This window comes from Candidatus Binatus sp. (genome assembly GCF_030646925.1).
In the GTDB taxonomy this organism is placed as follows: Bacteria; Desulfobacterota; Binatia; order Binatales; family Binataceae; genus Binatus.
This window is the reverse complement of record NZ_JAUSKL010000029.1, coordinates 1-57,671: the sequence shown is the minus strand read 5'-3', so window position 1 is coordinate 57,671 and position 57,671 is coordinate 1. Positions and strand designations below refer to the sequence as shown.

46 protein-coding genes (1 of these 46 running past the window's edge) are annotated in these 57,671 nt (G+C 61.9%); 32 read left to right on the top strand and 14 right to left on the bottom strand.

Going from position 1 to position 57,671, the window contains the following annotated elements; genetic code table 11:
- The 26 genes from Q7S58_RS04285 to Q7S58_RS04160 all read left to right on the top strand — a co-directional run.
- Positions 1-441, top strand: partial view of a hypothetical protein gene (locus Q7S58_RS04285; protein WP_304821182.1) — the 3' portion only. Its footprint begins 132 nt before the window's first position; the window shows 441 of its 573 coding nt (coding positions 133-573); its start codon lies beyond the left edge, outside the window; it ends in the stop codon at positions 439-441.
- A gap of 18 nt (positions 442-459) precedes the next feature.
- Entirely contained in the window at positions 460-1,164 is a 705-nt protein-coding gene (locus Q7S58_RS04280) for a 4'-phosphopantetheinyl transferase superfamily protein (protein WP_304821180.1), read from the top strand.
- A gap of 467 nt (positions 1,165-1,631) precedes the next feature.
- On the top strand, positions 1,632-5,063 hold the full coding sequence (locus tag Q7S58_RS04275; RefSeq protein WP_304821179.1) for a LamG-like jellyroll fold domain-containing protein: 3,432 nt from the start codon (positions 1,632-1,634) through the stop codon (positions 5,061-5,063).
- A gap of 85 nt (positions 5,064-5,148) precedes the next feature.
- On the top strand, positions 5,149-6,531 hold the full coding sequence (locus tag Q7S58_RS04270) for a hypothetical protein (protein ID WP_304821177.1): 1,383 nt from the start codon (positions 5,149-5,151) through the stop codon (positions 6,529-6,531).
- 419 nt (positions 6,532-6,950) lie between these two features.
- Positions 6,951-8,114, top strand: a complete 1,164-nt coding sequence (locus Q7S58_RS04265; protein ID WP_304821174.1) for a polysaccharide biosynthesis/export family protein — start codon at positions 6,951-6,953, stop codon at positions 8,112-8,114.
- Between the two features lie 13 nt (positions 8,115-8,127).
- Positions 8,128-10,572 (top strand): polysaccharide biosynthesis tyrosine autokinase, encoded by a 2,445-nt coding sequence (locus Q7S58_RS04260; protein ID WP_304821172.1) that lies wholly within the window; start codon positions 8,128-8,130, stop codon positions 10,570-10,572.
- Between the two features lie 104 nt (positions 10,573-10,676).
- Positions 10,677-13,502: an O-antigen ligase family protein gene (locus Q7S58_RS04255; protein ID WP_304821170.1), complete on the top strand. Its 2,826-nt coding sequence runs from the start codon at positions 10,677-10,679 to the stop codon at positions 13,500-13,502.
- Positions 13,503-13,551: 49 nt separating this feature from the next.
- Positions 13,552-15,456, top strand: coding sequence for an asparagine synthase (glutamine-hydrolyzing) (gene asnB / locus Q7S58_RS04250; RefSeq protein ID WP_304821169.1), 1,905 nt, complete (start codon positions 13,552-13,554; stop codon positions 15,454-15,456).
- Entirely contained in the window at positions 15,453-16,676 is a 1,224-nt protein-coding gene (locus Q7S58_RS04245) for a glycosyltransferase family 4 protein (protein ID WP_304821167.1), read from the top strand. The genes asnB and Q7S58_RS04245 overlap by 4 nt, the downstream gene beginning before the upstream one ends.
- Positions 16,676-18,121 carry a hypothetical protein gene (locus tag Q7S58_RS04240; protein WP_304821165.1) on the top strand — a complete coding sequence of 482 codons (1,446 nt, stop codon included), beginning with the start codon at positions 16,676-16,678 and terminating at the stop codon, positions 18,119-18,121. Before Q7S58_RS04245 ends, Q7S58_RS04240 begins: the two co-directional genes overlap by 1 nt.
- Positions 18,118-19,263: a glycosyltransferase gene (locus tag Q7S58_RS04235; protein WP_304821163.1), complete on the top strand. Its 1,146-nt coding sequence runs from the start codon at positions 18,118-18,120 to the stop codon at positions 19,261-19,263. The genes Q7S58_RS04240 and Q7S58_RS04235 overlap by 4 nt, the downstream gene beginning before the upstream one ends.
- 69 nt (positions 19,264-19,332) lie before the next feature.
- Positions 19,333-20,157: a TylF/MycF/NovP-related O-methyltransferase gene (locus Q7S58_RS04230; RefSeq protein WP_304821162.1), complete on the top strand. Its 825-nt coding sequence runs from the start codon at positions 19,333-19,335 to the stop codon at positions 20,155-20,157.
- 53 nt (positions 20,158-20,210) lie between these two features.
- Complete coding sequence (locus tag Q7S58_RS04225; RefSeq protein ID WP_304821160.1) at positions 20,211-21,557, top strand: O-antigen ligase; 1,347 nt, start codon at positions 20,211-20,213, stop codon at positions 21,555-21,557.
- Between the two features lie 21 nt (positions 21,558-21,578).
- Entirely contained in the window at positions 21,579-22,769 is a 1,191-nt protein-coding gene (locus tag Q7S58_RS04220) for a glycosyltransferase family 4 protein (RefSeq protein WP_304821158.1), read from the top strand.
- Positions 22,770-22,785: 16 nt separating this feature from the next.
- Positions 22,786-23,676 (top strand): ABC transporter permease, encoded by an 891-nt coding sequence (locus Q7S58_RS04215; RefSeq protein WP_304821156.1) that lies wholly within the window; start codon positions 22,786-22,788, stop codon positions 23,674-23,676.
- Positions 23,677-23,816: 140 nt separating this feature from the next.
- Positions 23,817-24,644 (top strand): FkbM family methyltransferase, encoded by an 828-nt coding sequence (locus tag Q7S58_RS04210; protein ID WP_304821154.1) that lies wholly within the window; start codon positions 23,817-23,819, stop codon positions 24,642-24,644.
- Positions 24,645-24,833: 189 nt separating this feature from the next.
- Positions 24,834-26,018, top strand: coding sequence for an ABC transporter ATP-binding protein (locus tag Q7S58_RS04205; protein WP_304821152.1), 1,185 nt, complete (start codon positions 24,834-24,836; stop codon positions 26,016-26,018).
- 50 nt (positions 26,019-26,068) lie between these two features.
- Positions 26,069-26,986, top strand: coding sequence for a glycosyltransferase family A protein (locus Q7S58_RS04200; RefSeq protein WP_304821150.1), 918 nt, complete (start codon positions 26,069-26,071; stop codon positions 26,984-26,986).
- Positions 26,987-27,003: 17 nt separating this feature from the next.
- A complete protein-coding gene (locus Q7S58_RS04195) occupies positions 27,004-28,137 on the top strand; it encodes a glycosyltransferase family 4 protein (protein ID WP_304821148.1) in 1,134 nt (377 codons plus the stop codon).
- A complete protein-coding gene (locus Q7S58_RS04190) occupies positions 28,137-29,363 on the top strand; it encodes a glycosyltransferase family 4 protein (protein ID WP_304821146.1) in 1,227 nt (408 codons plus the stop codon). The genes Q7S58_RS04195 and Q7S58_RS04190 overlap by 1 nt, the downstream gene beginning before the upstream one ends.
- 17 nt (positions 29,364-29,380) lie before the next feature.
- Positions 29,381-30,241: an FkbM family methyltransferase gene (locus Q7S58_RS04185; RefSeq protein WP_304821144.1), complete on the top strand. Its 861-nt coding sequence runs from the start codon at positions 29,381-29,383 to the stop codon at positions 30,239-30,241.
- Positions 30,238-31,107: an FkbM family methyltransferase gene (locus Q7S58_RS04180; RefSeq protein ID WP_304821142.1), complete on the top strand. Its 870-nt coding sequence runs from the start codon at positions 30,238-30,240 to the stop codon at positions 31,105-31,107. The genes Q7S58_RS04185 and Q7S58_RS04180 overlap by 4 nt, the downstream gene beginning before the upstream one ends.
- Positions 31,104-32,330, top strand: a complete 1,227-nt coding sequence (locus tag Q7S58_RS04175; protein ID WP_304821140.1) for a glycosyltransferase family 4 protein — start codon at positions 31,104-31,106, stop codon at positions 32,328-32,330. Before Q7S58_RS04180 ends, Q7S58_RS04175 begins: the two co-directional genes overlap by 4 nt.
- Before the next feature lie 26 nt (positions 32,331-32,356).
- Positions 32,357-33,613 carry a glycosyltransferase family 1 protein gene (locus tag Q7S58_RS04170; RefSeq protein WP_304821138.1) on the top strand — a complete coding sequence of 419 codons (1,257 nt, stop codon included), beginning with the start codon at positions 32,357-32,359 and terminating at the stop codon, positions 33,611-33,613.
- Complete coding sequence (locus Q7S58_RS04165; protein WP_304821136.1) at positions 33,610-34,677, top strand: GDP-mannose 4,6-dehydratase; 1,068 nt, start codon at positions 33,610-33,612, stop codon at positions 34,675-34,677. The genes Q7S58_RS04170 and Q7S58_RS04165 overlap by 4 nt, the downstream gene beginning before the upstream one ends.
- Positions 34,678-34,739: 62 nt before the next feature.
- The gene (locus Q7S58_RS04160) at positions 34,740-35,915 is read left to right on the top strand and encodes a glycosyltransferase (RefSeq protein WP_304821134.1); all 1,176 of its coding nucleotides are present in this window, start codon (positions 34,740-34,742) and stop codon (positions 35,913-35,915) included.
- Between the two features lie 30 nt (positions 35,916-35,945).
- On the opposite strand, the gene Q7S58_RS04155 is transcribed toward Q7S58_RS04160, so the two are convergent.
- The 5 genes from Q7S58_RS04155 to Q7S58_RS04135 form a co-directional block, all read right to left on the bottom strand.
- The gene (locus Q7S58_RS04155; protein ID WP_304821132.1) at positions 35,946-36,842 is read right to left on the bottom strand and encodes a hypothetical protein; all 897 of its coding nucleotides are present in this window, start codon (positions 36,840-36,842) and stop codon (positions 35,946-35,948) included.
- 130 nt (positions 36,843-36,972) lie between these two features.
- Positions 36,973-37,158: a hypothetical protein gene (locus tag Q7S58_RS04150; protein ID WP_304821130.1), complete on the bottom strand. Its 186-nt coding sequence runs from the start codon at positions 37,156-37,158 to the stop codon at positions 36,973-36,975.
- Between the two features lie 3 nt (positions 37,159-37,161).
- Positions 37,162-38,334, bottom strand: coding sequence for an MBOAT family protein (locus Q7S58_RS04145; RefSeq protein ID WP_304821128.1), 1,173 nt, complete (start codon positions 38,332-38,334; stop codon positions 37,162-37,164).
- Positions 38,331-39,314, bottom strand: coding sequence for a lysylphosphatidylglycerol synthase transmembrane domain-containing protein (locus Q7S58_RS04140; RefSeq protein WP_304821126.1), 984 nt, complete (start codon positions 39,312-39,314; stop codon positions 38,331-38,333). Before Q7S58_RS04140 ends, Q7S58_RS04145 begins: the two co-directional genes overlap by 4 nt.
- 16 nt (positions 39,315-39,330) lie before the next feature.
- On the bottom strand, positions 39,331-40,176 hold the full coding sequence (locus tag Q7S58_RS04135) for a CmcJ/NvfI family oxidoreductase (RefSeq protein ID WP_304821124.1): 846 nt from the start codon (positions 40,174-40,176) through the stop codon (positions 39,331-39,333).
- A gap of 108 nt (positions 40,177-40,284) precedes the next feature.
- Between Q7S58_RS04135 and Q7S58_RS04130 the strand changes: the two genes are divergently transcribed.
- The 4 genes from Q7S58_RS04130 to boxB all read left to right on the top strand — a co-directional run bounded on the left by Q7S58_RS04130 (position 40,285) and on the right by boxB (position 45,365).
- The gene (locus tag Q7S58_RS04130; RefSeq protein WP_304821120.1) at positions 40,285-41,169 is read left to right on the top strand and encodes an alpha/beta hydrolase; all 885 of its coding nucleotides are present in this window, start codon (positions 40,285-40,287) and stop codon (positions 41,167-41,169) included.
- A 120-nt stretch (positions 41,170-41,289) separates the two neighbouring features.
- Positions 41,290-42,165: a helix-turn-helix transcriptional regulator gene (locus tag Q7S58_RS04125; RefSeq protein WP_304821118.1), complete on the top strand. Its 876-nt coding sequence runs from the start codon at positions 41,290-41,292 to the stop codon at positions 42,163-42,165.
- Between the two features lie 96 nt (positions 42,166-42,261).
- Complete coding sequence (gene boxC / locus Q7S58_RS04120) at positions 42,262-43,911, top strand: 2,3-epoxybenzoyl-CoA dihydrolase (protein WP_304821116.1); 1,650 nt, start codon at positions 42,262-42,264, stop codon at positions 43,909-43,911.
- Complete coding sequence (gene boxB, locus Q7S58_RS04115) at positions 43,911-45,365, top strand: benzoyl-CoA 2,3-epoxidase subunit BoxB (RefSeq protein WP_304821114.1); 1,455 nt, start codon at positions 43,911-43,913, stop codon at positions 45,363-45,365. The genes boxC and boxB overlap by 1 nt, the downstream gene beginning before the upstream one ends.
- A gap of 46 nt (positions 45,366-45,411) precedes the next feature.
- Here the strand turns inward: boxB and Q7S58_RS04110 are convergent, their stop codons facing one another.
- From Q7S58_RS04110 to Q7S58_RS04075, 8 genes are all read right to left on the bottom strand, one after another.
- Positions 45,412-46,308, bottom strand: a complete 897-nt coding sequence (locus Q7S58_RS04110; protein ID WP_304821112.1) for a VOC family protein — start codon at positions 46,306-46,308, stop codon at positions 45,412-45,414.
- 118 nt (positions 46,309-46,426) lie between these two features.
- Complete coding sequence (locus Q7S58_RS04105) at positions 46,427-47,275, bottom strand: fumarylacetoacetate hydrolase family protein (RefSeq protein WP_304821110.1); 849 nt, start codon at positions 47,273-47,275, stop codon at positions 46,427-46,429.
- Positions 47,276-47,318: 43 nt separating this feature from the next.
- Positions 47,319-48,824, bottom strand: coding sequence for a 4-hydroxyphenylacetate 3-hydroxylase family protein (locus Q7S58_RS04100; protein WP_304821108.1), 1,506 nt, complete (start codon positions 48,822-48,824; stop codon positions 47,319-47,321).
- Positions 48,824-49,552, bottom strand: a complete 729-nt coding sequence (locus tag Q7S58_RS04095; protein ID WP_304821106.1) for a TetR/AcrR family transcriptional regulator — start codon at positions 49,550-49,552, stop codon at positions 48,824-48,826. Before Q7S58_RS04095 ends, Q7S58_RS04100 begins: the two co-directional genes overlap by 1 nt.
- Before the next feature lie 175 nt (positions 49,553-49,727).
- Positions 49,728-50,693, bottom strand: a complete 966-nt coding sequence (locus Q7S58_RS04090) for an oxidoreductase (RefSeq protein ID WP_304821104.1) — start codon at positions 50,691-50,693, stop codon at positions 49,728-49,730.
- A gap of 113 nt (positions 50,694-50,806) precedes the next feature.
- A complete protein-coding gene (locus tag Q7S58_RS04085) occupies positions 50,807-52,123 on the bottom strand; it encodes an NAD(P)/FAD-dependent oxidoreductase (protein ID WP_370655453.1) in 1,317 nt (438 codons plus the stop codon).
- 68 nt (positions 52,124-52,191) lie between these two features.
- Complete coding sequence (gene hpaB, locus Q7S58_RS04080) at positions 52,192-53,637, bottom strand: 4-hydroxyphenylacetate 3-monooxygenase, oxygenase component (protein WP_304821100.1); 1,446 nt, start codon at positions 53,635-53,637, stop codon at positions 52,192-52,194.
- A gap of 1 nt (position 53,638) precedes the next feature.
- Positions 53,639-54,544: a hypothetical protein gene (locus Q7S58_RS04075; protein ID WP_304821098.1), complete on the bottom strand. Its 906-nt coding sequence runs from the start codon at positions 54,542-54,544 to the stop codon at positions 53,639-53,641.
- A 229-nt stretch (positions 54,545-54,773) separates the two neighbouring features.
- On the opposite strand from Q7S58_RS04075, the gene Q7S58_RS04070 reads away from it, so the two are divergent.
- Complete coding sequence (locus Q7S58_RS04070) at positions 54,774-55,427, top strand: LON peptidase substrate-binding domain-containing protein (protein ID WP_304821096.1); 654 nt, start codon at positions 54,774-54,776, stop codon at positions 55,425-55,427.
- A 406-nt stretch (positions 55,428-55,833) separates the two neighbouring features.
- On the top strand, positions 55,834-56,268 hold the full coding sequence (locus Q7S58_RS04065; RefSeq protein WP_304821094.1) for a hypothetical protein: 435 nt from the start codon (positions 55,834-55,836) through the stop codon (positions 56,266-56,268).
- A 632-nt stretch (positions 56,269-56,900) separates the two neighbouring features.
- Here Q7S58_RS04065 and Q7S58_RS04060 read toward each other — a convergent pair.
- On the bottom strand, positions 56,901-57,671 hold a 771-nt coding region (locus tag Q7S58_RS04060; protein WP_304821092.1), incomplete at its 5' end, for an MBL fold metallo-hydrolase.

The window sequence follows — 57,671 nt, the reverse complement described above, 5'->3', positions numbered from 1 at the left end:
AGCGCGATCGGCGCGCGATACTTCGGGTATCGCTCTGCGACTCCGTGGATTTCGTATCGTGCGGTCAAGTTTCTTGACCGAGCGATCGAACGCGATTGGCGCGTCATAGAATTCGGTTCGGGAATGTCGACGTTGTGGTTGGCCGAGCGATGCGGCTGGCTGCATAGTATCGAAAGCGATCCGGGTTGGTATCGATTGGTATCGAGCCGGCTCAAACAATCCGGCAGCATCAGGTATGAGCTGAGAGGGGTCGAGGAGTATCCGGATGTTAGCGATTATCCTGACGGCTCGATCGATTTCGCGCTGGTGGACGGAATCTGGCGGGCTGGATGCATCGAGCAGGTGGCGCCAAAGATTCGGCGCGGCGGAGAGCATAAATATTTCGTCGATTTTCGTCCGTGCCAGTTCGGTGTTACCGAAGGATTGCTGGTTCAATTTTGAGCGGAGACGCATCCGAACTTGTCGCCGAATGTGCATCAGATAGCGGAAGACGAAGTTCACATCTGGTGCGTGCGGCTCGAGCGTATCGATGAGGACCTGGCGCGATCAGAAGCGATCCTGAGCGCGGACGAAATCGAGCGCGCGCAGCGCTACCAGTTCGCGCATCATCGGAGAAGATTCATCGTGGCGCGCGCGCGGTTGCGCGAGATGCTGGCGGAGTATCTGGGGCGGCCGGCCGAATCGATCCAAATCGAATACAACGCGTGGGGCAAGCCGTCGCTGGGCGCCGAGACGGGAGCGGATCTGCGCTTCAATCTGTCGCATACGCATGACCTCGCTATGTATGCGTTCGCGCGCAAGCGGGAGGTCGGCGTCGATATCGAGGCGATCGATGAAAAGGCGGCGGCGGGACGAGTCGCCGAGAATTTCTTTGCGGCGAACGAAGTCGCGGCGCTGCGAGCGCTGCCGGCGGAGTATCAGGCGGAAGCCTTCTTCAATTGCTGGACGCGGAAGGAGGCCTGCGTCAAGGCGCGCGGCGACGGACTATCGCGCGATCTGAAAAGCTTCGAGGTAACGCTGCGGCCCGGTGAGCCGGCTGAAATAAAGCGCGGCGCGGAATGGGCGGGATGGTCGATGTTTTCGATTCGGCCGACGGCGGCGCACGTGGCGGCGCTGGTAGTCGAGGGCGTCGGGATTAGGGTGGTCGGTCCGCGCTTTCGCTGAGCTCATCGAGGGAGGGTACAGCAATCCCGAGCTTGGCCTTACTCCGAGATCCTTCGACTACGGCAGCCTCAGGATGACGGATGGAGGCAGCGCTCGGTGAATGACCGCGTGGCCAGCTTGCTCGCAGAAAATTCAGAGACTCTCAGGATGATGTAAGGGAGCTTTCAATCGGGCTTCGGTTCGAGATGACGTTAGTCGTCGGATCGCGCGCGACCTACAATTCACCGACTCCCAGAGCGACAAAAGTCGTCGGATTGTTCTCATCCAGACAAACATTCACAGACTCTCAGGACAAAAAACGAGCGAGGCGGCGTCCTGAACAGTTCGGCCCTGAACTGTTCAGCCTTATGCCGGTTTGACGCTGCGTGTAAGACTCCGGCTCGAACCGATTCCGCCGTAGTTGGCGCAGGACACGATCGTTGCGAGATGCAGGCCGCGACCGAATAACCGACCGGCAGGTGCATCGAATGCAGTTGACTCGAACTTCGATGGGGGCAGCAATCAGGTGCGCAGCGGCGGCGCTGGCGGCGATGGTCTGGACGTGCACCAGCGCGCATGCGCAATTGCCGCCGCCGGGCGCGTATCGGCCGATTCCGAATTTCACCGGGGTGGGGGCGGGACTTCAGTTTCGCACAGCGATCAATAATCGATTCTCGGGCGTGCAGCCGATATCGCCGACGATCGTCAGCCTGGCGTTCGCGAACTTGCCGATACCCGCGGACGGCATGCTGTTCTACTGCCAGGACTGCAAGCGCGTCGCGCCATGCGCGGGCAGCGGATCGGGGGCGTGGGCGCGCGCTACGCGCGGGGTGTGGTCATGCGCGACGGAAGCGCTGGAGGCGAATCTGAACGCCAACGGGAACAAGCTCACAGGCCTGGCGAATGGAACCGCGGCGGGCGACGCGCTCGTATTCGGGCAGGCGGGCGGCAACGATCTGTCGGGACCGCTGCCGAACCCGATCGTGCAGACCGTGCTCGATGGCAAGGCGCCGCTTTACTCGAACCAGGCGAAGGCAACGCTGGTGGATTCGCCGCCGCCGGCGGTGGCGTGCTCGAGTGTCGGACAGGTGGCGGGCGGCGGATCGATCACTTTCCCAAAACCATCGTGCCTTGCGGCGGGGATGCTCGAGGTCGCGTCGTTTTTTATCCAGGCGAATCTCACGATCACGCCGCCGTCGGGATGGACGCCGGTGCGTTCGGACTCGGCGGGCGGGATGCTGGTCGAGTACTTTCACGTGGCGGGGAGCAGCGAGCCGTCGAGTTATCAATGGACGTGGACCGGCGGGCAATACGCGGTCGGCGGGATCATGGCGATCACGGGCGCGAACGTGAGCGCGCCGATCGACAGTTCGACGTTTGCGAGCGTCGGCGGGACGTCGGTGACGCTGTCGCCGCTGACGATCGCGGCGCCGAGCGAATTGGTGCTGGTATTCGGGGCGGGATCGAGCGGCTACGCGCAGGCGGTATCGTTCAGCCGGGGGACGCTCGCGTGGCAGCAAACGCCGGGCGGCAATCTGCCTCATTCGGCGGGCGCCTACACGCAGGTGCATCCGGCGGGATCGAGCGTGGTGGCGACGACGTCATTTTGTTGCGGCGGCAGCGCGACACTGTCGGCGGCGCAGATCGCGATCAAGGCAGCGTCGGTGGCGAGCGCTTCGCCGATCCTGCAAGGCGACGCCTACGCGGAACTGGTTTCGCTGGCCGGGTCGTCGGACGGCGGGACTCCGTCGATCGCGGGGTTCAACAACGACGGGCTGTTCAACGTGCGCAATCCGGCTTACGCGGGCGGCGCGCGAGGCGACAATCTGACCGACGATACGTTGGCGATCCAGGCGGCGTATGACGCGGCGTGCGCCGCGGCAGCGATCGATCCGATCCAGACGCCGACGGTGTATTTTCCGGCGGGCCGTTATCGGACGACGTTTTCGATCATCATGAGCTGCGGATCGCCGATCAACGTTCGCGGCGACGGAGAGTATACGTCGATAATCAATGCCTCGGTGCCAGCGCTGGGTCCGGGGCAATTCCCGATTTTTTACGTAGAGAGTCCCCAGAATATCACGGACCTCGGAGCGTTCCTCGCGCCTTCACTGGCGACGGGAGCGGGCAACTCGCTCAATTTTCCCGGCAGCAAGTACTGGTACGTGAACCTGAAGGATGCGACCCAGGGCAACAACGGATCGGCGGTATTCCACAACGCGCAACCGCTCAATGGGATGGCGTCGATCAGCGTCGAGTTGTTCGCGAAGATGACCGGCACCGGTTTCGGGCAGCCGTACATCATGGCGAGCTTCGGCGACGACTTGTATCGGGTCAACGGGATCGACAGCGCGGTCGATATCCATGTGCAGCCGGGATCGCCGAATACGCTGACGGGATGCTTCACGACCAGCGGCAGCGGACAACAGTGCGTATCGACGGCGGGGAATTTCACGCCGGACGTGGTGCACGCGATCGAGCTCAATTACGACGGATCGTTCGTGCGGCTGTTTCTCGACGGCGTACAGATCGGGGCGTCGCAGCCGGCGACTGGAACGATCGTGCAGAAGCCGGCTGAGAATTTCGTGCTGGGCAACAAGGCGCAATTCAACGGAATCAACGTGAGCAGCCAGTTCCAGGGACAACTCGACTCGATCCGGATATCGGACCTGGCGCGGCATACGTCGAACTTCACGGCGCCGAGCACGAAATTCGGATCGGACGGCAACACGATGTTCCTGATGAACATCGCGGAGGTGCGCGACACGCTGATCAAGGTCGATACGGTGACGGGTTCGGGCGCGGTGCCGAAGTGGATACCGATCCACAATTTCGATTTGCTGGGCGGCTCTGCGAACAATCGGATCAGCTACCTGGGCTTCAGCGGCGGCAGCTACAGCGTGCTGGCGGTGGGATCGCTGTATCTGAATTTGGAGCATCTGGCGGCGGGCGGACTGGTTTGCCCGATTCGGATCTACAACAACTCTTACGGCGCGCATCTGAATCATCTGTTTTTGAATGCGGCGGCGTTCGGCGAGGCGGCGCTGGAGATATCGGGCGCGTCGGGCCTGGTGAAAGCGGATTGGCTCACGGTGATGCCGGGATACTACGGGCTGAATCTCACCGATGCGGGCGGAGTTTATTCGCAGCTCTTCATCTCGCCGGGGAGTCAGACGCTAAATGATCTGAACGCGGCGTCGAGCGTGGTGTTCCACGACTACGTTTTCGAAGACGTCGCGGTAGATTTCGAGACCGGAGGATCACAGGTGCCGGTCAAGGTGTCGCAATCGGGGACTTATGAGTTCATCGGCGGCGACTTGCAGGACGGCATGCAGAACGCAATTCAAATCAATCCCAAAGACAACGGAATCGGCGTCACGCTGATCGGCACTCACGTCGAGACGAGCGGCACTCCGGCGCCGCTGATCGGGTTTATCGGGACAACGTCGCCGGGCAATCCGGTCATGTGGATCAACCCGGTGATCAACGGCAGATCGCTCGGCGCGTCGGGGGTGGCGCTGGCGGACGATCTGACGAAGGCGCAGGCAATCGCCGATCAGAGCTCGCTGAAGAGTCTCACGCTGGGCAACGGCGGGATCCTGTCGTCGGTCACCAACGGCGTCGCGAATACGACGCCGACGGTGTCGGCATGCGGATCGTCGCCGAACGGATCGGTCGTGGCGGGCGGAACTAACAATGCATTCGCGATCGTGGTGGGCGGCGGGACGCAGACCAGTTGTGCAGTCGCGATGGGAAGCGCGGCGGCGTTTGCGAATCAGCCGGTATGCGTCGCGGAGGATATCACGGCCGGCGCTGCGATGAAGCAGGTGTGGAGCGACGCCAATCACGTCACGCTGACTCAGCCGGCGAGCGCCGACATGCATGGCGATACGATCAACGTCAATTGCATCGGGAAGTAAACTGGCGGAGAAGATAGACGCCGATTCTCGGGCGCGACACGAGCGGTGGATGCGCTGCATCCGCGTCTGGATGTGATCGCGCCATGTGACCGATAGTAGCTTCACCATGAACCGGTTCTTCCTGCCGAGCGACAGACAAAGATGGATCGTGCCGGCGATCGCGATTTTCGCGTTCGCGATAAGAGCCGCGCCCCTGTTCCGAAGCCTCGATGCGTGGGCGATGGACAATGATTCGTCGCGCTACGTCGAACTGGCAGACGGGCTTAGAGCCGGATGCGGCTTCGCAAAAGATCTAGCGACGGGATGCGCGGCGGCGGAAGTGTTGCGCACGCCGGGCTATCCGCTGTTCCTGGCGGCGATGCCGAGTCTCAAGGCTGCGCTGTTCGTGCAGGCGATAATCGGCGCGCTCGCGTGCTTGGTCGCGGGGCTGACCACCGCGAAATTCTGGGGAATCCGCGCCGGTGCGACGGCGGCGATCCTGCTGGCGCTGGACGTGCCTTCGATCGTAAACGGCGACCGCGTGATGTCCGACGGCCTTTTTCAGGGCCTGGTGACGGCGGCGATTTGCCTCGAACTGATCGCAATCGGGCGCGGCCAGAGCGACCGCGAGGGTATCATGCTGATCGTTGGCGCGGCAGTGATTTCGGGCGCGGCGATCCTGGTGCGGCCGATTGGCCTTTCGCTGCCGATCTTTGCCGGTGCGGCGGCTCTGATCGCCTCGAGCGGTGACTGGCGCCGCAGGGCAGCGATCGCGATCGTAGCCGCGGCGATACCTGGCCTCGTTACGGCGGGGTGGGTGGCGAGGAATCGCGTGCGGAGCGGGGTCTGGACGATCAGCACCGACGGGGCGCTGGCGCTTTACTATTTTGGCGCGGCGGGTGTTGTGTGGAATCGGACTGGCCTGCAATTTCCGGTGGTTCAGCGCGAGCTGGCGAATGAGATCGGCGAGAGGTTCGAGAATTACCCTGACACGCCCCCAAGCAAGCAGCATAAGATGATCACGCATTCGATCGGTATCTATGCCAACGATCCGATCGGCGCCGCGGCGGTGACGGCGCGCTCCCTGGCGTGGCTGCTCTGGATACCGGACCGCGCGAATCTGGCGCCCTTTATTGAAACGTCCGGCGGAGCGAAGCGGCTCGAGGTCGCGACGTCAGATGTCCCAACGCGGCTACGCGATTTGCTAAGTTCGCCGGTATTGACGCTGCTGGTCGGGTTGCAATCCGTGCTGATGCTCGTGACGTGGGCGGGAATTGCGATCGCGTTTATAAAGATAAGAAGAAAGGCCGGCCGCGAGAAAATGATGATCGCGTTTCTGCTGGTGGCGGCGATGTTGATGATCCTGCCGGCGGCATTGCCGGCTGCGATGTCGCGGTATCGAATCCCGGCGGTTCCGCTGTTTGCGATGCTCAGCGGGATCGGTTACTTCGGCAAGTTCTCAATTTTTACGCCGCTCGATAGTGTTTAGTAGATTCCCGACCTGAATTTTATCCACTCGAACGCTATCGCTTTTCGACTTGGCGGGTGATTGCTCTCCTGCAACTCGCGATCGAACGTCGAAATTACATCACATCTACGCGTCCAAACCTGTTGTATTAGATGCTATTTGACAATACTATTCCCTTTGGCGGGTGTAGGCTCTTCATCAATGTGACGAACTTACCAGTGGCCGAATTTTGCGGAACCGCCGATGAGTCGCGATCGACGGCGTGTCGAGCGTTGTTCCAAGGGGGTCGCGCGTCCTTGCGATTAGCGAATCCAAGGGAGGGCGGACGCATACGCGCGATCTTTTGTGGTATCTGCGTGAGCGTTAGCAACTGGATCAGTGATAGAGTCGAGCGCCAATAAAAGCGATTGAAGACGAACAAGCTGACAAGTTGCATGGCGTTGGCGGCAAATGCTCTGTTGCTGGCGATCGGGCTGGCCGCGTGCGCCAGTGCTCCGCCAATTCCGCCCGAGCCAGCCGAGATCGGTCGAGCGCCGGCTATCGATCCGAGAGTGCCAAGTATCGGGTCGTCGGAGATCAATATCGAGAGACTGGATGCGCTGTGGGAGAAGCGTGCCACCGCCAAGGATTCGACTGATTATCCGATCGGACCGGGCGACGTGATCGAAGTATCGGCGCCGGGCGTGGACGATCTGAAGGATCGAACCGTTCGCGTGAGTGGCAACGGGGAAGTCGAGCTGCCGCTGATCGGAATCGTGCAGGCGTCGGGGATGAGCGAGAGCGGGTTTCGCGATCGGTTGAAAGCGGCGCTCGGCAAGTACATGTACGATCCGCAGGTCGATGTGTTCGTGAAGGAGTACCACAGCCGGCAGGTCGCGGTGGTCGGAGCGGTCCGCAGACCCGGGCTGGTGGTGCTTACCGGGTCGGGCGATAGCATCCTGGATGTCATCACGCAGGCGGGTGGAATGACGCCGGACGCGGCCGACGAAATTGTTATTTTGCCGGAAGTAAAGGGCGGTCGCGGCAAACTGGCGGAGCTGGCGGCGGCGTACGCTGAACCGAGTCGGACCGCGGGCAAGACGGTGCGTCCGGCGATCGCAAAGGGACAATCGCCCGACCGGGAGCAAGCGCAGGGAGGCGTGGTGGATGTCGTGAGCCTGGAGCAGAATCTGGGCAACGGCCCGGCCGTGGTGATACCGCTCAAGACCGCGATGACGGGCAGTCGCAAGTATGTGAACATGCCGGCCAGTCCAGGCGACATTATAGTGGTGCCGGGCGGCGGCAACGTGATGGTGACGGGCTGGGTTTATAAGGCGGGATTTTTTCAGGTCGGATCGGGGCTATCGGTGCTGGGCGCGGTGGGCGCCGCGGGCGGCGCGATGTTCGCGGCAGATCCGACCCGGGCGACGCTGATTCGCAGTGACGGAACCGGCAGCAAGGTATCGATCCCGATGAACCTGGTTAGAATTTCCAAGGGCGAGGATCCGGATATCCCGGTGCGCGCCAATGATGTAATCGATGTGCCGTACTCGGACCTGAAGATCGCTCCCTACGTGGTGTACAACCTGCTGACGCGCGTACCGGTGCCGGGCTACACGTTCTGAGGCGGAAATTCCGATGACGCAACCTTCGCCATACTTCATCCGCCGCACGGCGGCGCTCGACGAAATCGATCCGAATGACAATCGGATCCATTTTTTCGACGAGGACGAAGGGCGGATCGATTTCAATCAATACTGGCGCACGATCAGAAAGCATCTGCCGCTGATCGTCGCGATCTGTCTCGGCTTCAGCGCGCTCAAAACGATCCGGGTTCTAATCGAGACGCCGCTTTACACGGCCAGCGCGACGATGCTGATCAAGCCTGGGACGCCGCAGATATTCGGCAGCCAGGTGCAGGGGGACAATTCCAGCACCGACCAATACGACTACTACGAGACCTTCAACAAGACTCAATACGAGATACTCAAGAGCCGGAGCCTGGCGGTCAGCGCGATCAAGTACAACGGCCTCGAAAAGCGGCTGACTTCGCGACAGAAGAGCGCGCCCGGTTGGTACGGCTCGGCCAAGGCGGCGATCGGACACTGGATTCACGGGGTCGCGGGAAAATCAGAACCGAGGAAGGCCGCCGCTTCGAGCGCGGACCCGGCTCCGGAACTGGACGGAGTGAGCCCGGCGGCGGTCGGCGCGTACATGGGCGGTCTCGCGGTGCGGCCGGTGCCGGACACCAACCTGGTGAAAGTGGAATTCACCACGCCCGATCCGGAACTGTCGGCGCGGCTGTCCAACGCGCACGCGCACGCATACATCCGGCAAGGGATCGAGCTGCACAGCCAGGCGAACGAGGAAGCGCAGAAGTTCCTGCAACTGAAGCTGGTCGAGCTCAAGGAGAAGCTGCAGAAGTCCGAGTATGCGCTGAATCGGTACCGGCGCGACCAGGGGATCGTGCCGGGGCTGATGTCGCTCGACGGCAAGGAAACGATCGTGCTCGATCGGCTCGCGGTGTTGAGCAAGGACCTGACCGAAGCGCAGGTGGCGACGCTCGAGATGGAATCGCAGGTGCAGATGGTGCGCAACCGGCAGTACGAAGTGTTGCCGCAACTGCACGAGGACAAGGCGCTGCAGCAACTGCGCGCGGAATACGATCAGCTCTCGACCGAATACGCGGGGATGGCGAAGCAGTTCAAGCCGGATTATCCGCCGCTCGCGCGGCTGCAGGCGAAGCGGGATGAAGTGCAGCACAGTATCGACGAAGAAGTGCAGCGGGTGCGATCAAGTATCGAATCGGCGTACAAGCAGGCGCAGATCAGGCAGCAGAAGCTGCAGGAAGAGATGGACCGCGATCGCGCGCACGCGCTCGGGCTGAATGACGCGGCGGTCGAGTACGCGATTCTGCAGCGCGAGGTCGATACCAATCGCGAGCTGTACAACAGCGTGCTGCAGCGGATGAAGGACGTCGGGCTGGCGGCGCAGGCGCGATCCTCGAACGTGGTGGTGATCGATAGCGCGGAAGTGCCGGGCGGTCCGTCGAGTCCGAAGATCATGCAGAGCGTGATGGAAGCGGCGGTGCTGTCGCTGGTGGCGGGAATCGCGCTGGCATTTCTGCTGGAGTTCCTCAACAACCGGCTGAAGACGCCGGAAGAAGTGGAATCGTACCTCAGAGTTCCCAACCTGGCGGTGGTGCCGCTGTTCTCGCAGCAGGACGGCGACAATCGCAACGGCCGCCGAAAATTAAAGAACGTAATCTCGACCGCGATGCGCAATGGGTCGAAGGCGGGCGCGATATCGTCGTCGAAGATGCCGTCCGTCAATGGGCATCCGCGCGAACTGATCGGCGCGTTCAGTCCGTACTCGGTGCACGGTGAGGCGTACCGGACGCTGCGCACGGGAATCCTGCTGTCGCGCGCGGGCGCGCCGCCGAAAGTGATCCTGATGACGAGCACCACCAGCGGCGAGGGCAAGACCGTCACCTCGACCAACTCGGCCGTGCTGTTTGCGCATACCGGGGCCAAGGTGCTGCTGATCGACGCGGACTTGCGCAAGCCAAGAGTGCATCGCGTGTTCGCGATGGACAAGGAGCCGGGACTTACCGAAGTGCTGACGGGGCGGCGCGATACGTTCGAAATGATCCGGCAGACGGAGGTCGAGGGGCTATCGGTACTGACGTCGGGATCGCTGCCGCCGAATCCGACCGAGCTGCTCGGCTCGGAGAAGATGAAGCAGATCATCAGCGAGGCGGCGGCTCACTTCGATTTCGTGATCGTGGATTCGCCGCCGATCCTGCCGGTCAGCGATTCGATCGTGCTGTCGACGATGGCCGATGGCGTGGTCGTAGTAGTGAACAGCGCGACCACGGCGAAGCAGCAGATTCGGGTGGCGTGCGCGCGGCTGAAATATGCGCGCGCGAAGATATTCGGCGTGCTGCTCAACAAGGTCAATCTGCAGAGCCCGGAATACAAGTACTACAAGAATTATTACTACCACTATACCAACGAGATTCTCGAAGGCAGCGCGAATGCGGATATCGAGATGCCCGATGCCGCGGACTTCATGAACCGGTAGATCGCGCCCGCCAACTCCCGCAGGCCAACGCCATTTCGCGCATTCGCCTCAATCCTGACAGGCTATTTGAGGTAACCGCGGGTTGCCTCATTTTTTCCGGCCCGATGCTGTTCGGGTCGGTCTATCCGTGGGCATACAGGCTCGCGGAGTTGATGTGCTTCGCGCTGTTCGCGCTGTGGATGGTGAAGCTCAAGTCGATCGCGGGCGCTGATAGTAGCGCGGGGCGAATCGACGCCGGGCTGCTGCGCGCGCTTCGCGTTCCATGCGGAATTCTGGTGCTGTTCGTGGGATTCCAGTTGATCCCGCTGCCGCCCGCGATGCTGCAAGCGATCTCACCTTCGACGTATCGATTCTACCGCCAGGTTTATCCCGGCTGGCCGAGCACGGCGCCACACGAAAGTTTGAATGACCCGGGGACAGCGGTGTCGGTATCGAAGAGCGACGGGCCGGTGATCCTGCCGACGGAAGATGAAGTTCGCCGCGGCGCGGCGATACCGTTCGCGCCGGTCGCACTGAATCGGGGCGAGATCGGATCAAGTGCGGCGGCAGAACCGGCGCAAATCGGGCGGGCGCAAAAAGTCGAGCAGATACGCGCGGCGCCGGAGATATACGCGCGTCGATGGCGGCCGCTATCGATCGCGTGGCCGCTCACGATTGCTGCATTGATCGGGGCGCTCGCGTTGATCGCGCTGTTCTTCGCGACGATCTTCTATCCGGCCGGCGCCGGGCGCGAAGTGAAGGAAGGCTTTGCGCTGACGCGAGTTCTGATGCTCGCGATTCTGGCGAGCGGAGTGATCGTCGCGCTTGCGGGCCTCGCGAATTGGGGGACGTGGAACGGGAAAATCCTGTGGGTGATGGTTCCGTACGATTGGGGCGCGCCGAATCTGGGCGAGGCGGCGCGCCGCGCGTGCGGGCCGTTCGTGAATCCGGATCACTTCGCGGGCTACCTCGCGATGATCTTTCCGCTCGCGCTCGCGGGACTGATATTCGGCGGTTTTCCGGCGCGCTCGAGCAGCGGCCTCGCGACTCGCGTGATGTACGGGTTCGCGACATTCGTGATTTTCGTGGCGGTGGCGCTCAGCCAATCGCGCGCCGGATGGATTGGACTGGGTGTGGGCGCGTCGCTGATGATCGCGCTGGTTCATCTTCGATCGCGCGATCGCGTCGGCGTCGAAGGAGAAACAGCGAAAGCGAATCCGCTGACGGTATCGGTTGGAATTCTTGCGGCGCTGGCAGTGCTCGCGCTGATATTCGCGGGCCAGCAGGGGCGCGAGCAAACGATCGGACGATTCGGCGATACGGTGCTGCACGGCGGACTCGATTTGCGCGGGCGCTATTCGGTGTGGGCCCGGACGCCGCAAATCGTGCGCGAGTTTCCGCTGTTCGGCGTCGGGATGGGCGCGTGGCCGGAGATATTTTTTCGGTTCCAGCCGCCGCCGCGAACCGGGCTAATCAACAACGCGGCGCACAACGATTATCTCGAGATGATGGTCGATGCCGGCGTGGTCGGCGTCGCATTGCTTGGATGGCTGATGGTCCGAATCGCCGCACGGCTCCGAACAGCGTTGCGGTCGGCGCCGACGCATCTGGCGCCCGCGATGGCCGCGATAATCGCCGGCCTGATCGTGATGTCGATAATCGAGTTGGTGGACTTCGATTTGCACATCCCGGCCAATCTGATTTTGTTCACGATGCTCGCGGCGTTGGGCTTGCGGATCGGCGCCGCGCAATCTGCGTCCGGCATGCAAACGGCTGTCGCGAATCTTCGACGATGGATTTACGGGCCGGCGATTGCAACGGCGATGGTGCTTGGAATCGTTGCGATGCGGCAGCATGGCGCACCGTATCCGTATGATATCGGCAAGCCGCGAACGATCGCCGACGCGCGCAATCTGCTGCTCAGCTATTCGGGCAATCCCTCGGTTCACGAATCAATCCTGGCTCGCTTCGGATCGACGATGACGCCGGCGGCGCGCTCGCGTGAAATCGCGACGTGGGCGTGGCTCGATCCGACGAGTCCGCGGGCGCGCGACAGCTACGCGCAGGATTTGCTCGATCGCGGTCGGCGCGCCGATGCGATGAACGAGATCGGTCAATCGACATACGTTGCGCCCGATTCGCGGGCGCATCCTTATATGAGTCCGCGGCTTCTGCCGTGGCTGGCGGACGATCAGCGTCGCGCGATCGAAAAGGGCCTTGGGCGCGCGGTGGCGGACGGCTTTCGCGGCTCGGTGCTGACACTCGGCGAGTATTACGCGGCGCTCGGCAGGACGGCGGATCGCGCGAACCTGTTTGTTCAGGCGGCGTCGAACGAGCGGGACCGGCAGCGGCGCGCGCAATATCTGCGCGAGGCCGGCGACGCGTATGCTGCGACAGGCGAGCCGCGCAAGGCCGGTGAGCTTTTCGAGCGAGCGATCGAGGCCGACCCGGACGACGCGCAGAATTACGCCGCACTGATCGCGGGCGTGTTGGTTCCGCACGAGGAGTATGAACGCGCGCGCAGCGTTATCGAGCAGGGAATCGCAAACCAGGTGGACGCGTGCCGGCTCGAGTTGAGCGTCGCGATCGGAGCGCAGCAGCGCGGGCGGCGCGATATCGCCGAGCAGGCGTTAAATCGCGCGCTGGAAATCGACGCCGAATCCTACGACTGCACCATCGAGCTGGGCCGGCTGTACGATCGCGACCAGCGATACGCGCGGGCGATGATCATGATGGACACGGCGACGCGGCTGAAGCCGGATTCGGCAGAGGCGTACCTGGAGCTCGCGGCGGTCGCGGAGAAAAACTACGACTACAGCGCGGCGGGGAAGGCCTACGAACGGGCGGCGGCGCTGGCGCCGCAGAATCAGGTCGTCGCGCAGACGGTCGCGGCATTCAAGCGCAAGCTCGCCGACGCGGCCGATTCCGAGTTGCACAAGGGACGCGACTAAGTTCGCGGCAGATTTCAATCGACGCGTTTGGAGATCAGGTAGCAAGCAAATGTGCGGAATCGGCGGATTGATCGGCGTTCGCGACGAAGGCGGCGTGCTATCGCGCCGGCTGCTCGACGCGTTGCGTCATCGCGGCCCCGACGACGAGGGCTTCGTGCAGCCGGCGCCGACCGTGTCGATCGTGCATACGCGGCTGTCGATTTTCGATCTCTCGCCGGCGGGGCATCAGCCGATGACGGATCGATCGGCGAACGATCCTGGCGCGCTGTGGGTGACATTCAACGGCGAGATTTACAACTTCAAGCAACTCGAAGCGGAACTCGCCGCCAAAGGCCATTTGTTCCGCACGCGATGCGACACGGAAGCGATCCTGCATAGCTACCGCGCTTACGGCGAGGGCGCAATCGAGCGCTGGCGCGGGATGTTCGCGATCGGCCTGATCGATCCGGCGCGCGGCGTCGGCTACCTGGTGCGCGATCGGCTGGGGATCAAGCCGCTCTACTTTTATCGAATCGTGGGCGGCGGTCTCGCGTTCGCGAGTGAGATGCGGGCGATTCTGGCGCTGGGACCGGAAATTGTTGCGAGAGAAATCGATCCGGCGGCGGTCGAGAGTTTTCTTGCGCAAGGCGCCGTGCAGGGCTATTCGAGCCTGGTGAAGGGGATCGAGATGGTGCGGCCCGGCGAGATGATTCGGCTGGATCTCGCGAGCGGCACTATAATGCATCGCAAACGCTACTGGAGCTTGCCGATTGCGCACGCCGAATCGGCGTCGCGCGAGATCGCGGTGGAGCGCCTCCGCGAAGTAGTCAGCGAGACCGTCAAGCTTCATCTTGCGAGCGACGCGCCGCTCGGAATTTTTCTGAGCGGTGGAATCGATTCGTCGGCGCTGCTGGCGATCGCGTCGGGCGAATCGACCAGCGTCTTGAAGACGCTGACGATCGGCTTCGATGCTCCGGAATTCGACGAGAGCGAAATTTCAGCGGCGACCGCCGCGCGCTTCGCGGTCGAGCATCAGAATATCCGGCTTTCGGCGGCCGAGGTGCTGGGACATCTGGAAAATGCGCTCGCGGCGATCGATCAGCCGACGGTGGATGGCTTCAACACCTATTTCGTCAGCAAGGCGGCGCGCGTGGCGGGACTGACGGTCGCGCTTTCGGGACTCGGCGGCGACGAATTGTTCGGCGGATACGCGACGTTCAAGGATGTGCCGCGGGCAATCGCGCTGCGGAATAATCCGCTGCTCTGCGGGGGCGCGCGGATCGCGAGTGGGCTGATGCGAACTCGCGCGGGACTCAAACTCGCGGAGACTTGCCGGCGGGCGCCCGACGCGCTCGCGATGTATCTGCTGCGGCGCGAGTTGTTTCTGCCGGCGGAGCGGCGCGCGCTGATGCCGTTGCCGGCGGCGGCCGATCCGGCGACCGGATTGGGTTCGGATTTGCTCGACGAGTTGCGGCGCGAATCGCAGGGACTCAGCGTCACGAATCGAATCAGCTACTTCGAAATAAATCTTTACCTGCGGCATATGCTGCTGCGCGATTCGGACGCGTTCAGCATGGCGGCGCCGATCGAATATCGCGTGCCGTTTTTGGACCATCGATTGGTCGAAGCGGTGTTCTCGATGCCGGGTGAGTGGAAGGCGCCTGACCCGCGGCCGAAGCCGCTACTGCTCGACGTCGCGGGCGATCGGGTTTCGCCAGCGGTATGGCAGCGGGCGAAGCGCGGCTTCACATTTCCGTGGGCGCGATGGCTGGCGTCGGGGAGCGCGCTTCATTCGGTCGCGCGGGACGCGGCAAACGACGCATCGCGCTGGCGCGAGCTTGGGCTGAATCCGGCGGCCGTTGCGGGTACGTGGAATCGATTCATACGAGACGACAGGCGCGTGAGCGCGCTGCAAGTTTTGGCGTTCGTGGTGCTGCGCGATTTTTCGGCGCGGCACAATCTCTGCGCGGCATGAAGGTGCTCTATCTCAACCCGACCGGACAGCTTGGCGGCGCCGAGCGAAGTCTACTGTTGCTGATGGAGAGCATCAAAGCCGCAAGGCCGAAATGGCAACTGGAGTTGATCGCGGGAGCGGAAGGACCGTTGATAGATCGCGCGCTCGAGCTTGGCGTTCGCGCAACTGCGATTCCATTTCCGCGCGCGCTATCACGGCTCGGCGACTCGAGCGCGAGCGGCGCGGGCCGGCGACTCGATCGGCTCGCGCTGGCCGGCGGGATTGGACGCGCCGGCGTGCCCGGCGCCGCATACCTTTATAAATTGCGCGGAGCGATTGCGGAGCGCGCGCCGAAAGTGATCCACAGCAACGGATTTAAAATGCATATTCTGGGTGCGTGGGCGCGTACCGCGGGCACTCCGCTGATCTGGCATATCCGCGACTACGTCGGATCGCGTCCGCTGATGTCGCGGCTCATTCGAGCGAACGCGCATCGATGCACCGCGGCGATAGCGAACTCGAACAGCGTGGCCGAAGATCTGAGATCGGTGTGCGGCGGCAATTTGCGCGTCGAGATGATTTATAATGCAGTCGATCTCGATAAGTTCAATCCGCGCGGCGAGGCTGCGGACCTGGACAAGTTGGCGGGAATGGATGCGCCGGCGTCGGGCACGATTCGAGTGGGAATGATCGCGACGATGGCGCGCTGGAAGGGCCACGAAGTATTTCTCCGCGCGCTTTCGAAACTAGCCGGCAAGTTTCCGCTGCGCGCGTATGTGATCGGCGGCTCGCTCTACGAGACTTTGGGGAGCCAGCATCGAATCGAAGACCTGCGCAAGATGGCGACGGAGCTGGGCGTGGAGCACGTCGTCGGATTCACCGGCTTTCTCGACGATACGGCGGCGGCGATGCGCGCGCTTGATATCGTCGTGCACGCGAGCACCGAGCCGGAGCCATTCGGGCTCGCAATTGCGGAAGGGATGGCGTGCGGGAAGCCGGTGATCGCTAGCGGCGCCGGCGGCGCGGCGGAAATCGTCGAGCCGAAGGTCGATGCGCTGACGCATCGGCCCGGCGACGTTGACGGACTGGCCGAGTGTATCGAGCGGCTGGCGTTAGATGGTGAACTGCGCAAACGGATCGGAGCGGCGGCGCGGGTGAGCGCGGAGCGGCAGTTCGGACGAGAGCGGCTGGTCGCGGGCATCCTGCCGATTTACGATGGCGTCGCGAGTGCGGCGGCGTGATGAATCGCGCGGGCGCTATGCAGCGGCGATGGCTGTTCCACTGCCTGCTGATTTCATTTTGCGCGATCTACATCGTTTACTATCCCGCGACATATTCGATTCTGGATGAGTGCAACACACTGCAACTATCGTACAGCCTGAGCCAGGGAACGATCTTTCCAGATCACGCGGGTCCGGGCGCCGGACTGTGGATCGACGGGCATCGGGTGTCGAAGTTTTCGATAGTTCATACGGCGATGATGGCGCCCGCGTGGAAATTGAATTGGCGGCTGAGCTTTCTGCTCGCGGCGGCATTTTTTGTGCTCGGAGCATTCGTGATCCGCGCGTGGCTGGAAAGAGAGAGACTAAACGGCGATTGGAGCGCGCTCTATTTTTTTCTGGCCGGGACACTCTATTACACTCAAACCGTGATGGCGGCGGTGCCGTCAGCGGTGACCGGACTCTTCGGACTATCGCTGCTGATGCGCGAGTCGCCGCGCGCGATGCTCGCGGGATTCATGCTGGGCGCGAGCGTGTTGCTGCATCCGTGGATGATGCCGTTCGTCGCGGTGGCGAGCGCGGTCTGGCTGCTCGAACGAAGCAGCGTCGATATGGCGCAGAACCTGCGCAGGCTGCTCGCGGGCGCGCTGCTACCGATTTTGATGATGGGCATCTACAATTTCGAGACGACCGGCAGTCCGTTTCGCAACGTATATACGATGCTGGGGCATCAGCGGTCGTTCACGGGCCTTCACTTCACCTCGTACTTTATGTTTTACGTCGCGTCGTTAGCGATTTTTCCGCTGGCTGGATGGGCGGTCTTCTCGCCGCGATTGGCGGGCGGATGGGCGCTCCCGATTGCAAGCGCGACTGCGCTGATACTGGCCGCGCTCTATTACTATCGCGACGGCTTGAACATTTCGTCGGCGCAGGTTGGCAGCGTGAAGGCGTTGCTGGCGGGTGCGATTCCGGGCCAGCGATTCATCATTCCGATTTCGATGGTCGCGTGTATCCCGGCGGCGCGGCTGCTCGATTCATTTTCAGTGTCGGCGCCCGACTGGATCGCAAATTGGGCGCGGCCGTTCGCGCTCGCGGGATTCGTGTCGGGCTTCGCGCTGCTGAGCGCGGCGCATCAGAGTTATCTGCGCGCGCATGCGGCGGTTCAGGCGGCGCTCTGCCAGACGGTTCCCGCGAATGCGCCGGTGACGGTTTCCGACGAGTTGCTGAAGGAAATGGGCCCGGATTGCAAAGTGTATGAACGCGTCGTCGGCGGGACGGACGGGCAGACGCCCGCGGCAAACGCATACGTCGCGTGGTTGGGGACACCGGGCGAGCGTCCGCCGGCGCGATGGATCGAAAAGCGCGAAGCAAAAACTTTTCAGCTCAGATCGTGGATTTGGAACCGGGACTTGTGGATCGCGAGGCCGCTCGGCGCCGCGGCGTTCGCAAGCGGCGACTCGGGATGACGCGTGCGTTGCATATCGTCAGCGGCAAACTTTACGGCGGGGTCGAGACGCTGCTGGTGACGCTCGCGCGCTACCGCGATTCGCATTCGTCGCTCGAGCAGCAATTCGCGATCTGCTTCGACGGGCGGCTTCGAGACGAGTTGGCCTTGAGCGGTGCGACGGTGAGCGATTTGGGCGCGGTGCGAGTGCGGCAGCCGCTCTCGATCTGGCGCGCGCGAAATCGATTGCGGAGAGTGATCGACGAGCAAGAAATCGACGTGGTGATTTGTCACATGGCGTGGGCGCACGCGATCTTCGCGCCGGTGGCGCGGGCGGCGGGCCGGTCGCTGGTGTTTTGGCTGCACATGGCGACCGACGGACGGCATTGGCTGGAGCGATGGGCGCGGATGACGGCGCCGGACCTCGCGATCGCGCCGAGCCGCTTCACGTCGCAAAGTGTCGCGGCGATTTTCCCGCAGGTCGAGACTCGCGTCGTCCACTACGCGGTCGCGCCGCCGGCAGATTCGCTCAAGACCGAACGATCGATCGTGCGCGCGGAAATGAAAACGCCGGACGACGCGATCGTGATCGTGCAGGCATGCCGGCCTGAAGCTTGGAAGGGCCAGGGTGTTCATCTAGATGCGCTCGCGGAATTGCGCGAGTTGCCGGGCTGGGTTTGCTGGATGGTGGGCGGCGCTCAGCGGGCGCATGAGCATGAGTTTCTCGAATCGCTCAAGCGCCAGGCGTCGCGCGCAGGAATCGGCGATCGAGTCCGCTTCGCGGGGCAGCGCGCGGATGTGCCGAGGATTCTCGCCGCGGCGGATATCTATTGCCAGCCGAATACGGGACTCGAAGGCTTGCCGATCGTGTTCACGGAGGCGCTCGATGCGGGGCTGCCGATCGTCACCACGGATATTGGGGGCTTTTGGGAAATCGTGGATGAGAGTTGCGGGATTCGCGTGCCACCAAACGACGCCGGTGCGGTCGCTGCGGCGCTGCGGAGTCTGATCACCGACGAATCGATGCGGCGGCGACTTGGCAATGCCGGGCCTGCAAAGGCGCGGGCATTCAGCGATCCGGTCGCGCAGATTCGACTGATGGGCGCGCTGTTCGATGAACTCGCGCAAGGCAGAAGTGCAGTTGCGGCATCGCATGGCATCTGAGGCGAGCCGAATCGTCGCAAAATTTTCCAAGTGTCGTCGATAATGCAAATCCGAAACGGGCGGGCGTTGATGCCGAAAATTATCGAGGCCGCGAATTTTCGCATCAACCGGCTCTCGGAAAGGATGCTGCGGCCGTGGATGGTGCGGCTCGGCTGGCAACCGTCGGGCGTTTCGCCGGTAAGCGAGTTACAGATCGATAGCTGCTTCGGTTACGACGAGGAGGCGGCAATCAAGCGGGCGGCGTCGATGGTGATGAATCACACGATGGTTTCGTTTCATCGGTTGGCGTCGTTGTGGGCGCAGGTGCGATACCTGGATCGATATTCGCTCGCGGGATCGATGGTCGAATGCGGCGTGTGGAAGGGTGGCGCCGCGGGCTTGATGGCGCTGGCGCATCTGCACGATCGATCGCGCGCCGATCGCGATTTGCACCTGTTCGATAGTTGGGAGGGGCTGCCGGAGCCGCGCGCGGAACGGGACGGCCAGCGGGCCCTCGACTACGCGTCCGGTCACGCGTCGGGCGCGCTCAAGCCGATCGGCCAATGCGTCAGCTCGATGCAGGAAGTGTCCGATCTGCTCGAATCGAAAATTGGCTATCCGCGCGATCTGCTGCACTATCACAAGGGCTGGTTTCAGGAGACGCTGGCGGCTGGCGGCGCGTCACTCGGCGAGATCTCGCTCTTGCGGCTCGACGGCGACTGGTACGACTCGACGAAAATCTGCCTCGAGGAACTTTATCCGCGAGTGACAAAGCACGGCGTGGTCGTGATCGACGATTACGGGCATTGGGCGGGATGCCGAACGGCGGTCGATGAATTCATCGCGACGCTGGCGGCGCCGATTATACTGCATCGCGTGGACTACTCGTGTCGTTACTGGATCAAGCCGGATTGAGTGGAGACCGGTGCGAATCGCTTTGAATATCAGCGTGCGCGCGGAACGTTAGAATGATATCCGCAATAATTTGTCTGCTGGCGTTCATCAGTGTCTTCGTCGCCGGGCGGCGCTCGCTCTCCGCCGGCACCGGCCTCGCGCTGACGTTCGGCTACATGTATGGGATCATTCGCGCGAACTCGCCGCAGCCAGCGTCGCACTTTATCTTCGACGCCGCGTCGGCGGGACTGTACCTCGCAATCTTCACGCGACCGAAGACGCCGCTCGAGCGCCGCCGAATCAGGAAGGTCGCGCCATGGGCGCTCGCGCTGTTCGCGTGGCCGGCGACGCTGGCCTTGCTGCCGATCCAGGATCCGTTGATTCAGCTCGTCGGCCTTCGCGGCCAGGCGTTTTTTCTGCCGTTCCTGATTCTGGGCGCGATGTTCGACGATATCGAGCTGCGCAAGCTCGCATTCTGGATCGCGGTGCTCGATATCGTTGCGTTCGCATTTGCGGGCGGCGAGTACTTTCTTGGCGTGCCGAGGTTCTATCCGCGCAACGCGGCAACCGAAATCATTTACGTGTCGAAGGACGTTGCGAACTATACTGCATTCAGGATCCCCGGCACTTTCGTCAATCCTGCCGGCTACGGCGGCATGATGGTGCTGGGAATGCCGCTGCTGGTTGGTGCGTGGGCGCAGCGCCGCGGCCATACGTGGGCGCGAGTCTTCCTTGCGGCGGCGCTGGCGATGGCGGTGATGGGGGTTTTTCTGTGCGCGTCGCGGACGCAGGCCGCGGCAATGATCGTCCTCGCGATCGTCGTGACGTTGTCGTTCCGCGTCCGCGTGACCGCGTACCTCGGATGGTCGCTGATGATCGCGGGAATTGTCTGGATCGTCGCGAGTTCGCCGCGACTCCAGCGCTTCACCACGTTGCAGGACACCAGCTTCGTCGAGAGTCGTATCCGCGGCAGCGTCAATTCGAGCTTCCTCGAAAAGGCCGCCGATCATCCGCTGGGCAGCGGGCTCGGTGGAGGCGGCACCAGCATCCCGTATTTTCTGCAAGGGCGCATCGAGAACCAGGAGTTGATCGAAAATGAGTACGCGCGAATCGTGGTCGAGGAGGGAATTCCCGGCCTGATGCTGTGGGCGCTGTTCATCTTCTGGGTGGTGACGCGCGCGGCGCCGCGACGATCCGATCCATGGTTTCTCGGCCGGCGGCTGGCGTACGTTGCAAGCCTGGTTTTTCTCGCTACGGGACTGACTGGCCTCGGACTGTTCACGTGGATTCCGGGGACGGCGCTACTCTTATTCATGATCGGATGGGTGGCGGCGCCGAACAAGGCAAGAGTGCCGATGGCCGATCCGTTCGCGCCGGCGGTGCTGCGCGGCGGACTGGTGATGACGCGGATGGGAACTTGAATGCCCGCTCCGGCGATCGAAATGCCTGATACGGTTCTGGCACGCAACTGGGTGCTGGTCGCAGGCGGATTTCATCGCGGCGGCGGGATGGATAGCGCCAACGCGGCGCTTGCGCAATATCTTGCAGATCGCGGCCGCCGGGTTCATCTCGTTTGCCATCAGGCGGATGACGATTTGCGAAATCATGCGGGCGTCGAGGTGCATCAAGTGCGACGTCCGCTGCGGTCATACTTTCTGGGTCAGTGGCTGATCGATGCGCGCGGCAGGCAGATCGCCGCGAAAATTATCGGCGTCGACGGGGACGCGCGCGTGATCGTCAATGGCGCGAACTGCGCGTGGCCGGACGTGAACTGGGTCCACTTTGTCCAGGCCGCGTGGGATAGCTCCGACGGCGCGGGTCTCGCGCGGGTAAAGAATCGGATCGACAAATCAGTGGCGCGAATGCGCGAAAAGGCGGCGCTGGCGCGCGCAAAGGTAGTGATCGCAAATTCGAATCGGACGCGGCGCGACCTGATCGATCTTGTCGGAATCCCGGCGGAGCGGATTCACACCGTTTATCTCGGCGGCGAATCGCACTGGAAAACAGCCGGCGCAAAAGCACGCATCGCCGCGCGCGAGTGGCTCGGAAAAAATCTGGAGCGGACGCTGGTCGCGTTCGTCGGGGCATTGGGAACCGATTCGCGAAAAGGCTTCGACACGATGTGGGCGGCATGGCAACGGCTATGCGCGAATCCGGCGTGGGACGCGGACTTGATCGTGGCGGGAGGCGGCCGCGCGTATCGCGCGTGGCAGTCGCGAATCGCGGCGTCGAGCATCGCGAATCGAGTGAAGATGCTGGGGCATACCGATCGTATCGCCGAGGTGCTGGCGGCGGCCGATTTGCTGGTCAGTCCCGTGCGCTACGAACCGTACGGCCTCAACGTGCACGAGGCGCTATGCTGCGGTGTGCCCGCGATGGTCAGCGCGTCCGCGGGGGTGGCGGAACATTATCCGGCCGAGATGGCGGAGCTGTTGATTCCGAATCCAGATGACGTCGAGGGGCTTTGCGCGCGGATGCTCGCGTGGCGGCGCTCGCCGTCGATGTGGAAAGAGCGAGTGCAGCCGCTGGCGCGCGAGCTGCGGCGGCGGACGTGGGACGAGATGGCGCGCGAGATCGTGCAAATCGCGGAGCAATCGACGCCGCGGTTTTCGGAAGGCTCATCTGCTCGCTGAGAATCGAGGAGTGAAATTGGCGACCGCGCTAAGCAAGGAGATTTTGCCGCCGGCTGCAGGAATCGTGGCGCCGGCCGTCGGCAATCGCGAGAAGCCGGTGATCACGATCGAGGCCGGGCGGAAATGGGCCGGCTTCGATCTGGCCGACCTGTGGCAGCATCGCGATCTCTTCCTTTTTCTCACGTGGCGCGACGTCAAGGTCCGTTACAAGCAGACGGTGCTGGGCGCGGGATGGGCCATCCTGCAGCCGTTTCTCACGATGGTGCTGTTCACGCTGATTTTCGGCCGACTCGCGAAGGTGCCGTCCGACGGGATCCCGTATCCGATCTTCGCGTACGCCGGACTGCTGCCGTGGAGTTTTTTCTCCAACGCGGTCACCAACAGCGGCAACAGCCTGGTCGGTAACGCGGCGTTGATCACCAAAGTTTATTTTCCGCGCATGGTGATTCCGGGCGCGGCGGTCGGCGCGGGCCTGGTCGATATGGCGATCGCGGCCACGATCCTGATCGCAATGATGGCCTGGTACGGAATCGCGATCGGGCCGTCGCTACTGATGGTCGTTCCACTCGTGTTTATCACGGCGATCTTTGCGCTGGCCGTCGGGATGTGGATGTCGGGGCTGAACGTGAAGTATCGCGACGTGCGCTACGCGCTGCCGTTCTTCGTTCAAATCTGGATGTACGCGACGCCGATCATTTATCCGATCGATTTTGTGCCCGCGCGATGGCGATGGCTGCTGGTGCTCAATCCGCTGACGGGGATGATCGAAGGCTACCGCTCGGCGCTGTTCGGCCGGCCATTCGCGTGGGGGCATCTGGCGGTGTCGGCGGCGCTCAGCGTCATCGCGCTGATATACGCGGCGTATTCATTCAAGCAGATGGAGCGCGATTTTGCCGACGTCATCTGAAGCATCGGCGCACGCGATGGCGGTTGACTCATTCGGTTGGTCGCTCAAAGAACAGAGCATCGCGATAAACCTAATTGTCAGCAACATACAGGCACAAATGTGATTGATGCGAAGCTAACCATGCATCTAGATGTCATCATGTGCCATCAAAGAGTCAGCGGAGCTCAAAGATTTGCGGGCGCATCGCGGGAAAATGGAACGCGTTTCGCACGCTCGTGCTGTTCCAGCGATACCTTGTTAACTGGCAAGCAGTCTGGGCAGCGTATCATCAACTGCAAGCAGTCCCGTCGCTCCAACTGCGCGGTGGGCTCACGATCAAATACGGGCCTGCCGACGACCCGATCGTCCTCTTGGGGGAAATTTTCGGCTCGCGGGTTTACGATCGCGGTGGGTTCTACCGGCCCAAGGCCGGTGACACGAATATCGACGTTGGCGCGAACATCGGGATGTTTGCGATCTACCTTGAATGGATCACACGCGGCGTGAAGGTTCACTGCTTCGAGCCAGGGATTGAGACTTTTCGTCAGCTTCAACAAAACATCGAAATCAATGGGCTTGGAGATTGCGTCCAGGCTTACAACTTCGCCATCGCAGACCGCGAGGGGACGGCGACACTGGGGCCGGGACAGAGCCTCGTGCGCGCGCTTGTGCCGGATGACTCACCAAACAGAAGTGCGGGAGAGCAGGTTAGGACAATCGATATGAAGTCAGCACTTGAAATCGCTGGCGTTAAGCAGGTCGACCTGCTCAAGATCGACGTCGAGGGCAGTGAAGTTGAAATCGTGAGGGGCGCGGGCGCATCCGGGTTGCAGAACGTACGTCGCGTAGTGGCAGAGATTCATGACAACGTCCGTCCCGGAGCTCACGATGCAGTCGTTGGGGACTTGAGGCGCGCAGGGTTTCGAATCGTTCGAGAATTCGACTTGCCTAGCCATGCCGGCCCGACAATCCTGCAAGCCTCCAGGTAAGAATCCCTGCTAGCGCATCGTCGAGCGGAACTTTTGAAATTACCTCAGTTCATTTGACCACCAAGCACGGTAAGTAAGAGTCGCGTCGTCAATCCGATCATTCAAATACGCGGACTCGGCAAGGAGTACCGGCTGGGCTCGCGGCGCTCGTATCGCACGCTGCGCGAGACACTCGTCGGCGCGATCAATTTGCCGGCGCGCTACGCGAAGGCGCTGCGGGGCGGCTTCGCCGAGCGGAGAAATTCGCGCGAGCCCACGACGATCTGGGCGCTCCGCGACCTCGATCTCGACATTGGCGAGGGCGAAGTACTCGGCGTGATCGGACGCAATGGCGCCGGCAAATCGACGCTGCTGAAAATCCTTTCTCGCATCACCGAGCCGACCACCGGGCGCGCCGAACTGTATGGGCGAGTTGGGAGCCTGCTTGAAGTGGGGACCGGCTTTCATCCGGAACTGACGGGCCGCGACAACATCTACTTGAGCGGCGCGATTCTCGGCATGCGGCGGAATGAGATCGAGCGCAAGTTCGACGAGATCGTCGCGTTCGCGGAGATCGACAAATTCGTCGATACCACGGTCAAGCATTATTCGAGCGGGATGTACGTGCGGCTCGCGTTCGCCGTCGCGGCTCATCTCGAGCCAGAAATACTGCTGGTCGATGAAGTGCTGGCGGTCGGCGATGCCGAGTTCCAGAAAAAATGCCTCGGCAAGATGGGCGACGTCGCGCGCCAGGGACGCACGGTGGTGTTCATCAGCCACAACATGGCATCGATCGAGGGCCTTTGCACGTCGTGCTTGATGCTTGCGGGCGGACGCTCGACGGGAAAAGGCAAGCCACAAGACGTAATAGGGCAGTATCTGAAGACTGAGCTAAGATCCGACGCGGGCCATCGGTCGCTTAGGATTCATCCCGGACGGCGTGCGGGTTCGATTCCAATCATGGATTGGGTCGAGCTTCAGTCAGGACCTGAACGACAGATTGGAGCGGTAAGGATGGATTCGGAGCTGACCGTGCATGTTGGATTCACGTACCAATCGCGACCGCTGCATCCAGTGCTTGGGGTTACGGTCCGTACTCTTCAGGGCGCCGCCGTATTCAACGTGAATAACAAATTTATCGCTGGATTTGATTTTGATCGATGCATGTCGGGCACGATTAGTTGCACACTCGACAACCTGCCGTTAATGCCGGGAACGTATTCCTTGGACCTGTGGTTCGGCGATCGCGCCTCGGACCTCGACGTAATCTTCGAAGCGATTTCATTTGACGTCATTCCGGCCGATGTTTTCGGGACTGCTCAATTGCCATGGGCACACTTGGGCCCGGTATTTTGTCGAGCTCGATTCGGGCTCGAACCAGGCTCGCCAAATTAGGAAGAACCTCTAATGTTTCGACTGTTTGACCAGGTCAAACCTCCGACGCTGTGCGAATCTCGGTAATCATCCCGGTCTTCAACGGCGAGCGAACGATCCGCGCGGCGATCGAGAGCGCGCTCGCGCAGGATTTCGAAGGCAGCGAGGTCATCGTCGTCGATGACGGCTCGACGGATTCAACCGCGCGGCTGCTCGCGGGTTACGGCGCGCGAATCAAAGTGGTGACGCAGAGCAATCGCGGCGTGTGCGCGGCGCGAAACACTTGCGTCGCGGCGGCGTCGGGCAAGTACCTCGCGTTCCTCGACGCGGACGACGAATTCATGCCGGGCAAACTGGCCAAGAGCTATCGCGCGCTCGAGCAGAATCCAGGTGCGGCGCTGGCATTTTCGGACCTGGTATCGCTCGACGCGCACGGCAATGAAATCGACGTCCCGGTGATCGGGCGCGCGCCGACGATGGACGAGATGCTGTCGCGCGGATGGCCAATTCTGCCGACCGGCGCCGTCATGCCGCGCGCCGTGTTCGATCGATGCGGCGGCTTTTGCGAGGATTTCAAGCAGCCCGGCGGCGACGATCCGTACATGTGGCTGCTGGCGCGCGAGCAGGGCGAGTTCATCTACATCGCGGAGCGCCTGGCGATTCATCGCTCGGGATCGGCGCTCCAACTCGCGGAGAAATACCGGGCGGGAATTCCGATCTTCAAGCGGCTGGTGCGCGCGCGCTACGGTTCGCGCGCCGACGGTCTGATCCGCGACACGCATCATTTCATGTCGGCGATGTATATCGGCGGCGCGATGAACCTGCTGGATGAAGGCGAGATTCGCGACGCGCTGGCGGCGTGGCTCAAGGCGGCGCGGTACCGGCCCGCGATGCTGTTCGACGCTTCGATGCTCGCGCGCCTGTTCGTCGCGAGAAATTTGCGGCGCCTGGCGAAAGGGATCGGGCTCGCGGTGACGCGCCGCGCATAGGCAGTTCGAGAACTTCGATGACTGCGTGGAATATCATCACCGGGCACTATCCGCCGCAGCCGGGCGGCGTGAGCGATTATACGCGACTGATCGCGCACGGACTGGCCGAGGCGGGCGACCGCGTCTCGGTGTGGACCTCGCGCTTCGATACGGGTGCGGTGAACGGCGAAGTTGTGCGAGTGAATCGCTTGCCGGATCACTTCGGCAGGGCCGGCCTGGTGATTCTCAATCGCGAATTGCATCGTGAGCGCGCCGCCCGAGTGCTGGTCGAATATGTACCGCACGCATTCGGCATGAAGGCGATGAACGTTCCGCTCTGCATGCTCCTGCTGCGTCATCGGCGTCGCGACATCACCGTGATGTTTCATGAAGTTGCGTATCCAATCGAACGCGGCCAGCAGATGCGCCGCAACCTGCTCGGAATCGTGAATCGCGCGATGGCGGCGATACTCGCGCGGGCCGCGTCGAGAATTTTCGTGGCCGCGGAGGCATGGAAGGAAGCGCTCGGCCGACTGGCACCGCGAGGATGCGACATCAGGTGGTTGCCCGTGCCCAGCACGATCGGGGTGAGCTCTGATCGCGCCGCAATACTCGATAAGCGCGCGCGCTTCGCCGAGCCCGGGGTGAAATTGCTGGGGCATTTCGGCAGCTACGGTCCGCTGGTGGCGGCGCGGCTCAAGCCTGCATTGATATCGATTCTTTCCACCCGCAGCGACGTGCGGATAATTTTGATCGGCCGCAACAGCGAAACATTTCGTGATTCGTTCGCCCGCGAACATCGATTGTTGGCATCGAGAGTGATCGCCACGGGACCGCTCGACGAGGCTGACGTTTCGGCGAGCATCGGCGCCTGCGACTTCATGATTCAGCCGTATCCCGACGGGATCACGTCGCGGAATACGAGCGCACTCGCCGGACTGGCGTATCGGAAACCGGTCGTAACGACTACCGGTCGCTGGTCCGAAACTCTGTGGGCACGCAGCGGCGCAGTGATGCTCGCGCCGGACGGCGATCCCGACGCCCTCGCGCACTGCGCATTTGAGTTGATGGACAATCGCGAGCGCGCGAACACGATGGGATGCGCCGCGATCAAGTTGTACCACGAGGTCTTCGATGTGCGTCACACGATCGATGCGCTGCGAAACGCCTGATGCGTGTCGCGATCGCCAACTGGAACCGCAGAATCGTGGGCGGCTCGGAGGCGTATCTCAAATCCGCGCTGTGGGGACTCGGACGCGCCGACGTCGAGTGCGCGCTGCTGACGGAAATCGACGCGCCATCCGGACGGGCGCCATTGGAGATGCCGGCGGGATCGCCGCGCTGGTGCCTCAGCGAGATGGGCGCGGCGAAGGCGCTCGACGCGTTGCGCGAGTGGCGGCCCGACGTGATTTTTGTGCACATCGTGAAGGACACGGAACTGGAAGCGAAGCTGATCGAAATCGCGCCGAGCGTTTTGTTTGCGCATTCGCATCAGGGGATGTGCATCAGCGGCGCGAAGACTTTCAAGTTCCCGGAGGTGCGGCCGTGCGCGCGGCGCTTTGGCTGGCAATGCCTGGTGCAATTTTATCCGCGTCGATGCGGCGGGCTGAATCCGATGACGATGTGGCGCGACTACTCGGCGCAAATGCGCAAGCATTCGATGCTCACGAAATACTCGGCGATCGTCACGGCGTCGAAATATCTGGCGGGGGAGCTTGAAAAGCATGGAATCTCGCGCGACCGCCTTCATACGATCGCGATGCCAATCGGCGCCGGATCGACAGTCCGCGTACGCGCAGGGTCAGCAAGGCCCAACGAATCGCCGACCACGCCGAGGCTGCTGTTCGTGGGGCGGATGTCGTACCTCAAGGGCGGCAGCGTGCTGCTCGATGCGATCCCGCAGGTAGTTGCGGCATTGGGCACGCCGGTGAGAATCACGTTTGTCGGCGACGGTCCGAGCTGCGGGGCATGGGAGGAGAGGGCAAAACAATTGGCGTCGATCGATCGACGGATCGAAGCTACGTTCACCGGATGGTTGGACTCCGACGCCATTGAATCGATCTTCGATGAAAGCGATCTGCTGGTGATGCCGAGTCTCGAGCCTGAAACTTTTGGCCTCGCCGGGCCCGAAGCGGGCAGGGCGGGAATTCCGGCGGTCGCGTTTGATGTCGGCGGAATTTCGGAGTGGTTGATCGATGATGTCAACGGTTGTCTTGCGCCAGGCAATCCGCCGCGAGCAGAAGGACTGGCCGCCGCGATCGTACGATGCCTCCGCGATCGTGAAACGTACGAGCGGCTACGGCGCGGAGCGATCGAGGCGTCGAATCGATTCGACACCGAACGACATGTTGAATCGCTGCTCGCGATATTCCGCAAGGTAACGGCCTGTCCGCTATAGTCATTTCGATTTGTTACATGTCATCGACGGTAAAAGCGCTCGCGAAAAATTCCTTGCCGCGCCCGCTCTGGAAGCTACTGCGGCTGGCGCGCGTGTGGTCGAGCACGCATCTCTTTCCGGAGCGAATCGTTAAGCATACTTACGGCGGCTTTCCGCTGTCGGTTTGGCTGGCCGATCCGCTCGCGCAAGGATGGTACGACCACGAGTGGCCGGAACTCGCTGAGATTGCGCTGCTGAGGCGCGGACGGCTCAAAACAGGTGCGCGAGTGTTCGACCTCGGCGCGCATCAATGCGTCGTCGCGATGATGATGGCACGAATCGTCGGCGAGTCGGGGCAGGTGATCGCGCTCGAAGCCAATCGGCACAACGCTGAAATCGGGGAGCGCAATCGCGAGTTGAACGGAATTACGCAGTTGAAGGTGATCGCGGCGGCCGCGGCTAAAGAGCCAGGATCGATCGACTTTAGCCGCGGTCTCAACGGCAGCGTCGATTCCGGGAATGCCGATTGGGGCAAGACGCGCGTTCGCGCTCATTCAATCGATGAACTTGCGCGACTGTACGGCGCGCCCGACGTGATTTTCATCGACGTGGAAGGATTCGAATGCGAAGTGCTGAAGGGTGCGCGCGAAACGTTGCTGCTTGAACCGGACGCGTTCATCGAAGTGCACGCGGGCTGCGGGTTGGAGCGTTTCGGCGGCACGCGCGAGAGCATCTTCGACACGTTTTCGCGCGAGCAATACGATCTGTTCGCCGCGCCAGAAAAATCAGGGCAGTTTTCCGCAGTCACCAACTCGCAAATGTTGCCTTCGCACCGTTTTTTCTTCGTGGCGTTATGCAAGCGCCAAGCAGATTCCGAGTCCGCAGCACCTCAGCCATGACGATTGTCGCGCGCGCAATCCGCATGATGCCGCCGTCGTGGATCGAGTACGCCTCGGAACTCGGCGTCAAGCATCCGATCGTCGCGGGCTGGTTGCGGCGCGCCGGAACATCGATGCATGGCCGCGATCAGGTGATCGTTCGGGGCTTCGCGCGCGGGCTCAAGATCAACATCGGCTTTTCGCATGTCGGCTATGTGCTCGGCACGACCGAGCCGGCGGTGCAGGCGGCGCTCGATTATCTGCTGCGTGCGGGGATGACGGTTTATGACGTCGGCGCGAATGTCGGCTTTCACGCGCTCGGCGCCGCGCGACGAGTTGGCGTCGAGGGCTGCGTGATCTGCTTCGAGCCGCTGCCGGAGAACGCAAAAAAGATTCAGTACAATGCCGCCGTGAATGCCCTCGCCAATATCAAGATTGTCACCACCGCGCTCGGGAGTTCGGCGGGCGAGGCGGCGTTCTGGACCTCGGAAAAACCGACCTGGGGCAAACTCGCGTCGGTTGGAAAAAAGCCGGACCGGTTCGCGAACGAAGTCAAAGTCAAAATTGAGCGCCTCGATGCGCTGGTCGACGAACTGAATCTCGCGCCGCCGGATCTGATCAAGATGGATGTTGAGGGCGCCGAACTGGACGCGCTGGAAGGGGCGCGCCGCACGCTCGAGCGCTACCGTCCGACGATGCTGATCGAGGCGCACGGCACCAACACGGCGATCGAAACTTTTCTCGTCGCGATCGGTTATCGGGTCGGCGTGCTGGGCAAGCCGATCGCGGTCGCGGAGTCCTACTGGAACGCGCACATCTTCGCGATCGCGCCGGAGCGCGCGGATGCGAACGAAATCTTCGATCGGCTGCGGACGATTCAGGGGTGACGGAATCACCATCGACAATCGAGATCGAAGGCGGCGGCGCGATTTCGCGAGCGCCGGTGCAGAGTCGTGCCGCGAAGCGCCCGCGGCGGCTGCTGACGATCGGACATTCATACTGCGTGGCGGTCAATCGGCGCCTGGCGCACGAGATGGCGCGCGAAGGCGGCCGCGATTGGGAGGTGACTGCGGTCGCGCCGGAATTTTTTCACGGCGATTTGCGGCCGATCAACACCGAAGAAATTCCGGGAGAATTGTGCCGGCTCGAAAAAGTTCCGGCATTTCTGACCGGGCACATCCACGTCTTTTTCTACGGGCTGAGGCTCCGCGAAATTTTGCGGGAGCGATGGGATATCGTGCATTGCTGGGAGGAACCGTACATCGTGGCGGGCGGACAGGTCGCGTGGTGGACGCCGCGTGACACGCCGCTGGTCTTCTGGACCGGACAGACCATCTCGAAAAATTATCCGCCGCCATTTTCGATGATCGAGAAGTATTGCATCGCGAGATGCGCCGGATGGACGGCGCGCGGAGAAAACGGCGTCGCGGCGATGTTGCGCCGCGGCTACGATCGCAAGCCGCATCGCGTGATGCCGCTCGGCGTGGATCTCGGGTTGTTTTTTCCTGCACGCGCCGCGCGAGAAGCGGTCCGCGCGCAACTTGGATGGACAACAGCGGGGCCGCCGGTAGTGGGCTTTCTCGGACGATTCGTCGAGGAAAAAGGAATTCGCACGCTGACGACGGCGCTCGAACAGGTCAAGACGCCGTGGTGCGCGATGTTTGTCGGCGGCGGGCCGCTCGAAGACTATCTGCGCAGCTGGAGCGCGCGCTATGGCGAGCGGGTTCGAATCGTCACCGACGTTCCGCATGGCCGCGTGCCGGAGTATCTGAACGCGATGGACATCATGTGCGCGCCGAGCGAAACGACGCCTGCATGGCGTGAGGTTTTCGGCCGCATGCTGGTCGAGGCGTTCGCGTGCGGCGTTCCTGTGATCGCGTCGAACAGCGGTGAGATACCGCTCGTCGTCGGCGACGCAGCGCGAATCGTGCGCGAGGGCGAGGCGACCGAACTGGCGCAAGCGATCGCGGAGTTTATCGAGAAGCCGGCGCTTCGAGCCGAATTTGCGGCGCGCGGAATCGAACGGGTCAGGACTACTTACGCATGGCCGATCGTGGCGCGGCGGCATCTCGAGTTTTTTGATCAATTGCTGGAGCGCGGCGCGCCGTAGCGAATCTCGTTGCTGCACCAAAGCTGATGCGCAGGCTCAAAGTCGCGATACTTGCCGACTATCCCGAAGAGCGATGGCCGAGCATGGACCTGGTGGCCCGGATGCTCGCGAGTGAACTGCAACAGCGGCATCGCGATTCAGTCGACGTCGAGCTGATTTGCCCGCGATTCATCAAGCTCAGCCCGCTCGCTTCGTTCGCGAAATTATCGCGCATGAAATCGATCCTGGATGGCGAGCGCGCGCTGAACCGATACGTTCGCTATCCGTTGTGGCTTAGGCGCGAGCGCGACAAGTACGATTTGCTTCACATCATCGATCACAGTTACAGCCATCTGGCGAATTATCTCCCGCCGGAGAAAACGATCATCACCTGTCACGACCTCGATGCGTTTCAAAGCGTGCTGGATGTTTCGTCGGCGCCGGCGCGATCGAGCGTGTTTCGCGCGGTCGCCGGTCATGTGCTGAAGGGATTCCGCCGCGCCGCGATGATTTCCTGCGTGAGTCATTCGACGCGCGACGCAGTCCTGGCGGCAGGGCTTACGATCGCGGAGCGAACCGTGGTGATTCCGAACGGCGTCGATTCCACGATGTCGCTCCACGCGGATTCGGCCGCGGATGCCGAAGCTGAGCGTCTGCTCGGGCCTCGAATATCGGGCGCGGTCGAAATCATTCATGTCGGTAGTGTCGAGGCGCGCAAGAGAATCGATCTCCTTCTGCGAGTCTTCGCCGGGATCAATCGCGAATTTTGCGAGGCGCGCTTGATTCGCGTCGGCGGCCGACTTTTGCGGGAGCATCGCGAAGCGGCGCGCGCGCTGGGAATCAGCGATCGAATCGTCGAGATGCCGTATCTCGAACGCAACGTACTCGCGGCGATTTATCGGCGCGGATCGATGTTGCTGTTGCCGTCCGAGGCGGAGGGATTCGGGCTGCCGATCCTCGAGGCGATGGCTTGCGGACGTCCTGTGATTGCGAGCGACTTGCCTGTTTTGCGCGAAGTGGGCGGGGATGCCGCGTCCTATTGCAGCGTCGGCGACATCGCTTCGTGGGTGCGCGCTGCAACCGGAATTTTGAAGCGCAATTGCGGAGGCAATCAAGGCGCCGACGAATCTCGCGATCGGATACCCGCGCAGCTTCCTAGTCGCGCGGTAGAGAAACAATCGATCGCGCAGGCCGCGCGATTTTCGTGGAAGGAAACAGCTTCGAGGACGGCAGACCTGTACCAAACTGTCGCCGGCCGAGTGCAAAACCGACTGTCAGAGTGTGAGAAACGGGGGAACGGATGAAGGTCATAATCACGGGCGGCGCGGGATTCATCGGCAGCAACGCGGCGGCCCGCTATCTCGCGCGCGGGCTCGAAGTCGTGATCATCGACAATCTTCATCGCCCCGGCACCGCTTCGAATTTCGAATGGATTCGACGGCACGGACCGGTTCAACTGGCGCAAGTCGATATTCGCGACGGCGAGTCGATCGCGCAGACGTTTCAGAACAATCGCGACGCGACGCTGGTGTTGCATCTGGCGGGACAGGTCGCGGTGACGAGTTCGGTCGCGAATCCTCGGGCGGATTTCGAGATCAACGCACTCGGAACGATCAACGTGCTCGAGGCGATGCGGCTGGCCTCGATGGACGCGGCTTTGATCTACGCCTCGACCAATAAAGTGTACGGCGATCTGAACGACTTGAAAGCGGTCGAACGGACGCGGCGCTGGGAGCTGCAGGACTTGCCCGACGGGATTCCGGAGGAGCGCGGAATCGATTTCCATTCTCCCTACGGATGCTCGAAGGGAGCGGCGGACCAGTACGTCCGCGACTACCATCGAATTTACGGACTGAACACCGTGGTGCTGCGGCAATCGTGCATCTATGGAACGCGGCAATTCGGCCATGAGGATCAGGGCTGGATTGCGTGGTTCGTGATCGCGGCGGCGCTCGGCTTTCCGCTCACGATTTACGGCGACGGCAAGCAGGTGCGCGACGTTTTGTTCGTCGAAGATTTGCTCGACGTTTACGACATCGCAGCGAGCAGGATCGAGTCCGCGCGCGGCAAAATCTTCAATGTCGGCGGCGGACCGCGTAACGCAATCTCGCTGATAGATCTGCTCGAAATGTTATCGCGGAAGCTTGGCAGGCGAATCGATCATCGAGTTGCCGAGCGGCGACCGGGAGACCAGCGAATCTACATCAGCGACATACGCCGCGCGAAACAGGAATTGGGCTGGGAACCCAGGATCGATTGGCGCGATGGCGTCGAGCGGCTCGTGGAGTGGGTCGCGGCGAATCGCGACGAGTGCCGGAACGCGTTCGAGAGCAAGGCCGCCGAGCATCGTGAATCCAGCGCAGTATAGTCGATTGACTATAGACGCGGCACCAATTGTTAATCGACTGACTATCTCAGTTGCTAATCGAAATGAGTAGTATGCAAAGTGCGGCGGCGCTCGAGCCGGTCAGCGCCAAGCGGCCGGTGATCGTTCACGTCGGCAAATTCTACGCGCCGCACGTGGGCGGAATCGAGACGCATCTCGAGACGCTTTGCCGCGGGCTCGGCAAATCGATGGACGCGCGGGTGATCGTCGCGAATGACGGACGCGGCGATCATGAGGCGATCATCGAAGGCGTGACCGTTTCGCGCCACGCGATCCAGTTCAATCTCGCCGGCGCTCCGGTGTGTCCCTCGATGGTGAAAAAAATCAGGCGCGCGAACGCCGATATCGTTCACGTTCACGTGCCGAACCCGGCCGGGATTCTTGCGGTGATGGCGAGCGGGTATCGCGGTCGGCTGGTCACGACCTGGCACAGCGATACGGTTCGCCAGCGCCGGCTCGCGCAGATGTTCGGGCCGCTTCAGCGCCGCCACCTGCGCAACTGCGACGCGATCATCGCCACTTCCCGCAACTACGTCGAAAGTTCGCTCGACCTCAGGAATTTCACGGATCGATGCAGCGTGATTCCGTACGGTATCGAGGTGGATGAAATCCGCCGGCCGGATTTCAGCGCGGTCGAGGCCATTCGCGAGCGCTATGCCGGGCCGCTGTTACTGAGCGTCGGGCGGCTGGTGTATTACAAGGGCTTCGAATATCTCGTGCAGGCGATGAAGAGAATCGCGGCGACGCTGATAATCGTTGGCGACGGACCGCTGCGCGCATCGCTCGAGCGCCTCGCAAGGGCGGTTGGCGTCGCGGAGCGGGTGGTGTTCCTCGGCGAGATGCAGCCGCGCGAGATCGCACCGTACTATCATGCGTGTGACATCTTCGTACTGGCTTCGATCGCGCGCAGCGAGGCGTTTGGAATCGTACAACTCGAGGCGATGGCGTGCGGCAAGCCGGTGGTGAACACGCAGTTGGCGTCGGGCGTGCCGTTTGCGTCGCTCAACGAAGTCACCGGGCTGACGGTTGAACCGTGCAACGCCGAAGCGATCGAACACGCAGTCAATCGACTACTCGCTGATAGCGAGCTTAGAACCAGATTTGGCGAGGCCGCGAAGAAGCGCGTTGACGACGAGTTCAGCAGCTCGACGATGCTCCGGCGAACAGTCGAGTTGTATCAGGAGCTGCTATCCAGCGAGCCGCGGCGGACGCGCACCTAAATCACGAATACGATCGATAGGTCATAGCCGCTAGTTCGCACGCGATTCGGGAGGCGCGACGGAGATCGCAGACGGCGCGGCATTCGAAGCGCGCACGTAGTCCGCGAGGCGCCGGCTGAAGTCGTCGGCGCCGGCGGCCGACAGATGCAGATGATCGGCGAAGTCGTCGGCGCGCTCGATCCAGTCGCTCGCGTTCAGATAGTTCCCGCCGGCCTGTTCGACCAGCGAGCGCACGTAGTCCCGATATTTGCTCCACGCCGGGAGCGAATAGAAGGTGCGCTGATGGTACGGATGCATCGGCATCTCGACGATTACGACTCGGGCGCCATGTTGTTTCGATTGCTCGATGATTTGCGCGATCGGCGCGCTTAGTTTCGCGTGTTCGGCGATCGCGCGCTCGCTGCGTGCGGCGAATGCCGCGGGTGAATCCGCTTCGAGCATCGCAAAATCCGAGACCTGACCCATTCGATTCGTCGCGACCGGCGGCATCCCAAGCTGGCTCATCGCGCGGCGCACCAGTTCGACCTTCTCCCAGATTGTGCCGCGCTCGACCAGGAGCGGAACGTGACGCATCAGGTTGAAATCGAAACGGTCGCGCGGGCTCATATCGGAATACTCGAGGACGAGTTCGGGCTCGAGGTAGTAACTGGCGGCGCGATTGCCGATGAAGTCGCTGTTGGCGGCGACCAGCGGACCCGTGAGCTGAAAATCGAAAAAGCCGTAGATGACGGTCATCACCGTCGGGTCGCGTTTGAGCGCGCGGCGGAGCAGCATCAAATGTTCGACCGGATCGGAGGCGCCGAGCGCGGCGTTGAACGCGATCGCGCGTAGCGGCTTCGTGTAGCGGTCGAAGGCGGCGGCGCTGAATCCCGCTGCCATCAACGAGTTGCCGAGCGCGAGATGCGTGATACCGTCGGTCGCGTTCAAGCGGCGAAGTAATTGCCGCGGGATGGAATTTCGCGCTGATCGCGCGACGAGAAAATTCACGGCGGCGACGACGATCGCGGCGACCATCGCGGAGACGAGGATGTTTCGCGCAGAGACTCGTGGTGATGAATCAGAAATCAATGTAGATGAACTTCGAGGTTTGTCCGGAAAAGAGAATTACGAGCAGGAGCAGAATGCCCCACCAAATGCCGCGCACAATCGGATTGAGAAACCATCGCGGCGAATCGTCAGGCGGCGAATCCGCGGCCCCGCCGAAAAAATCCAGCACCTGTTTCCACCAGAGAATCGTATTCATGCGTCAGCCGATAAGGAGTCGCCGGAAGAAAAATCTCGCCGTCGCCAGATCCATACAAAAAAACGCCCAGCCGAGATTCACAGTCGTGAACGTGATCGCCCATCCCATCACGCGTCCCGCAGTCGAGACCTGCCGCGCGCCTCGAACGTCCCGCCAGATCCGATTTCCTGTAAGCAGCATCCCATGCCAAAGCCCCCACACGATAAAGTTGGTGCCGGCGCCGTGCCAGACGCCGCTGATGAACATCGTGACGATCAAGTTTGAGTAGTTGCGCAGGCGGGCGACGCGCGAGCCGCCGAGGGGGATGAAGACATAGTCGAACAGCCAGGTCGAGAGCGAGATGTGCCAGTTGCGCCAGAAATCAGCGATGTTCGAGCGCATGTAAGGCCAATCGAAATTCTCCGGCACCACGATTCCGAACAGGCGCGCCGAGCCGATCGCGATATCGGAGTAGCCGGCGAAATCGAAGTAGATCTTGATTCCGTAGGCCAACAGCCAGAGCGGCAGCACGCGCCGATCCGCGAGCGCGATATCGGTTCGATTGAGGTGATTGGTGAACGCCGTCATCAGATCGGCGACCGCGAATTTCTTCACGAGGCCGACCAGGATGCGTGTGAAACCGGTCTGGAGGTCAAGCAGGGAAGCGTCGGCGGCGCGCAGTTTGGGCAGGAAGTCCTCGTAGCGCTTGATCGGTCCCGCCACCAGCGTCGGGAAAAAGAGAATGAAGGCCAGATACTCCTTGAGAGCGCCGGCGGTAGTTTGTCCGCGATATCGATCGACGGCGTAATGGATGAATTCAAAAGTGAAGAAGGAAATCCCCAGCGGCAGGAACGCACTCGACCAATGCCACGGATTCGCCGATGCGGCGCCCCAGGCGAGACCGGTCAGGTAGTTCCAGTATTTGAAGATCACGAGAAATATGACGCTCTGCACCACTCCGACCAGGCAGATCGCCGCGCGCGGCCGATATAGCCGGCTGAAGATGCTCTCCCATAAAAAGATCGACAGGCAGAATGCGCCTATGACGCCGCCGAATCCGAGGATCGAGAAGTACACATAGAAGATGCTGGCTGAAACGACGATCACCCAGGGCCGCAATCCGAGCGGCGACAACTTGAACAGCAACGCGGCAGGAAACAGAAAAAAAAGGTAGTAGTCGAAGGTGTTAAAAATCATTGACGCCGCATCGTGGTCACGGACTCCTGCGGAGAAGCGAACAGAGTGGGCGTCGGAGTGGTGACAAACGCGATTGCGCCGGTGAGTCCGACCAGCATCGTTACCGCAAACCACAACAGCCCGAGCGCGATCGCATCATCCCGGGCGACTCCGCCCATCCCCAGTAGCACGAGATAGGCGGATTCGCGAAGCCCGAGGCCGTTCAACGTCAACGGCAGGCTCGCGACGACGTTAGCGATCGGAACGCAGAGCAGAAAGAGCGTCAACGGCGCCGAGAGGCCGAGTCCGCGCGCCAGCATGTACTGGCAGATGGCGAGCGATATCTGCAGCACCAGCGAAAGGCCGATCGCGGGCAGCAGGAGGGTGGGATGCTCGAGGTAGGGGACCGCGACGGCGATGCCGCGCAATCGCGCGGGCAACAGCGGAACCAGGAGAGCAAGGTAAGGTCCCGCGACGAAGCCCGCGAGCGCGAGCAAGCCGACGATTGCACTCGGCACCGTGACCGAGCGCGGCAGATGCGCGAAGTTCAGGAAGATCGCAGCGATCGCGGCGAGCCAGAACAGCGCAATCAGGCCAAGTCCTCGATCGGCGATCGCGGACGCGAATGCCTCGCTCATCCTGCCGTGTCGCCTGCCGAGATAGACCGCGCGCGCAGCGTCGCCCCCGACCAGGCCCGGCACGAACAAATTGGTAAAGACGCCGACGAAGTAGTAGGCGAGGAACTCTTTGAAGGGTCCGCTAAGCCCAAGGATTTCGGCGAGCAGTTGCCAGCGGTAGGCCGACATGATTTGTCCGGCGAGATAGAGGCCTCCGGCGGCGGCAAACCAAGCGGGACTTTCGCGGCTTAAGGTGCGGAGGATCGGGCGCGGGTTGTAGTACCAAAGCAGCGCGCCGACGACGGCCACGCCCAAGCCGACCCGTATCGCAAATGCGCGATAAGGATGGCCCGGAATCGTCGAGGAGACCGATGGCTCGCGCATCGACGAGCCGGTCGTTCTACGGCGCGAAGAAAGCAATCGTGCGCGCCTCGATACTCTCGCGCGACGGCGCATCGGGCGGAGAAGTCGGATCGGCGAATGCGCTGTGCGCGGTGAAGCGGGCCGCGCGGCCGTCGGAGTCGTAGCACTTGAGCAACAGCACTTCGTCGTTGCGCTGATGCGGAATGTAGTACCACTTATGATTCGGATTGTAGGCGACAGAGTAAACTTCGCCGTCGCGATCGCGGTACTTAAGCACGTGCGGCACGAAATCCTCGAGCGCCACCGATTGCGCGTCGCACACCGCGAGCGGAGATTCCTGCACCGGCTCGACGCTGATCGGCCGCCACACATTGATAAACGCGTAGCGGTTCTTGAGCAGCGCTTCAGCCTCGCCTGGCAGCAGATCGCGGACCCGCTGCGGACCCGATTTGAGCGTGTAGTCGTTGTGCGCGACCTTCACCGGCTCGCTGATACCCTTCGCTCCTTCCTTCATCTTCGCCCGGTTCCGCACGTTGTGATCGAATACCAGCACTCTCGCCGCGCCGGTTGACTCCTTCACCAGGCGCTCGACTTCCGGATAGTAAATCGCGCGAATCTCGCTGTCGTCATAAAAGTTCGCGACCGCGCTCCGCTGATGCACGATCGCAAAGCCGTGCCGATCGAGCGTGATGCGATCCGCAAGTGCGCGGCCGTCGTATATCGGCATCGTGTGCTTTACGTAATTGCCGGTGCGCGGCGGAACGCCTGGCGGCGGCTGATAGGTGTAACTCACGGGTTTCTCATTCCGATCGGCGAGATAGTTCAGAACGCCGTCAACGTGACCGATACGATCGAGCGACTCGCTCATATTGTTGTTACCCATTGCTGGCACTCCCAGAGAGAACGTACCCAAGTCGCGCGAACGGCGCTATCGGCGCGGCTCTTCAATTTTCTCCTATAAGTGATACGGATAGGCGCAGGAGGACTCACCGTGGCCAGCGAACAACTCAAGAAAGTCATCGAAATAATCACCTCGCAACCGCGAAATCCGAACGCAAGCGTCGAGCGCCGGCGCGCTGCGATGGAAAAAATCAGCGAGCGCGTCGCGCCCGACGTCAAGTGCGAGCCGGTCATCGCAGGGGGCGTCAGCGCGGAATGGGTCGAGGCGCCTGATGCGGAACCGGGGCGCGTGATCCTTTATCTGCACGGCGGCGGATACGTGACAGGCTCGATCATTACGCATCGCGCGATGGTGGCGCGAATCGCGCGCGCGTCGAAGGCGCGGGCACTGTTGCTCGATTATCGGCTGGCGCCGGAGCATCCGTTTCCCGCCGCAGTTGACGACGCGACCGCCGCGTATCGCTGGCTGCTTGCGCAAGGCTTCGCGCCGAAGAAAATCGTGATTGCCGGCGATTCAGCGGGTGGCGGCCTGGCGCTCGCCACGCTGGCGGCGCTCAGCAAATCGAACGATCTGATGCCGGCGGCGGCGGTGCCGATTTCGCCGTGGACCGATCTCGAAGGTACCGGAGAATCGATAAAAACCAGGGCTGCGAAGGACCCGATGGTCCAGGGGACCGATCTCGCGCCGATGGCGCAGATGTACTATGGGACGCAGGATCCCAAAAATCCCCTCATATCGCCCTTGCACGCTGACTACCGGGGCTTTCCGCCGTTGCTGATTCAGGTCGGAGATGCGGAGGTGCTGCTCGACGACTCGACGCGGGTGGCGAAGCGCGCGACGGCGGCCGGCGTCAAAACCGAGCTCGAAGTGTGGGACGACATGGTGCACGTCTGGCACGTGTTTGCCAAGCTGCTGCCGGAGGGGCAACAGGCCATCGACAAGATCGGGCAATTCGTGATTGCGCACACGTCCTGAACGCCGGAGAAGTATCGAATTGTCGGACGCCGATGCGTCCTGCGCATCAAAGGCATTATAATGCATACGACAGCTTCGGGGCGCGTGGTGAACCATAGCTCAAAAGCGCGCAAAATCGCCGTGGAAGGCGACAGGCGCGCGATCGCGCCGGCCAGCTACCTGAAGCTGCTCGGCGAACGGGTGCGCGACGCGCGCGCCCGTCACGGCATGACCCGCCGGATGCTGGCGCACGACTCGGGCATTTCGGAGCGGTACCTGGCCGAGCTGGAAAGTGGGCGGGGGAATCTCTCGATCGCGCTGCTGCGGCGATTGGCGGTCGCGATCGATGTGCCGGTGGCCGAGCTCGTCAGCGACGAAGCGCCCCGTCCGATCGAGTACACCTTGCTGGCCGAGCGGCTGCGGCGCCTCGAATCGGCGGAGATCGCCGAGGTGTCCAGGCTCGTCGCGGAGCGCTTCGGCGATCGGACCGGGCGGCTCAATCGGATCGCTTTGATTGGCCTTCGCGGGGCCGGCAAAAGCACGCTGGGCCTGAAATTGGCGCGGCATCTGGGCTGGCCGTTCATCGAGATGAGCCGCGAAATCGAGCACGAGGCCGGCATCAGCGTGAATGAAATCTTCGACCTGTGGGGGCAGGCCGCGTACCGAAGATACGAACGGCGAGCGCTCGAACGGATCCTTCGCACGCGGAACCAACTGGTGCTGGCGAGCGGCGGCGGGCTGGTGTCGGCGACCGCTACCTTCGAGCGATTGCTGGATTCCTGCTACACGGTCTGGCTGGTCGCGTCGCCCGAAGAGCATTGGGACCGGGTCATCGGACAGGGCGATCATCGCGTCGAAAACAGCGGCGACAGCGAGGCGCTCACCGACATGCGCCGGATTCTTGCCCAGCGTGAGGCGTTGTATGGCAAGGCGGATTTGCGAATCGATACCAGCCGCAAGAGCGAAGCGCAGGCGCTGAAGAAGCTGATCGCGGCGATCGAGAAGCGGCGCCCGTAAGAGCTGGGGGTACTAAACCTAGGGATGCACTATGATGCTTGTGTTGGGCTCGTATATGCATTATAGTGCATCATTGCACGACGGGTAAGAGCCTGCATGATCGATTTTCGAACGCATCCTTCCAGCTACTGGCATTGGAAACTAAGCTTTGACGGGCCGATCGCGATGCTGGCGATGGACGTCGATGAAAACGGCGGGCTCGCGTCCGGCTACGAACTCAAGCTCAATTCGTACGACCTCGGCGTCGATATCGAACTCAACGACGCCGTCCAGCGCCTGCGTTTCGAGCATCCTGAAGTAAAGTGCGTCGTGATCGTGTCGGGCAAGGAGCGCGTCTTTTGCGCAGGCGCGAACATCAGGATGCTCGCCCAGTCGAGCCATCCGTTCAAAGTAAATTTCTGCAAGTTCACCAACGAAACGCGAAACGCGATGGAGGACGCCACGCGCAGTTCGGGCCAGTTCTATTTGACGGCTATCGGCGGGGCCTGCGCTGGCGGCGGATACGAACTCGCGCTCGCGACGGACTATATAATGATGGCCGACGACGGCTCGACCAGCGTCTCTCTTCCCGAACTCCCGCTGCTCGCGGTATTGCCGGGCACCGGCGGCCTGACCCGCCTGGTGGACAAGCGGCACGTGCGGCGGGACCGCGCGGATTTTTTCTGCACCACCGAGGAGGGAGTGAGAGGGAAGCGCGCAGTCGATTGGCGGCTGGTCGATGAAGTCGTGCCGCGATCGCAACTGCTCGAAGTGGCGATGAAGCGCGCGCGCGAATTCGCCGCGCGATCAAATCGGCAATCTGACGAAGCGGGAATCGCGCTTCGGCCGCTGGTGCGAAATATCCAGGATGATCGAATCAGCTATACGCATCTCAAGGTCGAACTGGATCGCGAGAATTCGGCGGCGACGATCACCATCGACGGCCCGGAGTTGTCCGCGCCGGACAGCATCGCGGCGGTGCGCGCGCTCGGCTGCGATTTCTGGCCGCTGGCGATCGCGCGCGAGCTGGAAGATGCGATCCTGCATCTTCGAACGAACGAGGACACGATTCGGACGTGGGTGTTCCGGACTCGCGGCGAAAGTCGGTTCGTCAAATCGTACGATCGGCTGTTGCTCGATCGATCTGACAATTGGCTGATTCGCGAGATCACGCTTTATCTGAAGCGCACGCTGAAGCGGATCGACGTGAGCTCGCGATCGATTTTCAGTTTGATCGAGCCTGGCTCCTGCTTCCACGGCACGCTGTTCGAGTTGGCGCTGGCGAGCGATCGCATCTACATGTTGCGCGGCACGCGCGAGCGCGATGAAGCGCTGCCCGCGAAGATTTCGCTGAGCGCGATGAACTTCGGCGTGCTGCCAATGTGCAACGGCCTCGCGCGGCTCGAGAGCCGATTCCTCGGCGAGCCGGGCAAACTGGCAGAATTGCGCGCGCGAATCGGCGAGGACATCGACGCCGAACTCGCCGAGCAGATGGGCTTGGTGAGCTTCACGCCGGACGACATCGATTGGGACGACGAAGTCCGCATCGCAATCGAGCAGAGGGCGGCATTCTCGTCGGACGCGCTGACCGGGATGGAGGCGTCGCTGCGTTTCGGCGGTCCCGAAACGATCGAATCGAAAATCTTCGCGCGGCTGTCGGCATGGCAGAACTGGATTTTCCAGCGACCCAATGCGGTCGGAGAAAAGGGCGCGCTGAAAGTGTATGGCACCGGACGGCGGCCGGAGTTCGATCCCAGGAGAGTGTGATGTCGATTAACTATTCCGAACGCATCCCCAACAACGTGAACCTGTCCGACGATCGCCGTCTGCAGCGCGCGCTCGAGAACTGGCAACCGGGTTTCCTGAATTGGTGGAACGAGATGGGGCCCGAGAGTTTTCAGGCGGCCGAAGTTTACCTGCGCACTGCGACCTCGGTCGATGCGAAAGGGTGGGCCACTTTCGGGCATTTGAAGATGCCCGACTATCGGTGGGGCATTTTTCTCGCCGAGCCGGAGCCCGATCGGCGGATTGCCTTCGGTGAACACAAGGGCGAGCCGGTGTGGCTGGAAGTTCCCGGCGAGCATCGCGGCGTATTGCGCCGCCTGATCGTCACGCAGGGCGACACCGAGCCGGCATCGGTCGAGCAGCAGCGCCATCTCGGCCGGACCTGTCCCTCGATGTACGATTTGCGCAATCTGTTTCAGGTCAACGTCGAAGAAGCGCGGCATCTGTGGGCGATGGTGTATCTGCTGCACGCGTACTTCGGCCGCGACGGCCGCGAGGAAGCCGACGCGTTGCTGCAGCGCCGCTCCGGCAATGCCGACAACCCGCGAATCCTTGGCGCCTTCAATGAGCGCACGCCCGACTGGCTGTCGTTCTTCATGTTTGCTCACTTCACCGATCGCGACGGCAAATATCAGCTCGCGAGCCTCGCGGAATCCGGCTTCGATCCGTTGTCCCGCACCTGCCGCTTCATGCTCACTGAGGAGGCTCATCACTTGTTCGTCGGCGAGACGGGGATCGGCCGGGTGATCGCGCGAACCTGCCAGTTGATGAAGGAACACGATACCGATCGCATTAGCCAGTACGGCGGAATCGACCTGGAAATCATTCAAAAGTATATAAACTTTCATTACTCAGTCTCGCTCGACTTGTTCGGCTCCGAGCTTTCATCGAATGCGGCGACTTACTATGCCTCCGGCCTGAAAGGCCGCTTCAAGGAAACGGCTCGCGACGACGATCATTTGCTCACGAACAGCACTTACCGAATTCTGAAAAGCGAGCGGGGCGCGATTGTCGAATCGGATCAGCCAGCACTGGTCGCGCTGAATGAAAGCCTGCGCGACGCGTACATCGCCGATTGCGAGCGCGCGATGGACCGGTGGAACAAGATCATTCGAGAGAGCGAAATCGACGCGACGCTGAAGCTGCCGCATCGCGCGTTTCATCGCGCAATCGGCGAATTTCGCGGCTTGCACGTAACTCCCGCAGGCGAAGTAGTCACGGAAGGCGAGTGGGAGCGGAAGAAACCCGAGTGGTTGCCGACGCAGCAAGATCTCGAGCACGTCGCTTCGTTGATGAAACCTGTTACGAAGCCGGGCGAGTTTGCCGGATGGATTTCAGCGCCGCAGCGCGGCATCAATCACCAGCCGCTCGATTTCGAATACGTCAGGAATTTGCCAGAACAGGAAGCGCAGTCTGCCAGCAGTGCGCCGAGTTGACGCGCGACTCTCGTGGAATCGCGCGCCAACTCTCCAAGAAGCTGTACTACTTGTTGAGATCTGGCATACCGAAGCCGCCGGACTCCGGCTGATGGCCGTACACGTCCTCGACGTAGTATTCGGATTGGTACGTTGCCGATCTGGCGCCCCAGCCGTACTCAATCATCCATCCCGACGGATTTCGAAAGTAGAATGAGTACATATGATCGTTCGAATGCTTGCCGGGCAGAATAGTCACCGGGATTTTATTTTTGCGAACCAGATCGTAGGTCAATCCGACGTCGTCGAGATTATCGACCTCGATCATGAGGTGATTGATGCGCCGTTCGGACGCCCCGAGGCCGAAAGCAACCGTGTGATCGCGCTCGTTGCAATGCATGAAGACCGGCTCCACGACGTGCTTGCCGAAGCGGATTTTATATTCGACACCGCCGCGCATCCCGAGCAGCGAGTAGAAGCGAAACGCAGCCTCGACGTCCTTCTGCCGCACGATGCAATGACCGAGGCCGCCGGCGCCGGTCTTGAATCGCCCGTGCATCGCGCGTCCCGCGTGGAACGGTTTCTTGAATTGAACCTCGGGGCCGTGAAAAATCTCGATCGGCGTGCCATCCGGGTCCTGCAGCTTCATCACCTGCAGAACGCGGCGCTCTTCCGCCTCTTCCTCTGATCCGAGGCGAACCTTGAGTCCGGCCTCGGAGAGTTGGCGCTGCATCTGCTCGAACTCGTCGGCGCCGGCGACGCGGAAGCCGAGATACTCGAGATCGTCGCTGTTTCCCGCCTGAAGCACCAGCCGATGATGCCAGTAATCCATTCTGAGGTAGCATCGATCGCGCTCTCCTTCGTTGACCAGTTCCATGCCGACGATCTCGGTAGCGAACTGCTTCCAGTCGTCGGGGTTTTTCACCGCGATTCCCATGTAGCCTAACTCTGTAACCTGAATCATATTTTCCTCCAGAGATGGCGCTCTTTTTTCAAGAATGGATTAGCCAGTTGATACCTACATCGCGAGCAATCGTATTAGTCAGTCAAATAGTCAGTGTGTATTCGAGATTGCGCAATGGCTATCTCGCCTCGAGCCGCGAATCGGAGCCAAGCGCCACGCGGCGAACCGCCTCGGTATCGGTGGGTTGATGGCCAATCTTGTGCGCGGCCGGGGGCGCCTCGGCGACGCGATTGGATAACCGTCCGATGCCACTGACCTCGACCTCGACCGTATCGCCGATATTCATCGGCCGCGAATTTTTCGGCGTGCCCGAAAGTATAATGTCGCCGGGCAGCAAGGTAATGAATCGGCAGAGATCGGCGAGGATATAGTCGATAGGGAAGATCATTTCGGCGATCGCGCCTTCCTGCACCACCTTGCCGTTGATATAGGTGCGCAGCGTTGATTCGCGGATGTCCACGCCGCTGACTATTCCCGGCCCGATCGGGCAAAAGCCGTCCATGCCCTTCACGCGCAGCATCGAGCCGGCGTCAGTCTCGCGATAGTCCTGGCATCCGACGTCGTTGGCGGGCGCAAAGCCGGCGATATAGTCCCAGGTTTCTTCGCGGCCGACGTTGCGCATCGGTTTGCCGATGATCACGCCGACCTCGCCTTCATAGTTGAGGTATTTGTGGCCGGCCGGACGGCAAACGGTGCCGCGATGCGAATTCAGCGCCGTGACCGGCTTCTGGAAATAGGTTGGCGTTTCGAGCTTCGGCGCCCTGAATTCGACCCGGCGCGATTCGTAGTTGAGGTGGATGCACAAAATCTTGGTCGGATCGCATGGCGGCAGATAGGTCGCCTCGGCTTCCGCGATATGCCTGCCATCGCCGAAGACCAGCCGGTCGCCGAGGGACCGCACCCACTTGGGCTGACCCTCGTGCAGGACTCGCCGCCACTCTTCTCTCTTTCCGCTAAGTACATTCATTGGCTATCTCCCGATTAGTCAGTTGCTAGCACTCGGATGTTCCTTACCTCAAGCTCTCGATAACGAGGTTGAGCTTTTGATGGCGTTCATCGGATTGTTCGGCGGGCGCGCCGCGATGCTCGTTCAGGATGCCATCGACCAGTTGCCGCGCGCGATCCTTTGACGCGATCGCGTTCGCCAACAGGTAATTGCGAGCGCCGGACGCGAGATAGAATCGCTCGTACAACTCGTTGCGGCTGGCGAGCGCGCTGCCGACGAAATCCCAGGCCAGGCGGAAGATTCGGGCGCGCTCGTCAGACCGGATGTCCTTCGCGCCGCGGAGATATCGGTCGATAAGCGGACGGAGCGACGGGTCGCGCAGTTGCGCCTCGGTCGGCGCCGCCAGCAGATTGTGCGAGCCGAGCAGCGTGATGATTTCGCCGACGCGCGGAAACCACGTCGGCAGAATCGCACGCAGAGCGGCGAGCGGGCCGCCATTTGGAAACCACACGCCGCTGCCATATTCGAAAGCGTCGGCTTCGGCCGCCCGAATCGCTCCGCGCGTGAGTTCCGCATAGGTCCAGATTTCGCCGAGCATCTGCTTCGCCGCGGGCGACGCGTCGTTGATCACCTCGGTCATGCGGCTCGCGAGGCCCCAGGCGAATTCGAGCTTGGTCTGCGCGCGAATCATCGTCTGCTGCATGACGTTCGGGTACCAGCCGGTGGTCATCACGGTGTTGTACGCGTCGCGATTGGCGTTGATGAAAACTCGATCGCGCGGCACTTCGACGTCGTCGAAGATCACGAAAGCGTCCTGCTCGTCGAAGCGGCTCGAGAGCGGATGATCGAAATGGCTCGATTTGAGCGAACAACTGTCGCGGCAGAGAAACTTGAGCCCCGGCGTGCCCATCGGAATACAAAAGGAAAGCGCGTAGGCGTCGGCGCCCTCCGGCAGCGGCATCGCGGGATACACCGCGATCTCATCGGCGAACGGCGCGAGCGTCGCGAGGATTCGCGCCCCGCGCACGACGATACCATGCGCGGTGTCGGCGATTTTGTGCAGGGCGACGTCGTTGCCCGCGGCGGGCGCGTCGCCGAGCGCCTTATCGATCGTCGGCTGGACGATGGTGTGCGTGAGCGAGATATCGTGGCGGGCGAGGAACTTCTGATAGGCGACGAGGTTGGCCGCGCCATTTTCGTTGCCATTCATTGCCCATTCGTCGGCGCGTCCCGCGAAGCCCGCGTAAGTGACATTCATGTAATCCGGCGTGCGGCCCATCAGGCCCACCGTGAATTCCGCGATCGTCTGCAGGCATCGATGACGCCGATCGAGGTCCGCTTTCGAGCGGGGAATCATATGGCTCATGTTGATCGGTTCGCCGGTCTCGGGATCGGGCATCAGGCACACTTCGCGCGCCGCGTGCTGGAGATCGAAGATTTGGGCGAGGGTGGCGGCGGCGCCGGCGAATGCCGGATGCGACGCGACGTGCTCGACCTTGTCGTTCCCGACCCAGATGTCGCGCGGCTTGGCGAGGCCGGCGAGGAATTCTTTTCCGGTTCGTGCGCCCATTAGTCTTCTCCTTTTTTCGGGCTCGCTTGCCGAAATGATCGGCGGTGAAGAATCGGACGGCGGCGCAAAGGCGCCCTTGTGGAAGCGACTTCGCTAAGGCCGCTCAGTTGAAGCTCGACGGCGGCGCGAATCGATTCGTCGCGTCTTGCCGGCGAAACCGGACCGCTGCCGAGCCATCGCTGCAATTCGGCGAAGTAGAGAGCAAACAGGTTGCGCGCCAAGCCTCGCGCGGGCACCTCGATTTTAAGTTCGCGGCGAGACTTGGCCTGCTCGATCAGATCAGCCAGGCCTGCGAACAGCATCGACATGAACTCGGCGACGCCATGGCGGCGATCTTCGACGAACGGCAGTTCCTTGACGAAAACGCGGGCGAGACCCAGGTCGAGCTCGTGATACGCAATCATCGCATCGAAGACATGCAGAATTTGATCGCGGAGCGCGCGCTTCGGCATGGTGGCGAAAGCTTCGCGCACCACGCGCTCCATGTCTTCGCGGAAAATCAGGACCAGCAGGTCCTGCTTGCTGCCGACGTAGAGAAAGAGGGTGCCTGCGCCGATATCGGCGGCCTCTGCGATCTCGCGGGTGGTGGTGGCCACGAAGCCGCGCCGGGCAAACAGCTTGCGGGCGGCGCGTTTGATGCGGGCGAGCTTGTCGCGCTTGCTGCGCTCGCTGCGGCTGGGGGTGCAATTCGCGGCGACGCGTGAATTCTGATCGTCAGTTGAAAGCAAGCGATTGATTTCCATCCGGGTGCGAGCACGAACTGATTGTGCTCGTTTTTGACTCTGGTCAGGTTTTTACGAAAGTCGCCGGCTGAAGTCAAGCCCCGCGCTTGTCAGCTTGAGAGGGGCGGACCGAACCAGCCCGCCGCCGGCGAATCATGTCAGCGCGGAGCGGGCGATTCAGTCAGGCGGTCGCGCCGGGCTGCGATCGGGCGGAAAAATCGAAACGAACTTTGGCGAGATCCTCCGAGACTTGCCATAGACGCGCGGCAGTCGCCGTATCGCGCGCCGCGGCGGTGCATTCGACCTTCGTCGGCGCGCCCCACATCTCGCTGAATCCATCGGGACCGATATAATCGCCGCCGCGAGCGTCGGACGACGCGGCCGCGTAGAGAGTCGGCAACGCGCCCATCGCAGCGCTCTGCGAAAACAGCCGGTTGCCGACTCCTACCAAAGATTCCATCAACGACGAACCCTGCATCTTCGGTCCCGCCGCCTGCAGGTTGGTCGCCGCGTAGCCGGGATGACACGCGACGCTGATCGTCTTTGAGCCGGCGGCCTCGAGGCGGCGCTGGAGTTCGAAGGTGAACAGCAGATTGGCGAGCTTGCTCTGCCCGTAGGCGAACCATTTGCGATAGCCGGTTTTCCATTGCAGGTCGTCGAAGCGGATACGGCCGAGACGATGCATACCACTGCTCACATTGACGACGCGCGAATTTTCGGTCGCGAGGATCAGATCGAGCAGCAGACCGGTGAGCGCGAAATGGCCGAGATGATTGGTGCCGAACTGCATCTCGAATCCGTCGGCGGTCTGGCGATAGGGCAGCGCCATCACGCCGGCGTTGTTGCATAGCACGTCGAGCGCGCGATGCTGGAGATGGAAGGCGTCGGCGAAGCCGCGGACGGACGCGAGATTGGCGAGATCGAGTTGCATCGAGTCGATGCTGGCGTCGGGCGACGCGGCCTTGATCTGCTCGACGGCGGCGCGCGCCTTGCCGAGATCGCGGCATCCGAGCACGACGCGCGCTCGCTTGCGCGCAAACTGGAGTGCGGCTTCATAGCCGATTCCGCTATTGCCACCGGTAACGATGATCACCTTGCCCGAGAGATCGGGCAGGTCGTCTGCGGTCCATCGATTGCTGTTCGGCATCGCGAAGGCTCCTCGGAATCGGCGAGTTAGCGACCGGCGGCCGCAGATCGATAATCCACGCGCGCCCGCCGGTTGGGAAGGGGATTTGGAAACGCGAGAAGGGAAGAGCGCCGTTACGGCGAGAGCATCCGGTTGCGATCTTCGAGGCGCTTGCCGCGTTCGAGCAGCGGCTCGACGTCGCCGGTGATCAGCCGCGCGCCGCGATCGTTGCGCAGATACATCCAGGCCCATTCGCTGATGACCAGGAAGCGGTTGCGAAATCCAATCAGAAAAAAGATGTGCACGAAGAGCCACATCAGCCACGCGATAAGTCCGCTGATGCGCATCCTGCCGATGTCGGCGACTGCGGCCGCGCGCCCGATCGTCGCGAGCGTGCCCTTATCCCAGTAGCGAAACGGCTCGGTTGCTTCTCCGCGAATGAGATGCACAATGTTTCTCGCGGCGTGCCGGCCTTCCTGTATCGCAGCCGGCGAGAGTCCCGGCACCGGCTTGCCGTCCGATTTGATCGAGGCGAGATCGCCGATCACGAATACACCGTCGGCTTGAGGCACGGACAAATCCTGATTGACGAGCACGCGGCCTGCGCGATCAGTTTCCACGCCGAGTGTTTTGCCGAGCGGAGAGGCGGCTACGCCCGCGGCCCAGATCGCGGTGCGCGTCTCGATTCGTCCGAGCGCGTGGACGACGGCGCGATCGTCGATGTGACTCACCGCAGAGTTCAGGATTACCTCGACGCCGAGATGTTGCAGTTGCGCGAGCGCGCGCTCGGACGAATGCGGCGACATCGCAGGCAGCACGCGCGGTCCCGCTTCGATCAGGATGATCCGTGCGCGGCCGGGATCGATCTTGCGGAAGTCGCGCTCGAGCACGCGCCGCGAAATTTCGGCGAGCGCGCCCGCCATCTCGACGCCAGTCGGACCGGCGCCGACAATCACGAACGTCAGCCAGCCGCGCACTTCGCCGTCATCGACCTCCCGCTCGGCGGCTTCGTATGCAACGAGCACGCGGCGGCGAATTTCGACCGCATCCTCGAGCGTCTTGAGGGCCGGCGCCGCTTCACTCCACTCGTCGTGCCCGAAGTACGAATGAGTCGCGCCGGTCGCGACGATCAGGTAGTCGTACGCGACTTCCGCGTCGGCGAGATGCACGATCTTACGGTCGCGATCGATCGAGACGGCCTCGCCAAGGATCACGCTCGCATTCTTCTGGCGGCGGAGAATGCGACGAATCGGCGACGCGATATCGCTCGGGTTCAGCGCCGCGGTCGCGACCTGGTAGAGCAGCGGCTGGAATAGATGATGATTGCGGCGATCGATCAGCGTCAGGCGGACTGGCTGGTTGCGGAACGCGCGGGCGGCGGCGATACCGCCGAATCCGCCGCCGATGATGACGACGTGCGGGAGATTTTGCGGCGATGCGTCGGGACTCATCGGTGTGGACCCGACGCCGATCGTATCGCTCACGCCGAAGCGGCGCGAATGCTCGCGATGCGGGCGAACTAGTCGGGGCGTTTCAGAAAAGCTTTCACGCGATCGACCAGCGGCTTCAAGTCGGTGTTATCCACCAGCGCACTCGCCATCCGCACCGGATCGCCAAAGAAGAATCGCTCGTAGAGCACCTGGCGTCCGCCGAAACTCGAGCACGCGACGTCCCACGCGAGGCGGTAAAGCGCGACGCGTTCGTGCGCTGGAGTATCCGTGGCGGCGAAGTAGCGCTCGAGATCGGGCAACTCGCCGGCGTTGGCGAAATCGGCGGCGGACGGCGTCGCCATCAGCGAGCTCGAACTATTCAGTTGGATGATTTCGACCATCCGCGGATAGAGCCGCGGAAAAAGATTGCGCGCGGTGTCGAGCGGCGGCCGCGCCGGCACGAAGACGCCCCATTTATCGGCTGCCGCGTCGGCCTCTGCAGCGCGCAGGCACGCCTTCATCGTTTCGGTCGTGGTGATCATCTCGGCGAGGCGCTCGCGCACGTGCTGCAAGGGCATCGCGTCGCTCGCCTCCGCGATACGCGCGGCGAGCCCCAGCAGAAATTCGCTCTTCGCGATATTTTTCACGACCACCTGATGCATCATGTGCACGACCGCGCTGGTCGCTGCGTAGAGCGAGTTGCAGCGCGCGACGTCGCCGCACAGGAACACGCGCTCCCACGGCACGATTACGTTGTCGAAGATGACGACCGCGTCCATTTCGTCGAAGCGCGATGAGAGAGGATGGTCGAATCGCGAGCGGCCGAGATCGTAGGTATCGCGGCACAGAAACTTGAGGCCTTTCGCGTTGCAGGGAATCGCGAATGACAGCGCGAACGGCTCCGCCGCGGGCTCGGCCTTCAGCACCGTCGAAGGAAACACCAGCAGTTCCTCCGAGAGCGGCGCGAGCGTCGCGAGCATGCGGCATCCATTCACGACGATGCCCGCGTCGGTCTTATCGACCAGCTTGAGCGCGAGGTCCGCGTCGGTCTGCCCGCTCCATCCGGCGGCGCGGCTGGCGCGCGGATTGACCAGCGTATGCGTGGCGCACCAATCGTGATGGCGCGCCTCGAGGTAATAATTCCAGATGTTGTCGCCGAAACGTTTGTCGCTGTCGGCAAAAAAATCGCGCGCCGCCGCCATCGCCGCGATGCTCACGTTCAGATAGTCCGGCGTCCGTCCGAGCATCCCGCAACCGAAGTCCGCCCACGCCTTCATCATGCGCGTGCGCTTGCGAACGTCGTCGATGCTCTTCGGGATGATGAACGACATGCCGGCGCGGCCGCCGTCGTCGGTACGAAACGTCATCGCCTCGGGATGCTCCATCTGCATGTCGTAGAGCGAAGCGACCGAGCGCGCGCAATTCGCGAACGCGGGATGCGACGTCACGTCGCCGGCGCGAACCCCGCAGAGCCAGATTTCGGACCCAAGTTTTTTAAGCGCCGAAAGATAGTTGTTGCCCGACCGTGCGCCCATCTCAGGCCACCTTCCTGATCGTTTCCACGACGTCGCCGACGCGCGGCTGAAAAAAGAAAATCGCCTGCCCGGTGCCCAGCGCGGCTTCGTACTGGCCGAATTGTTCGCCGCGCCAGTTCCATCGATCCGCGCCCATCGCGCCCGCCACGATCAGATAGTGCGAGAAGCGCCCCTCGGGCGAGCAGTGCGCGCGATAATCGTCGGCCGCCGCGATCACTTCGGCGTGGTGGCCGGCGCGAAACCAATCCATGATTCGTTCGTCGTACAGGCGATTCGCGGTCGAGGTGATGTCGTCGGGCGAGGCTGACGCGTGTTCAAGGATATGATCGTAATCCCAGAATCGATGCGACAGTCCGCCCGACGCGACCAGCACCACGCGCCGTGTCGATTTCCAGATTGCCTGCCCGATCGCCGCGCCAAACAAGAGATCGTTTTTGACTGATGCAGTCTGGCATACGCCGATCGAAAGCACGCGGCGGCGCGCGCCCGGATTGAGATAGTGCATCACGTTGAGCGTCGGATAATGCAGCGGCAAATTGCGATGCGCCGCGGCCAGCGCGCGAATTCCGCGCTCCCGCGCCTCGTCCTCGATGCCGCGTGCGAGATCGGAATCGCCGGGAAAGTCGTAGTGATGATCATGCAGCATCGCGGGCAATTCGTCGGACGTGTACACGCCCGAGAGACGCTCGTGGGCGTTCAGCACGTACTCGATCGTCGTGAACCAGTGCGTATCGATCAGCACGAAGGTGTCGAAGTCGAGATCGCGCAGGCGCTCGCGCTCGAGAGACGGCATCGCGTCGTAGAAGGTCGTCACGTGGCGGCCCATGTACGCCTTGCGCGCGGCCGGATCGAGGATCATCAGTCGCGGCACGTGCGTCGTGAAAATCGCGGCGACGACTTTACCCATCGCGGTCCTCCTCGCCGTATGCGATGCAAACGAGTTTCGGTTCGGTCCAGAATTCGATCCACGCCGGACACTTATCCAAAGACAATGCGACCATAGCAAATCGACGCGCCCGCAGTCTTGGCGATCGCGGCAATCTGTCCTGAAATTCAGTTAATCCCCGCCGCTACTTTCAGTTTCCTTGACCGCAATCCCGAACGGCCCTAACCTGATCGCAGCGGCATTTCCTCGCATGGCTGACTTACCCACCATCATTCCGATTTTCCCGTTGCCCAACCTGGTGCTGTTTCCCGGCGTCAGCGTGCCGCTGCACATCTTCGAACCGCGCTATCGCGAGATGGTCGCCGACGTTTCGCAGTCGCATCGCTTGATCGGCATGATGCTGCTGAAAGGCGAATGGCAGCAGGATTATCACGCGTTCCCCGATCTGTTCGAAATCGGATGCGCTGGACGAATCGGCGGATTGGTGAAGCTGCCCGACGGCCGCTATAACATGGTGCTCGAAGGCGGGAGCGAATTTCGGATCGTGCGCGAGATTCGCGACCGTCCGTATCGGCAGGCCGAGGTTGAATGGCGTCCGGTGCGCCGCGGCGCGCTCGATTGCGACGCCGAAACGATGGACGGTCTGCGCGAGATGCTGTTTAGCTATCTCGGCGAGCCTGCGCTGGAGGCGTGGCGCACGCTGGTTGAGCAGCGCGGACTTCGCGGCGCCGAATTAATCAATTTCCTTTGCTTCCATCTCGACGTCTCGCCGCTCGAGAAACAGACTTTGCTCGAGGCGATGGCCGATCGGGTCGATTGCCTGCTCGACGTGCTGACGTTCAAGCTTGAGGAGCGGAAGAGAGGACCGGCGGGTCCGAACGAGGGCCCCGACACCATGCAGTAGGCACTGGCGTGGCGCTTCTCGGTGAATCCACCTACGATTGAATCGTCGTGATGATGCTGGTTCGTCATGCTGCACGTGCGACGAACAAGTGACGAAAAATTGTCATTCGATGTGTCAGAATGGTCACCGCTGTGGCAATTGAGGCAGTGGGCGGGTGCAGAAATCATTCGCATAATGCGTCAAATTCGCGAAATGAGAGGAACACGAAACCTTCATTTGCCTGCAATCGATTGTCATTTATGCAATCGCCGCATTGATATACCTACTTAATCGACAATTCTCGAAGAAGCGCGCTGATGGCATAGCACTTGCTGCCTTTTCGGCCAGAGCAAAGAACACGCGACTCCGACACTCGAGCGCTGCCAATCCGCGGACGCGGAGGCGGAGCAGGCTAAGGGAAAAGACAATGGAATGGGAAAACACGGCAATCGGCAATCTATTCGTACCGGACGTTCTGACACCCGAGCAGTTTTACGATAGCCGCCGCGACGATAGCGCAATCCGGCCGGTCAAAAAGCTGATGATGGCGATCCTCGAGGATGCGCTGCGCTGCTTTCAGAACAATTCCGACGCGCAGAACGGCACGCGCAAGCGGCTCTTCAACGAAGCCGAGCAGTGGCTCTGCGGCGAAGGCGGCGAAGGCCCGTTCTCGTTCGAGACGGTGTGCGAGACGCTGGGTATCGAGCCGCAGTTTTTACGACGCGGTTTGCGCGATTGGCGCAGCCAGCAGATTGCAGGCAATACCTCGCGGCGCTTGGCGCGGCGCTCGCCGGTAGTGCGCAGCGGACGTATCAGCGCTCCTGCGCGTCGCGACGGCAAGCGTGCCGCGCGCGCGAGCTGAGCGGTACTAAATCCTAACTTAGGATGAAACAAACGGCGCGGTGGCCCACTTCGGACACCGCGCCGTATTCATTCAAGATCAATCGTAGGTGCTGCGGAATTGCCGGAACGCCACCTGCCGATTAAGACTGTGAGCCGCCCGCACCAGGGCTAGGCGCCGCTGCGGGAGCCTTGCCACCAGCCGGCGCTACTCCCTGAGGCGGTGGAGGCACGTACCCCTTAGGCTGAGCTGCAACCCACTGTTCGCAAGCAGCGATCTCGGACGAGTCGATCGACTGCTGTTGCATAATCTGCTGCTCTGACCAGCCGTGAGTCTTCTCCCAGTGCACTCCCGGGCACTTTACGGCCAAATTGAAATTTCTGGTTGCCGCCGGCGCGCCGCCGCTGCGCACCGCAGCCGACGACGTTTGGCCTGGGCCAGACGGGAACGGCTCGCCGCCCCCCTGACTTGCGCAACCGGCGACCAACAATGCCAGCCCGGTAGCCAGCGTCAATCCGATCATCCGTTTCATGGCTTTCTCCTTCAATCTAGGGACCCCTCCCCTAACCGCTAACAAGGTTAACCGCCGCCATTGCTAAAGGCAGCGTCAAAATACACCTAATGAAAAAATTAGCAAACCCCCCGTAATCTGCTCATAACGCCTGGAACACGATTTGTTCGCCTCTTTCCGATTTTCGGGCGCGGCCTTCGAAACAGGCAAGTTCCAGATGGGCAAGGGTTTCGAACGTCGCCGCCATCACGTGGAAGATCGGCCGTTCCTCGCCGCCAAACACTTGCTGCGCAACCTCGAATGCGGTCTGCGGATGTTTGCGAGTTAAATCAAGCATCTCGGCTTCGCGATAGCGATGATGCTCGATCAATTGATTCGCGCGATGGCGGTGATCGTGAAAGATGCCGCCGTGCGCCGGCAATACCAGCTCGACGTCGAACTTCTGCACCTTCATCTGCGAGTTGATAAAATCGCCGAGCGGATTGCCGCCCACATTGTCGGGATAGATGCCCACGTGTGGCGTAATTTTAGGCAGCAGATGATCGCCGACGATCATCACTTTTTCCTTGCGCAGATAGATCACGTTGTGGCCCGGCGAATGCCCCGGCGTCCAGATCACTTCGAACTCGCGATCGCCCACCTTGATCAGGTCGCCATCGTTGATGTAGCGGTCGGGATTCGTCACCGGCCCGTACATCCCGGTGCCCATCCACATCGGCCGCATCCCGGCCGGCGAGAACAGGTCGATCGGAAAGCCGTGGGTCTGGAAGAACGCGCGCGATTCGGGCCGTTCGCCCGGGCTCATCTTGCCGAACTCGATCATGCGGCCGGCGCGTTCTGCTTCGAGGCGATGAATGTGCGTGATGGCGTGGCTGCGGCGGCGAAGTTCGCCTGACGCGCCGAAATGATCGAT

What these genes read in the sequence shown, in the direction of transcription:
- Q7S58_RS04275 (WP_304821179.1), top strand. Translation starts at nt 1,632, where the DNA reads ATGCAGTTGACTCGAACTTCGATGGGGGCAGCAATCAGGTGCGCAGCG.
- Q7S58_RS04260 (WP_304821172.1), top strand. Translation starts at nt 8,128, where the DNA reads ATGACGCAACCTTCGCCATACTTCATCCGCCGCACGGCGGCGCTCGAC.
- Q7S58_RS04255 (WP_304821170.1), top strand. Translation starts at nt 10,677, where the DNA reads ATGCTGTTCGGGTCGGTCTATCCGTGGGCATACAGGCTCGCGGAGTTG.
- asnB (WP_304821169.1), top strand. Translation starts at nt 13,552, where the DNA reads ATGTGCGGAATCGGCGGATTGATCGGCGTTCGCGACGAAGGCGGCGTG.
- Q7S58_RS04245 (WP_304821167.1), top strand. Translation starts at nt 15,453, where the DNA reads ATGAAGGTGCTCTATCTCAACCCGACCGGACAGCTTGGCGGCGCCGAG.
- Q7S58_RS04240 (WP_304821165.1), top strand. Translation starts at nt 16,676, where the DNA reads ATGAATCGCGCGGGCGCTATGCAGCGGCGATGGCTGTTCCACTGCCTG.
- Q7S58_RS04235 (WP_304821163.1), top strand. Translation starts at nt 18,118, where the DNA reads ATGACGCGTGCGTTGCATATCGTCAGCGGCAAACTTTACGGCGGGGTC.
- Q7S58_RS04230 (WP_304821162.1), top strand. Translation starts at nt 19,333, where the DNA reads ATGCCGAAAATTATCGAGGCCGCGAATTTTCGCATCAACCGGCTCTCG.
- Q7S58_RS04225 (WP_304821160.1), top strand. Translation starts at nt 20,211, where the DNA reads ATGATATCCGCAATAATTTGTCTGCTGGCGTTCATCAGTGTCTTCGTC.
- Q7S58_RS04220 (WP_304821158.1), top strand. Translation starts at nt 21,579, where the DNA reads ATGCCTGATACGGTTCTGGCACGCAACTGGGTGCTGGTCGCAGGCGGA.
- Q7S58_RS04195 (WP_304821148.1), top strand. Translation starts at nt 27,004, where the DNA reads ATGACTGCGTGGAATATCATCACCGGGCACTATCCGCCGCAGCCGGGC.
- Q7S58_RS04190 (WP_304821146.1), top strand. Translation starts at nt 28,137, where the DNA reads ATGCGTGTCGCGATCGCCAACTGGAACCGCAGAATCGTGGGCGGCTCG.
- Q7S58_RS04185 (WP_304821144.1), top strand. Translation starts at nt 29,381, where the DNA reads ATGTCATCGACGGTAAAAGCGCTCGCGAAAAATTCCTTGCCGCGCCCG.
- Q7S58_RS04180 (WP_304821142.1), top strand. Translation starts at nt 30,238, where the DNA reads ATGACGATTGTCGCGCGCGCAATCCGCATGATGCCGCCGTCGTGGATC.
- Q7S58_RS04170 (WP_304821138.1), top strand. Translation starts at nt 32,357, where the DNA reads ATGCGCAGGCTCAAAGTCGCGATACTTGCCGACTATCCCGAAGAGCGA.
- Q7S58_RS04165 (WP_304821136.1), top strand. Translation starts at nt 33,610, where the DNA reads ATGAAGGTCATAATCACGGGCGGCGCGGGATTCATCGGCAGCAACGCG.
- Q7S58_RS04160 (WP_304821134.1), top strand. Translation starts at nt 34,740, where the DNA reads ATGAGTAGTATGCAAAGTGCGGCGGCGCTCGAGCCGGTCAGCGCCAAG.
- Q7S58_RS04150 (WP_304821130.1), bottom strand. Translation starts at nt 37,158, where the DNA reads ATGAATACGATTCTCTGGTGGAAACAGGTGCTGGATTTTTTCGGCGGG.
- Q7S58_RS04145 (WP_304821128.1), bottom strand. Translation starts at nt 38,334, where the DNA reads ATGATTTTTAACACCTTCGACTACTACCTTTTTTTTCTGTTTCCTGCC.
- Q7S58_RS04140 (WP_304821126.1), bottom strand. Translation starts at nt 39,314, where the DNA reads ATGCGCGAGCCATCGGTCTCCTCGACGATTCCGGGCCATCCTTATCGC.
- Q7S58_RS04135 (WP_304821124.1), bottom strand. Translation starts at nt 40,176, where the DNA reads ATGGGTAACAACAATATGAGCGAGTCGCTCGATCGTATCGGTCACGTT.
- boxC (WP_304821116.1), top strand. Translation starts at nt 42,262, where the DNA reads ATGATCGATTTTCGAACGCATCCTTCCAGCTACTGGCATTGGAAACTA.
- boxB (WP_304821114.1), top strand. Translation starts at nt 43,911, where the DNA reads ATGTCGATTAACTATTCCGAACGCATCCCCAACAACGTGAACCTGTCC.
- Q7S58_RS04110 (WP_304821112.1), bottom strand. Translation starts at nt 46,308, where the DNA reads ATGATTCAGGTTACAGAGTTAGGCTACATGGGAATCGCGGTGAAAAAC.
- Q7S58_RS04105 (WP_304821110.1), bottom strand. Translation starts at nt 47,275, where the DNA reads ATGAATGTACTTAGCGGAAAGAGAGAAGAGTGGCGGCGAGTCCTGCAC.
- Q7S58_RS04100 (WP_304821108.1), bottom strand. Translation starts at nt 48,824, where the DNA reads ATGGGCGCACGAACCGGAAAAGAATTCCTCGCCGGCCTCGCCAAGCCG.
- Q7S58_RS04090 (WP_304821104.1), bottom strand. Translation starts at nt 50,693, where the DNA reads ATGCCGAACAGCAATCGATGGACCGCAGACGACCTGCCCGATCTCTCG.
- Q7S58_RS04085 (WP_370655453.1), bottom strand. Translation starts at nt 52,123, where the DNA reads ATGAGTCCCGACGCATCGCCGCAAAATCTCCCGCACGTCGTCATCATC.
- hpaB (WP_304821100.1), bottom strand. Translation starts at nt 53,637, where the DNA reads ATGGGCGCACGGTCGGGCAACAACTATCTTTCGGCGCTTAAAAAACTT.
- Q7S58_RS04075 (WP_304821098.1), bottom strand. Translation starts at nt 54,544, where the DNA reads ATGGGTAAAGTCGTCGCCGCGATTTTCACGACGCACGTGCCGCGACTG.
- Q7S58_RS04070 (WP_304821096.1), top strand. Translation starts at nt 54,774, where the DNA reads ATGGCTGACTTACCCACCATCATTCCGATTTTCCCGTTGCCCAACCTG.
- Q7S58_RS04065 (WP_304821094.1), top strand. Translation starts at nt 55,834, where the DNA reads ATGGAATGGGAAAACACGGCAATCGGCAATCTATTCGTACCGGACGTT.